This window comes from Bacillus sp. EB106-02-03-XG38 (assembly GCF_058792175.1).
The window spans coordinates 1-55,524 of record NZ_JBYTED010000009.1 but is presented as its reverse complement, the minus strand read 5'-3'; the positions used below and the strand labels follow the sequence as shown (position 1 = coordinate 55,524).

Annotated in this window: 65 protein-coding genes (1 of these 65 only partly in view); 38 read left to right on the top strand and 27 right to left on the bottom strand. The window is 36.0% G+C overall.

Features of this window, described 5'->3' with window-relative positions; genetic code table 11:
• The 7 genes from AC3WTI_RS26415 to AC3WTI_RS26385 all read left to right on the top strand — a co-directional run.
• Nucleotides 1–267: the 3' portion of a PqqD family protein gene (locus tag AC3WTI_RS26415; protein ID WP_097841510.1), read on the top strand. 18 nt of this gene lie to the left of the window's left edge; only the last 267 of its 285 coding nucleotides appear in the window; its start codon lies beyond the left edge, outside the window; it ends in the stop codon at nucleotides 265–267.
• Nucleotides 264–656, top strand: a complete 393-nt coding sequence (locus tag AC3WTI_RS26410; protein ID WP_052662131.1) for a lasso peptide biosynthesis B2 protein — start codon at nucleotides 264–266, stop codon at nucleotides 654–656. Before AC3WTI_RS26415 ends, AC3WTI_RS26410 begins: the two co-directional genes overlap by 4 nt.
• Complete coding sequence (locus AC3WTI_RS26405; RefSeq protein ID WP_087959419.1) at nucleotides 653–2,485, top strand: asparagine synthetase B family protein; 1,833 nt, start codon at nucleotides 653–655, stop codon at nucleotides 2,483–2,485. Before AC3WTI_RS26410 ends, AC3WTI_RS26405 begins: the two co-directional genes overlap by 4 nt.
• 109 nt (nucleotides 2,486–2,594) lie before the next feature.
• Entirely contained in the window at nucleotides 2,595–3,383 is a 789-nt protein-coding gene (locus tag AC3WTI_RS26400; protein ID WP_087959420.1) for an ABC transporter ATP-binding protein, read from the top strand.
• Nucleotides 3,367–5,940 carry an FtsX-like permease family protein gene (locus tag AC3WTI_RS26395; protein WP_087959421.1) on the top strand — a complete coding sequence of 858 codons (2,574 nt, stop codon included), beginning with the start codon at nucleotides 3,367–3,369 and terminating at the stop codon, nucleotides 5,938–5,940. Before AC3WTI_RS26400 ends, AC3WTI_RS26395 begins: the two co-directional genes overlap by 17 nt.
• A gap of 253 nt (nucleotides 5,941–6,193) precedes the next feature.
• The gene (locus AC3WTI_RS26390) at nucleotides 6,194–6,796 is read left to right on the top strand and encodes a hypothetical protein (RefSeq protein ID WP_097841511.1); all 603 of its coding nucleotides are present in this window, start codon (nucleotides 6,194–6,196) and stop codon (nucleotides 6,794–6,796) included.
• Between the two features lie 22 nt (nucleotides 6,797–6,818).
• Nucleotides 6,819–7,124: a response regulator transcription factor gene (locus AC3WTI_RS26385; protein ID WP_087959423.1), complete on the top strand. Its 306-nt coding sequence runs from the start codon at nucleotides 6,819–6,821 to the stop codon at nucleotides 7,122–7,124.
• A gap of 94 nt (nucleotides 7,125–7,218) precedes the next feature.
• On the opposite strand, the gene AC3WTI_RS26380 is transcribed toward AC3WTI_RS26385, so the two are convergent.
• Both AC3WTI_RS26380 and AC3WTI_RS26375 read right to left on the bottom strand, forming a co-directional pair.
• Complete coding sequence (locus tag AC3WTI_RS26380; RefSeq protein ID WP_073516995.1) at nucleotides 7,219–7,398, bottom strand: hypothetical protein; 180 nt, start codon at nucleotides 7,396–7,398, stop codon at nucleotides 7,219–7,221.
• 141 nt (nucleotides 7,399–7,539) lie between these two features.
• A complete protein-coding gene (locus AC3WTI_RS26375) occupies nucleotides 7,540–8,814 on the bottom strand; it encodes a helix-turn-helix domain-containing protein (RefSeq protein WP_087959424.1) in 1,275 nt (424 codons plus the stop codon).
• Nucleotides 8,815–9,483: 669 nt separating this feature from the next.
• Here AC3WTI_RS26375 and AC3WTI_RS26370 point away from each other — a divergent pair.
• Nucleotides 9,484–9,963, top strand: coding sequence for a GNAT family N-acetyltransferase (locus tag AC3WTI_RS26370; protein WP_087959425.1), 480 nt, complete (start codon nucleotides 9,484–9,486; stop codon nucleotides 9,961–9,963).
• 23 nt (nucleotides 9,964–9,986) lie between these two features.
• Here AC3WTI_RS26370 and AC3WTI_RS26365 read toward each other — a convergent pair whose 3' ends face one another.
• On the bottom strand, nucleotides 9,987–10,478 hold the full coding sequence (locus AC3WTI_RS26365; RefSeq protein ID WP_087959426.1) for a phosphatidylglycerophosphatase A family protein: 492 nt from the start codon (nucleotides 10,476–10,478) through the stop codon (nucleotides 9,987–9,989).
• Between the two features lie 120 nt (nucleotides 10,479–10,598).
• Here AC3WTI_RS26365 and yutH point away from each other — a divergent pair, with 120 nt between their 5' ends.
• Nucleotides 10,599–11,600: a spore coat putative kinase YutH gene (yutH, locus tag AC3WTI_RS26360; RefSeq protein WP_087959427.1), complete on the top strand. Its 1,002-nt coding sequence runs from the start codon at nucleotides 10,599–10,601 to the stop codon at nucleotides 11,598–11,600.
• A gap of 58 nt (nucleotides 11,601–11,658) precedes the next feature.
• Here yutH and AC3WTI_RS26355 read toward each other — a convergent pair whose 3' ends face one another.
• Nucleotides 11,659–11,874, bottom strand: coding sequence for a carbonic anhydrase (locus tag AC3WTI_RS26355; RefSeq protein ID WP_097841512.1), 216 nt, complete (start codon nucleotides 11,872–11,874; stop codon nucleotides 11,659–11,661).
• A 548-nt stretch (nucleotides 11,875–12,422) separates the two neighbouring features.
• On the bottom strand, nucleotides 12,423–12,659 hold the full coding sequence (locus AC3WTI_RS26350) for a NifU family protein (protein WP_000431159.1): 237 nt from the start codon (nucleotides 12,657–12,659) through the stop codon (nucleotides 12,423–12,425).
• A gap of 206 nt (nucleotides 12,660–12,865) precedes the next feature.
• On the opposite strand from AC3WTI_RS26350, the gene AC3WTI_RS26345 reads away from it, so the two are divergent.
• The 5 genes from AC3WTI_RS26345 (at nucleotide 12,866) to phnA (ending at nucleotide 16,497) form a co-directional block, all read left to right on the top strand.
• On the top strand, nucleotides 12,866–13,174 hold the full coding sequence (locus AC3WTI_RS26345; RefSeq protein ID WP_000248590.1) for a YuzD family protein: 309 nt from the start codon (nucleotides 12,866–12,868) through the stop codon (nucleotides 13,172–13,174).
• A 52-nt stretch (nucleotides 13,175–13,226) separates the two neighbouring features.
• Nucleotides 13,227–14,021, top strand: a complete 795-nt coding sequence (locus AC3WTI_RS26340; protein ID WP_142305885.1) for a nucleotidyltransferase domain-containing protein — start codon at nucleotides 13,227–13,229, stop codon at nucleotides 14,019–14,021.
• 97 nt (nucleotides 14,022–14,118) lie between these two features.
• Nucleotides 14,119–14,796, top strand: a complete 678-nt coding sequence (locus tag AC3WTI_RS26335) for a CPBP family intramembrane glutamic endopeptidase (protein ID WP_097841514.1) — start codon at nucleotides 14,119–14,121, stop codon at nucleotides 14,794–14,796.
• A gap of 329 nt (nucleotides 14,797–15,125) precedes the next feature.
• Nucleotides 15,126–15,920, top strand: coding sequence for a DUF2628 domain-containing protein (locus AC3WTI_RS26330; RefSeq protein ID WP_087959470.1), 795 nt, complete (start codon nucleotides 15,126–15,128; stop codon nucleotides 15,918–15,920).
• A 235-nt stretch (nucleotides 15,921–16,155) separates the two neighbouring features.
• Nucleotides 16,156–16,497, top strand: a complete 342-nt coding sequence (gene phnA, locus AC3WTI_RS26325; RefSeq protein WP_000212737.1) for an alkylphosphonate utilization operon protein PhnA — start codon at nucleotides 16,156–16,158, stop codon at nucleotides 16,495–16,497.
• Nucleotides 16,498–16,643: 146 nt separating this feature from the next.
• Here the strand turns inward: phnA and AC3WTI_RS26320 are convergent, their stop codons facing one another.
• The 4 genes from AC3WTI_RS26320 to AC3WTI_RS26305 all read right to left on the bottom strand — a co-directional run bounded on the left by AC3WTI_RS26320 (nucleotide 16,644) and on the right by AC3WTI_RS26305 (nucleotide 19,613).
• Entirely contained in the window at nucleotides 16,644–17,441 is a 798-nt protein-coding gene (locus AC3WTI_RS26320; protein ID WP_087959431.1) for an ABC transporter permease, read from the bottom strand.
• The gene (locus tag AC3WTI_RS26315; protein ID WP_097841515.1) at nucleotides 17,425–18,084 is read right to left on the bottom strand and encodes an ABC transporter ATP-binding protein; all 660 of its coding nucleotides are present in this window, start codon (nucleotides 18,082–18,084) and stop codon (nucleotides 17,425–17,427) included. The genes AC3WTI_RS26320 and AC3WTI_RS26315 overlap by 17 nt, the downstream gene beginning before the upstream one ends.
• A 54-nt stretch (nucleotides 18,085–18,138) precedes the next feature.
• Nucleotides 18,139–18,312 carry an aspartyl-phosphate phosphatase Spo0E family protein gene (locus tag AC3WTI_RS26310; protein ID WP_142286732.1) on the bottom strand — a complete coding sequence of 58 codons (174 nt, stop codon included), beginning with the start codon at nucleotides 18,310–18,312 and terminating at the stop codon, nucleotides 18,139–18,141.
• 230 nt (nucleotides 18,313–18,542) lie between these two features.
• A complete protein-coding gene (locus AC3WTI_RS26305; RefSeq protein ID WP_087959434.1) occupies nucleotides 18,543–19,613 on the bottom strand; it encodes an NAD(P)/FAD-dependent oxidoreductase in 1,071 nt (356 codons plus the stop codon).
• Between the two features lie 352 nt (nucleotides 19,614–19,965).
• Here AC3WTI_RS26305 and AC3WTI_RS26300 point away from each other — a divergent pair, with 352 nt between their 5' ends.
• From AC3WTI_RS26300 to AC3WTI_RS26290, 3 genes are all read left to right on the top strand, one after another.
• On the top strand, nucleotides 19,966–20,205 hold the full coding sequence (locus tag AC3WTI_RS26300; protein WP_000595025.1) for a YuzB family protein: 240 nt from the start codon (nucleotides 19,966–19,968) through the stop codon (nucleotides 20,203–20,205).
• A 396-nt stretch (nucleotides 20,206–20,601) separates the two neighbouring features.
• Nucleotides 20,602–21,468, top strand: a complete 867-nt coding sequence (gene dapF / locus AC3WTI_RS26295) for a diaminopimelate epimerase (protein ID WP_097841516.1) — start codon at nucleotides 20,602–20,604, stop codon at nucleotides 21,466–21,468.
• Nucleotides 21,469–21,509: 41 nt separating this feature from the next.
• A complete protein-coding gene (locus tag AC3WTI_RS26290) occupies nucleotides 21,510–21,863 on the top strand; it encodes a HesB/IscA family protein (protein WP_000573828.1) in 354 nt (117 codons plus the stop codon).
• A gap of 105 nt (nucleotides 21,864–21,968) precedes the next feature.
• On the opposite strand, the gene AC3WTI_RS26285 is transcribed toward AC3WTI_RS26290, so the two are convergent.
• Complete coding sequence (locus AC3WTI_RS26285; protein ID WP_097841517.1) at nucleotides 21,969–22,532, bottom strand: GNAT family N-acetyltransferase; 564 nt, start codon at nucleotides 22,530–22,532, stop codon at nucleotides 21,969–21,971.
• A gap of 162 nt (nucleotides 22,533–22,694) precedes the next feature.
• On the opposite strand from AC3WTI_RS26285, the gene AC3WTI_RS26280 reads away from it, so the two are divergent.
• Both AC3WTI_RS26280 and AC3WTI_RS26275 read left to right on the top strand, forming a co-directional pair.
• Entirely contained in the window at nucleotides 22,695–22,793 is a 99-nt protein-coding gene (locus tag AC3WTI_RS26280; protein ID WP_253621663.1) for a methyltransferase, read from the top strand.
• A gap of 105 nt (nucleotides 22,794–22,898) precedes the next feature.
• On the top strand, nucleotides 22,899–23,252 hold the full coding sequence (locus tag AC3WTI_RS26275; protein ID WP_097841518.1) for a YxeA family protein: 354 nt from the start codon (nucleotides 22,899–22,901) through the stop codon (nucleotides 23,250–23,252).
• 28 nt (nucleotides 23,253–23,280) lie between these two features.
• Here the strand turns inward: AC3WTI_RS26275 and AC3WTI_RS26270 are convergent, their stop codons facing one another.
• On the bottom strand, nucleotides 23,281–23,742 hold the full coding sequence (locus tag AC3WTI_RS26270; RefSeq protein WP_097841519.1) for a 2-thiouracil desulfurase family protein: 462 nt from the start codon (nucleotides 23,740–23,742) through the stop codon (nucleotides 23,281–23,283).
• An 80-nt stretch (nucleotides 23,743–23,822) separates the two neighbouring features.
• Between AC3WTI_RS26270 and AC3WTI_RS26265 the strand changes: the two genes are divergently transcribed.
• On the top strand, nucleotides 23,823–24,704 hold the full coding sequence (locus tag AC3WTI_RS26265) for a helix-turn-helix domain-containing protein (RefSeq protein ID WP_097841520.1): 882 nt from the start codon (nucleotides 23,823–23,825) through the stop codon (nucleotides 24,702–24,704).
• Nucleotides 24,705–24,721: 17 nt separating this feature from the next.
• On the opposite strand, the gene AC3WTI_RS26260 is transcribed toward AC3WTI_RS26265, so the two are convergent.
• From AC3WTI_RS26260 to AC3WTI_RS26250, 3 genes are all read right to left on the bottom strand, one after another.
• Nucleotides 24,722–25,969 carry an MFS transporter gene (locus AC3WTI_RS26260; protein WP_097841521.1) on the bottom strand — a complete coding sequence of 416 codons (1,248 nt, stop codon included), beginning with the start codon at nucleotides 25,967–25,969 and terminating at the stop codon, nucleotides 24,722–24,724.
• Between the two features lie 175 nt (nucleotides 25,970–26,144).
• Nucleotides 26,145–26,621, bottom strand: coding sequence for a GyrI-like domain-containing protein (locus AC3WTI_RS26255; protein ID WP_097841522.1), 477 nt, complete (start codon nucleotides 26,619–26,621; stop codon nucleotides 26,145–26,147).
• A 126-nt stretch (nucleotides 26,622–26,747) separates the two neighbouring features.
• Complete coding sequence (locus AC3WTI_RS26250; RefSeq protein WP_113759735.1) at nucleotides 26,748–27,737, bottom strand: NAD(P)/FAD-dependent oxidoreductase; 990 nt, start codon at nucleotides 27,735–27,737, stop codon at nucleotides 26,748–26,750.
• Nucleotides 27,738–28,199: 462 nt separating this feature from the next.
• Here AC3WTI_RS26250 and AC3WTI_RS26245 point away from each other — a divergent pair, with 462 nt between their 5' ends.
• The 5 genes from AC3WTI_RS26245 (at nucleotide 28,200) to pepA (ending at nucleotide 32,677) form a co-directional block, all read left to right on the top strand.
• Nucleotides 28,200–29,408 carry an NAD(P)/FAD-dependent oxidoreductase gene (locus AC3WTI_RS26245; protein ID WP_000856609.1) on the top strand — a complete coding sequence of 403 codons (1,209 nt, stop codon included), beginning with the start codon at nucleotides 28,200–28,202 and terminating at the stop codon, nucleotides 29,406–29,408.
• A gap of 122 nt (nucleotides 29,409–29,530) precedes the next feature.
• On the top strand, nucleotides 29,531–30,037 hold the full coding sequence (locus AC3WTI_RS26240) for an NUDIX hydrolase (RefSeq protein WP_087959443.1): 507 nt from the start codon (nucleotides 29,531–29,533) through the stop codon (nucleotides 30,035–30,037).
• Entirely contained in the window at nucleotides 30,034–30,351 is a 318-nt protein-coding gene (locus AC3WTI_RS26235; protein ID WP_000027015.1) for a YuiB family protein, read from the top strand. The genes AC3WTI_RS26240 and AC3WTI_RS26235 overlap by 4 nt, the downstream gene beginning before the upstream one ends.
• Nucleotides 30,352–30,437: 86 nt before the next feature.
• Entirely contained in the window at nucleotides 30,438–31,064 is a 627-nt protein-coding gene (gene spsC, locus AC3WTI_RS26230) for a stationary phase survival protein SpsC (protein ID WP_063260536.1), read from the top strand.
• Between the two features lie 128 nt (nucleotides 31,065–31,192).
• The gene (gene pepA, locus AC3WTI_RS26225; RefSeq protein ID WP_087959444.1) at nucleotides 31,193–32,677 is read left to right on the top strand and encodes a cytosol aminopeptidase; all 1,485 of its coding nucleotides are present in this window, start codon (nucleotides 31,193–31,195) and stop codon (nucleotides 32,675–32,677) included.
• Nucleotides 32,678–32,769: 92 nt separating this feature from the next.
• On the opposite strand, the gene cdaS is transcribed toward pepA, so the two are convergent.
• Nucleotides 32,770–33,375 carry a sporulation-specific diadenylate cyclase CdaS gene (gene cdaS / locus AC3WTI_RS26220; RefSeq protein ID WP_087959445.1) on the bottom strand — a complete coding sequence of 202 codons (606 nt, stop codon included), beginning with the start codon at nucleotides 33,373–33,375 and terminating at the stop codon, nucleotides 32,770–32,772.
• A 143-nt stretch (nucleotides 33,376–33,518) separates the two neighbouring features.
• On the opposite strand from cdaS, the gene AC3WTI_RS26215 reads away from it, so the two are divergent.
• Together AC3WTI_RS26215 and galU are read left to right on the top strand one after the other, a co-directional pair.
• Complete coding sequence (locus tag AC3WTI_RS26215; RefSeq protein ID WP_087959446.1) at nucleotides 33,519–35,243, top strand: phospho-sugar mutase; 1,725 nt, start codon at nucleotides 33,519–33,521, stop codon at nucleotides 35,241–35,243.
• Nucleotides 35,244–35,351: 108 nt separating this feature from the next.
• On the top strand, nucleotides 35,352–36,239 hold the full coding sequence (gene galU, locus AC3WTI_RS26210) for a UTP--glucose-1-phosphate uridylyltransferase GalU (RefSeq protein WP_000832653.1): 888 nt from the start codon (nucleotides 35,352–35,354) through the stop codon (nucleotides 36,237–36,239).
• Between the two features lie 45 nt (nucleotides 36,240–36,284).
• Here the strand turns inward: galU and AC3WTI_RS26205 are convergent, their stop codons facing one another.
• The gene (locus AC3WTI_RS26205; RefSeq protein WP_097841523.1) at nucleotides 36,285–36,878 is read right to left on the bottom strand and encodes a biotin transporter BioY; all 594 of its coding nucleotides are present in this window, start codon (nucleotides 36,876–36,878) and stop codon (nucleotides 36,285–36,287) included.
• A 50-nt stretch (nucleotides 36,879–36,928) separates the two neighbouring features.
• A complete protein-coding gene (locus AC3WTI_RS26200) occupies nucleotides 36,929–37,672 on the bottom strand; it encodes a DUF3298 and DUF4163 domain-containing protein (RefSeq protein WP_087959448.1) in 744 nt (247 codons plus the stop codon).
• 95 nt (nucleotides 37,673–37,767) lie between these two features.
• On the opposite strand from AC3WTI_RS26200, the gene AC3WTI_RS26195 reads away from it, so the two are divergent.
• On the top strand, nucleotides 37,768–38,151 hold the full coding sequence (locus AC3WTI_RS26195) for a hotdog fold thioesterase (RefSeq protein ID WP_001140608.1): 384 nt from the start codon (nucleotides 37,768–37,770) through the stop codon (nucleotides 38,149–38,151).
• Nucleotides 38,152–38,189: 38 nt separating this feature from the next.
• Here the strand turns inward: AC3WTI_RS26195 and AC3WTI_RS26190 are convergent, their stop codons facing one another.
• Complete coding sequence (locus AC3WTI_RS26190) at nucleotides 38,190–39,566, bottom strand: glycine--tRNA ligase (protein ID WP_000287154.1); 1,377 nt, start codon at nucleotides 39,564–39,566, stop codon at nucleotides 38,190–38,192.
• Nucleotides 39,567–39,912: 346 nt separating this feature from the next.
• Complete coding sequence (locus AC3WTI_RS26185; protein WP_087959450.1) at nucleotides 39,913–40,626, bottom strand: DNA alkylation repair protein; 714 nt, start codon at nucleotides 40,624–40,626, stop codon at nucleotides 39,913–39,915.
• 118 nt (nucleotides 40,627–40,744) lie between these two features.
• On the opposite strand from AC3WTI_RS26185, the gene AC3WTI_RS26180 reads away from it, so the two are divergent.
• Entirely contained in the window at nucleotides 40,745–41,212 is a 468-nt protein-coding gene (locus AC3WTI_RS26180) for a hypothetical protein (protein ID WP_000390064.1), read from the top strand.
• A gap of 90 nt (nucleotides 41,213–41,302) precedes the next feature.
• On the opposite strand, the gene AC3WTI_RS26175 is transcribed toward AC3WTI_RS26180, so the two are convergent.
• On the bottom strand, nucleotides 41,303–42,628 hold the full coding sequence (locus AC3WTI_RS26175) for an ArsB/NhaD family transporter (protein ID WP_142305886.1): 1,326 nt from the start codon (nucleotides 42,626–42,628) through the stop codon (nucleotides 41,303–41,305).
• A 289-nt stretch (nucleotides 42,629–42,917) separates the two neighbouring features.
• Here AC3WTI_RS26175 and kapD point away from each other — a divergent pair, with 289 nt between their 5' ends.
• Nucleotides 42,918–43,541: a 3'-5' exonuclease KapD gene (kapD, locus tag AC3WTI_RS26170; RefSeq protein WP_097841525.1), complete on the top strand. Its 624-nt coding sequence runs from the start codon at nucleotides 42,918–42,920 to the stop codon at nucleotides 43,539–43,541.
• 41 nt (nucleotides 43,542–43,582) lie between these two features.
• Here kapD and kapB read toward each other — a convergent pair whose 3' ends face one another.
• Nucleotides 43,583–43,966 (bottom strand): kinase-associated lipoprotein KapB, encoded by a 384-nt coding sequence (gene kapB, locus AC3WTI_RS26165; protein WP_048528421.1) that lies wholly within the window; start codon nucleotides 43,964–43,966, stop codon nucleotides 43,583–43,585.
• Between the two features lie 166 nt (nucleotides 43,967–44,132).
• Here kapB and AC3WTI_RS26160 point away from each other — a divergent pair, with 166 nt between their 5' ends.
• Nucleotides 44,133–44,309, top strand: coding sequence for a hypothetical protein (locus AC3WTI_RS26160; RefSeq protein WP_048528424.1), 177 nt, complete (start codon nucleotides 44,133–44,135; stop codon nucleotides 44,307–44,309).
• A 68-nt stretch (nucleotides 44,310–44,377) separates the two neighbouring features.
• The gene (sodC, locus tag AC3WTI_RS26155; protein WP_097841526.1) at nucleotides 44,378–44,917 is read left to right on the top strand and encodes a superoxide dismutase [Cu-Zn]; all 540 of its coding nucleotides are present in this window, start codon (nucleotides 44,378–44,380) and stop codon (nucleotides 44,915–44,917) included.
• A gap of 96 nt (nucleotides 44,918–45,013) precedes the next feature.
• Here the strand turns inward: sodC and AC3WTI_RS26150 are convergent, their stop codons facing one another.
• Nucleotides 45,014–46,165, bottom strand: a complete 1,152-nt coding sequence (locus AC3WTI_RS26150) for a MalY/PatB family protein (protein WP_097841527.1) — start codon at nucleotides 46,163–46,165, stop codon at nucleotides 45,014–45,016.
• A gap of 117 nt (nucleotides 46,166–46,282) precedes the next feature.
• Here AC3WTI_RS26150 and AC3WTI_RS26145 point away from each other — a divergent pair, with 117 nt between their 5' ends.
• A complete protein-coding gene (locus tag AC3WTI_RS26145) occupies nucleotides 46,283–46,534 on the top strand; it encodes a YugE family protein (protein ID WP_000537644.1) in 252 nt (83 codons plus the stop codon).
• A gap of 29 nt (nucleotides 46,535–46,563) precedes the next feature.
• On the opposite strand, the gene AC3WTI_RS26140 is transcribed toward AC3WTI_RS26145, so the two are convergent.
• Nucleotides 46,564–47,403, bottom strand: a complete 840-nt coding sequence (locus tag AC3WTI_RS26140; protein WP_087959455.1) for an alpha/beta fold hydrolase — start codon at nucleotides 47,401–47,403, stop codon at nucleotides 46,564–46,566.
• Between the two features lie 109 nt (nucleotides 47,404–47,512).
• Entirely contained in the window at nucleotides 47,513–48,505 is a 993-nt protein-coding gene (locus tag AC3WTI_RS26135) for a 2-hydroxyacid dehydrogenase (RefSeq protein ID WP_097841528.1), read from the bottom strand.
• A 118-nt stretch (nucleotides 48,506–48,623) separates the two neighbouring features.
• Between AC3WTI_RS26135 and AC3WTI_RS26130 the strand changes: the two genes are divergently transcribed.
• The 3 genes from AC3WTI_RS26130 to yugI all read left to right on the top strand — a co-directional run bounded on the left by AC3WTI_RS26130 (nucleotide 48,624) and on the right by yugI (nucleotide 50,906).
• Entirely contained in the window at nucleotides 48,624–49,121 is a 498-nt protein-coding gene (locus tag AC3WTI_RS26130) for an Lrp/AsnC family transcriptional regulator (RefSeq protein ID WP_142305887.1), read from the top strand.
• The gene (locus AC3WTI_RS26125) at nucleotides 49,118–50,308 is read left to right on the top strand and encodes an aminotransferase (RefSeq protein WP_097841530.1); all 1,191 of its coding nucleotides are present in this window, start codon (nucleotides 49,118–49,120) and stop codon (nucleotides 50,306–50,308) included. Before AC3WTI_RS26130 ends, AC3WTI_RS26125 begins: the two co-directional genes overlap by 4 nt.
• 253 nt (nucleotides 50,309–50,561) lie before the next feature.
• A complete protein-coding gene (gene yugI, locus AC3WTI_RS26120) occupies nucleotides 50,562–50,906 on the top strand; it encodes a S1 domain-containing post-transcriptional regulator GSP13 (protein ID WP_000003767.1) in 345 nt (114 codons plus the stop codon).
• A 112-nt stretch (nucleotides 50,907–51,018) separates the two neighbouring features.
• On the opposite strand, the gene AC3WTI_RS26115 is transcribed toward yugI, so the two are convergent.
• Entirely contained in the window at nucleotides 51,019–51,252 is a 234-nt protein-coding gene (locus AC3WTI_RS26115) for a DUF378 domain-containing protein (RefSeq protein ID WP_097841531.1), read from the bottom strand.
• 274 nt (nucleotides 51,253–51,526) lie between these two features.
• Between AC3WTI_RS26115 and AC3WTI_RS26110 the strand changes: the two genes are divergently transcribed.
• Both AC3WTI_RS26110 and AC3WTI_RS26105 read left to right on the top strand, forming a co-directional pair.
• Nucleotides 51,527–52,879 (top strand): glucose-6-phosphate isomerase, encoded by a 1,353-nt coding sequence (locus tag AC3WTI_RS26110; protein ID WP_048528447.1) that lies wholly within the window; start codon nucleotides 51,527–51,529, stop codon nucleotides 52,877–52,879.
• Nucleotides 52,880–52,987: 108 nt separating this feature from the next.
• On the top strand, nucleotides 52,988–53,401 hold the full coding sequence (locus tag AC3WTI_RS26105; RefSeq protein ID WP_048528449.1) for a YugN-like family protein: 414 nt from the start codon (nucleotides 52,988–52,990) through the stop codon (nucleotides 53,399–53,401).
• Here the strand turns inward: AC3WTI_RS26105 and AC3WTI_RS26100 are convergent.
• Nucleotides 53,388–54,383, bottom strand: coding sequence for a potassium channel family protein (locus tag AC3WTI_RS26100; protein ID WP_087959459.1), 996 nt, complete (start codon nucleotides 54,381–54,383; stop codon nucleotides 53,388–53,390). The two genes, AC3WTI_RS26105 and AC3WTI_RS26100, sit on opposite strands and share 14 nt — an antisense overlap.
• 94 nt (nucleotides 54,384–54,477) lie before the next feature.
• Nucleotides 54,478–55,158: an MgtC/SapB family protein gene (locus AC3WTI_RS26095; RefSeq protein WP_048528454.1), complete on the bottom strand. Its 681-nt coding sequence runs from the start codon at nucleotides 55,156–55,158 to the stop codon at nucleotides 54,478–54,480.
• Nucleotides 55,159–55,524: the final 366 nt, after the last annotated feature.

Genomic DNA, 55,524 nt, shown 5'->3' with positions numbered 1-55,524 from the left:
AAGAAAGATAGTGTAGTTTTTACTGAAGTAGATGGAGAGGCTGTATTATTAGATACGAAAGCAGGCACATATTTTGGACTCGATGAAATGGGATCTTTTGTTTGGAGACAAATTGAGAATAAGTTAAATGGGGATGAGATCATTGAATTAGTAAAAAATAATTATGAAATAGATAGCTCGCAGCTAGACATTATAAAAAATGATATTGGTAGCTTTTTAAGTAAATTAGAAGAGAAATCATTAGTCTATCAAGGTGATCAAAAATGATGAAATATATCCAGATTATTTATGAAACGTTATTAGTAAATTATTATCTGAAAAAATATGAGTTTGGTTATATAACCGAATTATACGGTTCGAAATATGGACAATTAAACCAAGAAGGGGACATGGAGAAAGAGAAGTTAACACGATTATTAAACAAAATTGATAAAGTATGCTTTTGGTTTTTCGGAAATGCCCAATGTTTACATCGTTCCTTAATAGGTTTTAAGTTAGTACGTAAATGGGGACTCCCTGCTGAATTAGTAATAGGGGTTAAAAAGTTTCCTTTTGGCTCACACGCTTGGTTAGAACATGATGGATCAGTTGTAAATGATATACAGACTGTAAAAGAATCTTATATTGAGGTACTAAGAATAGGAGGCCAAAAATGAGCGGAATTACTGGTGTGTATTATAAAGAAAAACTCATCCCAGATCGGGCTGCTGTATTGCGTATGATAAATGAAAACTTAACAAGAGGGAATGACTATGTACAAGTATATGTAGAAGAACAAATTGGCTTTGGCTTTAATGCGCTTAATTTAACAACTGAATCAATGAGAGAACGGCAACCCTTTTCTAAAGAAGGGATAACGATTATGGCCGATGTAAGGCTAGATCGTAGAGAACGATTAGTTAATGAATTTAATCAAAGTGGTATGCATTCTTCCATTCAAGAAACAGATGTGGAGCTGCTATGGAAGGCGTATAGAAAATGGGGAATCGACTTTCCAAAATATATTTATGGAGAATTCTCCTTTGCTATATGGGATGCCAATGTAAAAAGATTACTTTGTGGCCGAGATTATTTAGGATTTAGACCATTGTTTTATAAATGGAATGGTAAAAACCTAGAGTTTTCTAGCATGTTAGAAGGTCTTATATATGGTACAAATCATTCATTGAAATGGGACAGAGAATATTTTATTGAATACATTACAGAACAAGGATTTGTTAGAACAGATAAGACTCCGTATGAGGGAGTTAAGAGACTGCCAGCAGCACATATTTTAATCCTGCAGGAGGGACGTTTAGAAGTAAAAAAATATTGGGATATTGAGCAAATTAAGGATATTGAATATTCGGACTCTGAAATTTATGAAGAACGTTTTCGTGAAATTTTTTTCCAATCCGTGAAAGATTGTATGCGATCGAACTCACCAGTATCAGTTGCTATGAGTGGTGGACTAGATTCAACGAGTATTTTCTCAGCTGGACAGTTACTAAACGAAAAAAATAACAAAACAGAATTTTTCCCTGTCTCCCTTGTTTTCGATAAATACGCCTCAGACGATGAAAGGAAGTATATTGAATTAATAAATCAAAAATACAATGTTCGCTCACGTGAAATTGTAGCAGATGATTTATGGAGTTTTAAAAACTTCCCATATGATGCACCATCTACAGCGGAGCCATTTGTCAATGCTTCTACTTTTGGAGTACAAGAAAGTTTATATGCGAAAGCAAAGGAAGCAAATTCAAATATAATGTTAACTGGAGCTGGGGGAGATGAAGTACTTTCTGGAAGTAACTTAGTAATTTCTGATTATATTTGGAATTTTAAATGGGGCAAGGCAATTAGAGATGTAAAACAATTAGCGTATTTAAGGGAAGAGCCATTCTTTAAAAATCTTCTTCAATATGGAATCCATCCATTGTTCAAAAAAGTACAGATGAATGCTAGCCCTTGGCTAGCGAAAGATATTCAAGATGCTATGACGGTTAAGGGGATTGCACGGGGAAGACTAGCAAGAGGGAAACAAGAAAATCAAATCACAACGAATATTACTCCTTTTATCGATCAATATATCGCAGCTCCACTAGGAATGGAGGCAAGACATCCGTTTCTTGATAGGGAATTAGTAGAATTCTTAATTGCTATACCAATGGAGCAAAAATTACAAGGATCTATTAAAAAATTAATATTAAAAAATGCTATGAAAGAAATACTACCAGAACCAATTCGAAAGCGAATTGATAAAACAGCTCACTACTCTGTAATTTATTCTGGTTTACAACGTGAATGGCCAGAAATGGCTAAAGCATATAGTAAAGGATATTTAGCGGATCTCGGATTGGTTGATCATGAGGGATTCAAAAAAGATCTTCATTTATGGAGACAAGGAGAAACCAATAACGTTGACTACTTGTGGACAATTGCAACATTAGAGTTATGGTTTTATAGATTAGAAAATAAGAAACCTAAAAAGTTGCATGGTTAAAAATTTTCTGTATAAAGTTGAGAAAGTATTTAATTCATATATTCTTATTATTTAAAAATGTATATTGTTAGTAGAGAGAGAAAAAATCTAAGGCGAAGGGGTATATGATATGAACATTATTGAGATTGAAGGACTAGAAAAATCATTTGACCTTGGTGATAGTGAAACAAAAGTTTTAAAGGGAATAGATTTTCACATTCAAAAAGGTGACTTTGTTTGTATTATGGGGGCGAGTGGATCTGGTAAAACGACATTGTTGCAGTTACTTGGAGGATTAGATTTACCAACTAAGGGTAACATTCGGATAGAAAATACAGAAATATCATCATTAAAAGAAAAAGAGCTTGCGCTATTTCGGAGACATAAAATTGGCTTTATTTTTCAACAGTTTAATCTAATTCCGGTTTTTAATGCGGAAGAAAATGTTGGTTTACCATTATTATTAGATAATGTATCTCAAAAAAAAGCAACAGTTACAGCAAAGCGTTTACTTGAGATTGTCGGTTTAAAGGGAAAAGAAAAATATCTTCCATCTCAGCTATCAGGTGGCCAGCAGCAACGTATTGCAATTGCAAGAGCTTTTGCGAATGAGCCAGCTATTATATTAGCCGATGAACCAACAGGTGCCTTAGATTCTGAAAATAGCAAAAATATTATCGCTGCTTTGCGAAATGCTTGTGATGAGTTAGGGCAAACCGCTGTTGTTGTTACACATGATCCGTTTGTTGCTGCTCATGCAGATAAGGTGATTTTCTTATTAGATGGTCAGATTATTTATGAACATGCGGAAAGTAAGGGGTGGAAATTCCGGAATATCTCTCAACAAGTTGCTCGTATTCAAGAAATTATGAATACGCACTTTAAGGTAGGAGGTAGGGACGATGCATTGGGCAATTAAGTATGCAGCGAAATCAATTAAACAAAATTGGTTAAGAAATATGTTAATTGCACTTGGAGCGGCTCTAGGTGTTATGTTGGCAACTATGCTATTGCTTGGAAATCAATCTGTGGAGCAAACAGTTCATCAACAAGTAGTAAGCCGTTATGGTGATTATGATATGCAATTTGGGTATGTGAAAAATGATGCATACTTAAATGATGGGGAATTAAAAAAAATCGATAGTTTAGAAAACGCTGTAAAGATATCAAAAATATTAATTCCATATCCAATGCCAAACCAGCAAGAGCTTACTGGAAAACCATCGTATTGGGGAGTTGAAAAAGATTCTCCGGACATGCTTTCTTATAAATTGGCAGAAGGAAGATATCCAGAACAAGGCGCAGAAGTTGCTATTACAAAAGGGTATGCTGAACGGGAACATATAAAGGTAGGAGAGGACATAAAGTTACCATTTCCTCCGCACGGTGAAAAATTAGTTAAGGTTGTTGGGATATTAAATCCTCCAGCGATGGCAGCGATGGGACATAGTGCTTATTTCCCAATTCGTTGGCTACAAGACGAATTGCAGTTAAACGGAAAGTTCAATCTTGTCCAAATAAAAGTGTTTGATTCAAGTGTAAAAGGGATAATAGCCTCTGATTTAAATAAGAAGCTAGAAGATGTGAAAATTGATCAACGTACATATGTAGATAAGGCATTTGAGCGATTAAACGTCATGAAGCCATTAATATTTAGCCTTGGTGGAATAGCATTATTCGTTGTAGCACTTTTAATTATGGGAAGCTTTTTCTTATCCGTTCGTAGTAGATTTAAGCAATGGGCACTTCTACGAGCGCTTGGCAGTAATCCGAACCAAGTTATTATGGTTGTACTGTTAGAAGCATTATTTATCGGAGGAATTGGTTCTTTAGCAGGGGTAATTTTAGGGGCTTCTACGCATCAAATTACCGCATCCTTTATAAATCAATGGGTGAATGCTGAAAGTACAGGGAACGAAGTATTTGCTATCTCTGGGACGGTCTTATTTATTACCTTTGTCTTAGGAATGATTATGTCAGTAGTAGGAGCAATCATTCCGGCGTTTATGGTAAGGAAGATTCCACCAGTTCAAGCATTAAGACCTGGACTTCCAAGTGATCAAAAGAAGGAAAGAAAGTGGAGTATAGTTAGTGTTTGTATTTTATTCATTGGTACGTTAATTGGTCTGGGGGGATCGTTTGTTGAGGAATATATAGGGTTTAATCCTAGTGCAATTGGAGCAATCTTTTTTGCAATTGGTTTATTGTTTACAATACCTTTGTTTATTCGCTTACTTACTCCGATTGTTTCTAAACCGTTTCAAGCTATATTTCGTGTTGAAACGGCCATTAGTAGCCGAAATGTAGTACGCTATCGTCAAAAAGCTGCTGTTTCAGTTGCAATATTGGCATTTGGATTTATGCTGTCTCTTGTAGGTACAATGTACGTGAATTCTATGTATGAAGGTATGAAGCAAGGACTAGAGAAGAATTTGCCAGCAGATTTAGTAATTCGTGTTCCTGTTGAAGTACAGGAAACAGAATCATTACCTTTCAGCTGGTTATCTAAGGTTCAAAAAGTTAATGGTATAAAAGAAAGTGTAGGAATAGCTCCAGATTCTACATCTAAGTTAGTTGACTATAACTTTAAAAAGGCAAATCAAGAGTGGTATGAGTTTATGAAAACTCGTAAATTTGATTATGAATTAATGGAAGTTGCAGGAGTAGATATTGTAGCATTTCAAAAAATTACGAAAATGAATGTTGTATCTGGAAGAGAATTAAGTACTCCATTAAAAAATGGAGAAGGCGTTGTTACAAAAGAAACTGCTAAAAATTTGGGGATTAGGCTGAATGAGAAAATTTCTATACAAGCAAAGGGGAAACAAGTACAGCAGATAAAAATTGTTTCGATTATTGAAAAGGATTTACGTCTAAAGGGATCATATGTATTTGTAAACGAGCAATGGGCTCAGAGTGAATTTAATCTAAAAGGATATGAATCTATTCAAGTAATGACTGATTCGAAGGTTCCTTTTGAGAAAATAAAAGAAGAAGTAAAGAGCATTACAAGTGGAAGAGATAATGTAGAAGTAATTAATAGTAATGATCTTTTACAAGAACAACAACAATTGTTGTCACAAATGGTTACTTTAATTCGCTTATTAGTAGGTATTATTTTTGTTATCTCAGGAATAGGTTTAATGAATGCAATTGTAGCAAGTCTACATGAAAGACGTGCTGAAATTAGCATGATTCGTGCAGTAGGTGCAATACCGAAGCAAATGAGAAGAATTGTATGGTTGGAAGGAACGCTACTTGGAGCTATAGCAGGAGTTATTGGAATTGGAGGGGGGCTAATTTTTAGTTATATTGTTTTATCAGGACTAGAATTAACTACCTTTATTATTCCGTATGAGCAAATTATTTTCCTTGCTATTGCAAGTATTTTACTTGGAGCAGGTGCAGCAAGTATAGCAGCATTCCAACTTCGTCAATTTAAATTAAGCGATACGTTAAAAGAATTATCTGCATAAAAAGAGTTAATAATATTTTGTTCAGACCGTATTTTAAATACGGTCTTTTTTATTTTTGTAAATTTGTAAAGCATAGGTTAAAGCGATTAGAAGTAAAGAGGAAATATTACTACATGCAGCATATTATTAGTTAAATTTGCTCTGTAAATCCTTAATTTATTTCCATTTTTTTTATTGTATTTAACTTCTATTAATTAACCAACAAAAAGCGATAAATTGAAGTTAGAAAATGAATAGCGGGGGTGAAAAAATAATGGGGAAGAACGAAATAAAAGTACGTATAAAAGAAATTGTTCCAAAAATTATTGGGGCAGAACAATTTTCTCAAAAAAGAAAATGCGGAATATCGTATAACATTTTAAAAACGAATGAAGATCTAAGTGTAGTGAATTTTGAAAGACAATTTAATATCCATATTAATGTATTGGTTCAATTGCTATATGGGGTTTTTAAAAAGGTAGATTTTCAAAAAACGTTAATAGTTCCTACAATTGTAATTTTAGATTCTTTAACTGTTACGAATGTAAATGAGCCTGGAGTATATATCGTTGACTTTGAGGGAGAGAAACTGGTTCGTATTGATGACGTTAAAAATTTAGAGAGAGAAAAAAATCATAACGCTTCATTAGCGATTGGTTACGCTATACAGTTAAATAATCTAGTACATGTTAGTCCGGAAGATATAGATAGGAGAATAGAAGAAGAGCTTATGTATATGATTCATAGAATGAATGAATTGTTAAACATTCACGGTGAATTAACATGCGATTTTGAAGAGAATACTATAAAAGAATCTGAATTATATCAGTATAATTTATCAGCGATTTTTTTATATCAATGGATTATAAATAAATAATATAATAAGAGGAGAATGAATGATGAATCCAATATTGAGTGAAAAAGAAAAAGAGGTAGCTATTCTGGTATCTAAAGGTATGAAGGATAAGGATATTGCTAAAACATTGTATATTAGCCGAAGACGAGTTGGCGAAATTATAGCAACTATTAAAGAAAAGTGGAATATTCATCATCGTGTGGAAATTGGGATTTGGGTATATTACCACGGATGGATTACGATAAATAAAGTTAATGAAGTACATGATGATTCTGGTATATATGCAAAAGCAATAAATCGCATTCCGTTATTTAAACATACTGGGGGATTAATAAAAAAACTTACTTGATTTATAAATCAAGTAAGTTTTTTTATTTTAAATGCATACTTTAGAGCAAAATAAGGCCTCCTTTATTATAAGGAGGCCTGTTGAAGTATAGATGTTAAATTGTATGAGGTTTTGAAATTTCAGTTGGAACAGCGGGAGAATGAGGCTTTGGTTGTAGTTCTGCTAAATGAAGTGTTTTTGTATGTGTTGTTGTTGAGTGACTTGAAAAGTTGTATGAGCTAATACAAAGTAATCCAATCAATAAAAACATGATACAAGCTTTAATTTTTAACATTTTCTCTACCCCTTTGAGTTGTTTTGTTAATTAAAATATAAATCAAAGGGGTAGTTAAAAAGAATAAGTAAAAATTAGTTAAATTTAAATGCATTATTTACATAAAAAATAGCCTTTATTTTACAAAGTAATTTAATAGAGTTATTTTATATCAATGCAACAATTTAAAGCCGTTTTATAATATTTAGCAGATTGTTTATATGCCCTAATGTCGTAATAATAATCTCCCAATTCGGTAGCCAGTTGTTTTGTACGAACATATTGGTTTTTATCTATACCTAACTGAATTGTATTTTGCATTTCTTTTTCGTAACTATAGTAATCACCACGAGTCTTAAGTATTTGTGCTTTGTACATATAAATTTCAACTTGTATTGAGGAAATATCATAAGTTTCAACAATTTGTAGAGCAGTTGACATATATTTATCTACTTGCTCCCATTCTTTTAATTCTAAATAAATTTCAATGAGACTTCTCAAAGCATATATTTTATCCATATGTTGATGTAAGCTTTCATTTATCTCAAGTGTATTATTAAAATGGTAAATAGCTTTTTCGTATTCTTTTAGCCCTTGGAATACTCTTCCATAATTATATTCAACCATCGCTAATAGATTAGGATCATTGAGAGGTTTTATGTATTCCTCAGCTCTTTTTAAATATTTTAATGATTCTTCGTAGTTTTCGTCTAAATGATATTGAACGCATATTGTTATAAGAGTTTCTGTTATTCTTGAAGGGATATTCAATTTTTGATAAATATTATAAGCTTTTTTTGAATATGTTAAGCTGACAGATTGACTATTAATAATACGTTGTTTTACTAAGCTCATATTGTAGTATAAGTCGGCGCGTTGTAGGGTTTCTTCAGAAGTCAATAATTTATCAGCTTGTACATAATGCTCATTTGCCTTAAGGAAATCTTGTATATAGTAAAAATAATTTCCACATGCTATGTAATAATATAAAAAATCGGAAGCGAATTGATTATTTGGACGACTTGGTATTAAATTTGTAGAATGATTGTAAATCGTTTGAGCTTTTTTAATTGATTCAGAGCGGACATAATAATGAACTAAGACACCGAAAATTTTTAAAAGTATAGAAGTTGGATGCATTTCGCGTGCATGTAGTTCTAAAATAGCAACTTCATTTTCGGCTAATTCTTTTGTCTCTTTGTAGCGATCCGCAATATCAGATATGGTCTCTTCTGCACTATGCATATTTACCTTGATAAGGTGATTTACATCTATATCAAGTTTTTTTGCAACTTTTTGCAGGAAAGATTGAGAGGGCTTTATTTGACCATTTTCAATTCTGCTTAAATATGTAATAGAACATATGCCCTTCACTAGTTCTCCTTGTGTCATTTCACGATGTATTCGAATTTGTCGTATTCTTTCACCTAGTTTCAAAATGCCACCTCTGTTTCATGCTTTATACTATTTTAATTTCATAAATATAGGTTTATCCTAAAAAATGGATATAATTAATATAATAATCAAGAAATACAAATATATAAAGTGTTTATTAGCAAAAAAAAAGTTTTTCAACCTTTAATTACATGTAAAGTGATGTATTTTTTGTATTCACACTCCGCTCATACAAAGTACAAAGAAAACAAATAAAATGATAACAATACCAATGCCGAAGTTAAATAAGAGAGTACTATCCATACTATGTAACCTCCTGATTTGAAAGTAAAAAGCACTCTAGCCAAGAGTGCTTTTTTATTTTGAGTCTGCTTCAAAACTTTAGAAAAAGGATTCATGCATGTAAAGAGTTACATTATTTTATGTGTTTATACTTTGAAATGAGTAAGTCCTTGTGAGATATAAAAAAAAGACACTCTTTTGAGTGTCTTTAACGATGACAAAATGTGCCAATTGCTTGAGTTTGATAAGGCGCTAATATCCGTTTTAACGCCTTTTCTTTGATCAAGAAGTGTAGCAACAGCGATTCAAATAAATTGTACCACTTGTTTAATGGCTGTGCGTATGTAATTCTGCATATTGCAATTAGAGGGAAATGAGGCAAGAAAAATGAATGAGTATATATAGAATATTCGATTAGGAGAGATAAGGATGGATATACATAAGTTAACGGTAGAAGAAGCAAATGAGATAAATACGTGGATGTACGAAGAACCTTATAATTTGTATGATTTTTCAGGTGAGAAAGAAGTAATAGAAGAATTATTAGATGGAACGTATTATGGCTGTTGTAACGATAATGGGGAGTTTATCGGCTATTTTTGTTTTGGAGCAAATGCACAAGTGCCAGGTGGAAGAGATGCAAATTTATATGGTGGAGAAGATGTAATTGATATCGGACTTGGCATGAAGCCAGCGTTAACAGGGAAAGGGCTGGGGAAAATGTTTTTTCAAGCTGGGATAGCCTTTGCTGCAAAAGAATATAAGCCGAAAACATTCCGGCTTAGTGTAGCAACATTTAATACAAGAGCAATTACGCTATATAAAAACATAGGTTTTCAGCAGGGTCCTATTTTTCTGAGCCGTGGAAGAGAATTTATGCTTATGGAATACGAAAGACCGTCAGTATGAAACTGACGGTCTTTCATATTTCATTATTCCGAATGCTCAGCTCTATGCGCTAAGCGGCTTGAAGCAGCGGCAGCAATTCCGCCAACGATATCATCAAGGAATGTATGCACTTTTCCAGATGATTTATCATTTAAGTATTCTAAAATACCAGGTTTTAATTTATCGATATATCCAAAGTTCGTGAAACCGATAGAGCCGTACACATTAACGATAGAAAGTGCGATTACTTCATCAATTCCGTATAAGCCTTCATCACGTTTTACGATATCTTGTAATGGCTCACTTAACATTCCTTTTTCAGCAAGAACATCGAGTTCGATACCTGTAATTAGTGCATTTTGTACTTCACGTTTTGATAACACACGCTCAACGTTATAACGGCATTCTGACATCTCTAAATTTGGATGATATTTTTTTTGAAGAAAATGAACAAGCTCAGCAATATCGTCAATTGTTACACCGCGCTCTTGTAATAGTTGTAATGCTCTTTCTTGTAGTTGATTTGATTCTTTCATGTTTATCACCTTTTTTTCTTTTTAGTATTTGTATACGTTTCGTTGCTTTATCATGTGCATAGGAATGAAAGGCGAGCACAAGCTCATATATATAAAGAAAAACCATAGGTGGCGACTGCGATGATTCATCATATTTATGAGCATTATCACATGCATGTTAAAGAATTAATCCCCCTTGGCCCCTATAAAAGCTTTTGGATTCGCAACAAAATTTATGTACTTGTTCCAATTGGAGAAATGGAGGAAGAAGTACTTGTAGAGATGAAAAAGCTCAGTGACTATATGAACCAGCAAGGGGATATAACTGTAGCGACTTTCGTTCCGACTATACACGGCTACTATGTATGTGAGATAGAAGAACAAAATTACTGCTTATTAAAAGGTATGCGTGCATTAGAACGACATGCTACATCATTAGGAAGTGAGCTTTCTATATTCCATAAAAGAGGTGCATTCTTTCCAGAAGAGATCGAGCAATTAAGCCGTATTGGTGAATGGAAGGCGTTATGGGAAAAAAGGCTCGATCAATTAGAAAAGTTTTGGCAATCACAAGTGATGAACCACCCTACAGACGTATTCGATCAATTGTTTATTGAATCCTTCCCGTATTACTTAGGAGTTGCAGAAAATGCGATTCAATATGTTGTCGATACAGAGCTGGATGATACGCCGCAACTAACTGATGCAGCAACAATTTGCCAAGAACGATTCACACCCTTATTATGGCATCAAACGAAGCGCCTCAAACTTCCTTTTGATTGGGTGTATGATCACCCAACTCGAGATATGGCAGAATTAATCCGCTATATGATGATAGAAAAAAAGAAAGGATGGGAGCAAACAATCGTTCAATTTGTTACAGATTACGAACGAAATTATTCGTTATCCTCATTTGGTTGGCGCTTATTATTTGCAAGGCTCCTGTTCCCACTTCACTATTTCGAAACAGTCGAACGGTATTACCAAACGGGAAACGAAGAACAAAAAAGCATATATAGAGATCGCTTAGAAGCCATTTTACACGATGTGAACCGCTCAGAGCAATTTATGAAGCACTTTTATGGATCACTTCGTTTACCTGTCGATAAATTAGGCATTAGGAAATTAGATTGGCTGTCTTAAAATGAAAAAAGAGACCGAGTGAGGTCTCTTTTTTCATATTACAATTGTATGTAATACATTATGCCCCTACCTGTTGATCTGCATGTATATTTAAAATGAATTGATGTCTTTCGATCTTTTCATTTACTTTACTCAATAATTCTTGCTGGATTTCTTTAAATAAAAATTGATAGCTTGCATTCCATGTCGGTATAACGGATGAAAGATCTAATAAATACTCTTTTTTCTTTTCTAGTTCTTGAATTGTTAAAAAAGTGTTTCCCATTCTTGGCATGTGTCGTCCCCCTATGTTTTTTTCTGTATATGTGTGAACGATTCTATATTATTAATTATCTCACTTTTTGAGAAGGATTTCCAATTTTGTTTTATGATGTTAAAGGGGAAGTGTTGTTTGAATAAAAAAAGAGACCCATTTGGGTCTCTTTCTAGGAAGCGATGCCGCTTCCGCTTTTAATTAATATCCAGCTCCAGCGGCTAAAATGTTCGGTGGCTTCGCTTCTTCCGCCGAGGCAAAAAGCGCCTCTATGTCAGAAGCTCCATCCCCCTCACATTTTGAACGAGCCGCTTCCGCTTTTATTAATATCCAGCTCCAGCGGCTAAAATGTTCGGTGGCTTCGCTTCTTCCGCCGAGGCAAAAAGCGCCTCTATGTCAGAAGCTCCATCCCCCTCACATTTTGAACGAGCCGCTTCCGCTTTTATTAATATCCAGCTCCAGCGGCTAGAACAGTCGGCTATTTCGCGCCTTCCTGTGAGGCAAAAAGCGCCTCGCAGGAAGGAGCTCCAATGACCTCCTGTTCTGAACGAGCCGCTTCCGCTTTTAGATTAAAATACTTGTTCTACTTCAATAACGCCTGGTACTTCTTCTAGTAATGCGCGTTCGATACCAGCTTTTAGTGTGATTGTAGAACTTGGGCAGCTTCCGCAAGCACCCATAAGGCGTAATTTTACGATACCTTCTTCAATGTCTACTAATTCAACGTCTCCGCCATCGCGAAGTAAGAATGGACGTAATTTATCTAATACTTCTAGTACTTGTTCTTGCATATGTGGGTTTTCCATTTTTATCGACTCCTTTCATCAGTTTTATTATAATCAAGATAGAGGGGAAAATCTATTTTTTCTGTTCTTGTTTTAATGTCGAAATTTTTTATCATATTTACAACATGTTTTTTCAGTATAGGGGTATGGAATAAGTTTGTAAAATGATGTGCTTATGTACTAAGACATCTGAATATACTGTTGAAACAAGAAGTGGGGGAGAAGAAATGGTTAATGTGCAAGTGTATGGGACGAAAGTAATTTGTGCGAGCTGCGTTGGAATGCCATCTTCAACAGAAACGTTTGAGTGGTTACAAGCGGCGATTGGTCGTAAATATGAAGGACAAGAAAATAAATTTAATTTCGAGTATATTGATTTTCAAGAAGAACAAGAAGATGAAGATAAAAAAGCATTTGCAGAGCGCGTAGTGGAAGAAGATTTATTTTATCCAGTCGTTCTTGTAAATGGAGAAATTGTTGGAGAAGGAAATCCTCGTTTGAAGGATGTTTACGAAGAAATCGAGAAATATTTATAAAGCAGGAAGCCTTTGCGAATTTGCAAAGGCTTTTTTTATTGGAGGGATAGATGTGAAAAATGGAGTGAAGCATGCGTTACCAACGGAAGTACAACAGTTAATGGAGCGGTACACAATAGAATTAAAAGAAATTTTTTTAGATGAAAAAATAGTCGGGATATATATTTACGGGTCCATCGCACTCGGTGCATTTCATGCAGAAACGAGCGATGTTGATTTTGTTACGGTAATAAGTGATTCCGTGAATGAAGCTGAAAAACAGCAACTTGTCGAGCTTCATAAGAAACTTAGTAATAGTACGTTAGGAAAAAGAATGGACGGTATGTATATTCCGCTTGCTGATTTAGGGAAATACAATGATGAAATGAATGAGTACGTGTATTGTGCAGATGGTAAAGCGGATGTAGGTTATTGGGATATTAATGCGGTCACATGGTGGACATTGAAAAATCAAGGTATTACAGTTACCGGGAAAGAAGCTGAAGATATTCCGTTTCAAATAAGATGGAATGATGTAGTAAATACGATGAAATACAACGTAGAACAGTACTGGAGTGAAAAGGCGAAGCAGCCATATTTATTTTTTATAGAAGAGTGGGTAGAATCAGCTGTCGTTACGATGGGCCGTATTTTATACACACTAGATCATAAAACGATCGTTTCAAAAGATAGTGGATTGCAATACTTGTTAGAACGTTCAGGGGAAGAATGGGAGCTTTTATTACAAGAAGTAGCGAGAATACGTCAGCATCCAAAAGAAAAGCGAATGCTTTCAAGGTGGAGAAGGGCAGATATGACGAGGAAGTACTTACTGCATTTAATTGAAACATGTAGAGAGAAATGGTAGGGAAAAAACCGATGATACAGTAAATTGTATCGTCGGTTTTTGTGTTAAAAATGGTATATAATGGTTTAAAAGGTTTAATTATACTGGAGGGGATAGGGTGAATACAGAATTAGCTACATATGAAAAAAAGAATGTAGTAATGAGTATGCGCGAAGTAATTAGCATGATAGTAATTATTTTTGGGGTCATGCATGGAATTGGTTTTTTAAACATTATATATGACTCTTCCTTATATCCATGGTATGTAGATCATCTTATTCCACCTTTAACATTTCTTACTATTATTTTAATATACTCACCAGCAAGAAATTATTGTGTGCAGTTAGTAAAATCAATACAGTTCAATAATTTTAATCATTATGTAACAATAGTAATGACGATGATCGTACTGCTTATATATCTTGCGGTATTAAATTTAGTTTTACCACATGGGCTTGGTGTGGATGAATCTAATATAGTAATAGAGCCTACTAAAAGTGAAATCATTTTATACGTAGTTGTACTCACTGTTTTTACACCGATTTGGGAAGAGCTTGTATTCCGAGGTATGTTTTTTATGAAATTATCTCAGCGCTTTTCTACACGTAGTAGTGCTGTTATAAGTGCTGCTATATTTACTTTAGGTCATCCCCTTACGGTAGGTAGTGTTTTATATATTTTTGGTATGGGTGTATGTTTAGCCTACACATATAAGAAAACAAATAATTTACTCGTTCCAATTGGAATTCATGTAATAAATAATGCATTTTATTTATTATTGAATTTTCAACTGTAAAAAGACGCCCTTTTGAAAAGGGCGTCTTTCCTATTTTGTAGTAAGTAGAAAGGGATTTACAAGCATTGTGTAGAGGCAAGGTAATACAAAATATAAATAGTTTCATGTGAAACATTTTTATTATCAAATATGTAAAATGTTTAACTTAGTGTATTAAACCTATCATTCATAAGTATTTTAATATATTAAAAAGTAAAATGGAATAATTAACGGGTAATTGTAGGAATATATTCGATTTCTGTTCATTTTTATGAAATATATGTACTTTTTGTTAGATTCCTTCTTTTTCTTTCTATAAAATACATGTATGTAGAAGGAAGAAAAGGATGATGTACGTGAAGGAAACTGTTTTACAAGAAACAATTTCTCCGCAACAGTTACATACAGTCGTTCAAAAGAATACGGCGTATTATGACTTTAAGTGGGGAAAAGTAGAAAATCCAGCGCAAGGGAATACGTGGAATTGGGTAGCCTTTTTCTTCCCACCTTTTTGGTTAGCTTATCGTAAAATGTATAAGTTGTTTATTATACTTATGTTATTATCGGTTCCTAGTATACTTATATCGCCTTTTATAGACATTCCAGATGGGATTTTTTTATCAATTAGTTTAGTTTTTCAATTTGGAATGATGATATTTACTGGATGGCAAGGAAACCGTTTATATTATAAGCATGCTGTCCGTATTTTACATAAGGGAGAAAATATGCCTGATCATGAGAAGGCATATTACCTACAATCAAAGGGTGGCGCTAGTTTTGCTCGCATGATTGGTTTACAAGTTATAGTGACGATAGTATTTGGTGGAGCTATGTTTGGACTTTCCCTTTTATCAACTGAGCCGAACATTAAAAATGTTGTTCGTTCAAGTGATGAAGGATTTACTTTAGAGATTATGACGGATAATCCAACGTGGAAGCTTGTAAAGAAAGAAAAAGATTATGACGTAGTAGAATTTACTGGTTATGATTATACAGAGAAGAAAAACGTGAAAATTAAATTTGATGTTTACTTCAGTGAAGACTATTTTGAATGGCAAGAAGTATATGAGAATAATAAGAAGTTAAGTGAAGAAGAGTTAGAAGAGTATCAATTTTACATTGAAGAAAATAGTTGGGGTTTCTAGTGAGAACTCATTCCTTTTGAAAAGAAGAATCTTGTGAAGGTTCTTCTTTTTTACTTAGAAACACCATACGAATTAAAATTTTGTAAAATACAATAAAAAATGAGAATTTGAGGTAGGCTTGTCAATAACGTGAGACTATGGCACTATAAAGAAATGCTGTACAAATTTTATTTATCGAGATGTAAACATCAATTTTGATTTTTACGTATAAATAATGAACGGAGGAAATGAATTTATGGCTACTTTACCAAATTGTCCAAAATGTAATTCAGAATATACGTATGAGGATGGCGTTCTTTTCGTATGTCCAGAATGTGCTCATGAGTGGGGCCAAGAAGCAGAAGCTGAAAATAATGATGGTGCAAAAGTTGTAAAAGATGCGAACGGAAACGTTCTGCAAGACGGCGATGCTGTTACTGTTATTAAAGATTTAAAAGTAAAAGGAACTTCTTCAGTTGTGAAGATCGGTACGAAAGTAAAGAGTATCCGTCTAGTTGATGGCGATCACGATATTGATTGCAAAATCGACGGTTTCGGAGCGATGAAGTTAAAATCACAATTCGTTAAGAAGGCGTAAGTAATAAAAAAAAGAGGAGGCGAGTAGCCTCCTCTTTTTTATTGTCATTTTTTATCGGTAAGTCGATATTCCTTGTCGAATCGTTGATATATTTTGAGTTACGATAGATATATTCGAAAAATCGTCGATATAATTCCATTTACCATTTACCGTGCACCATAATCAACTTCTTTCAACTGACACCGCTTATTAAAGAAGGTCTTATACCCAATCTGTAAGAAGATAATGACAGCGAAAGCGGTACTGCCTGAGATACCAAGTATGATGGCAATTTGATATTGGATGGCTGTAAATGGTGATACGCCAGATAAGATTTGTCCTGTCATCATGCCTGGTAGGCTTATAATCCCCATTCCGACCATAGAGTTGATTGTTGGTAAAATAGCAGAGTCAAAAGCGTCGCGTATGAGCGGGGCAACGGCTTCTTTCGGTGTTGCGCCGAGCATAAGTGCTCCTTCAATTTGACCTCTTTGCGATTTCATATTGTTTAAGAACGTATTTGCACCGAGAGAAACACCAGTCATCGCATTTCCGACTAACATTCCCGTAATAGGAACGATATATTGCGGCGCGTACCAAGGGTCGTGTCCGATAATAACAAAGATAAATAATAGAAGTGGCCCAATTGATCCGGCAACCATGGAAAGAGCGGCTACTCGTTTTAAGTCTTTTGACATTGGGATGTTAACTCGTTTATAAATATTAAAAATTGCAAAGGTAGTAATAGAAGTAATGAGAGCAATTGTATAAAATGGATTACTATTTTCAAATACGTATGTAAGGACATATGCAACGAGTACGAGCTGAATCGTCATACGGAATGTTGCGAGCGCAATTTGTTTTTCGCGTGGTATTCCTTTTAATTTTACAAGTCCAATTAATATAAGAATGAAAATATATGCAGCGGCAAGTTGCCAAATTTGGAGTTCAATAACGCCCTTCAAATGAGAGCACTTCCTTTCTAGTTGCACCGTTTGTTTTACTAATCTCAATAATATCGTCTGCAATTTCGTCTGGAAGTTGTTGTGAGTGTGTGATGAAGATAACTGTTTTGTTCTTTTCTCTTGCTAGCATAGTAAATTGTTTCATAACGCGGCGTTCTGTATCGCTATCTAGTGCCGATGTTGGTTCATCTAATAAATATACAGGTGGATCCATAAGTACGATACGTGCAAAAGCAAGTCGTTGTTTTTCCCCGCCTGATAAGGAAGCAGCGTTGTCTTCTAAATTTTTTTCTAAGCTAACAGTCGTTAATGCACTTTGCAGGGCATCATCATTTGGAAATGGTTTTTCGGAAAGACGAAGTCCCATTAATAGATTGTCTTTAATCGTTCCATCAAAAATAGGTGGCGTTTGCCCAAGCATGACTACGTCACGTCGTAATTGAATAGGGGGATAGTCGGAAATTAATTTTCCGTTATATTCAATTGTACCGGATGTTGGAGATTGCAAATCATTTAGCATGCGGAGCAATGTACTTTTTCCACTCCCACTCTCACCGATAATACATGTGATTTTTTCTTTTTGAATCTGTAAATAAGGAATGTGTAGTATATCTTTATATGTAACGTCTTTTAATATAAACATAAATGGCTCCTTTCTGATTCTAGTTCTATCGTATCAAAAAAGAGAAGGTAACGGTTATAAAGAGCAACGTTTTTTCTTCGTCTTGAGTTCTATTAATAAGTTAAGTAAACGATCTAATTCTTGGCTGAAAGAAATTACTTTATGATGAGTGAATCCATATTGTTCAACGAGATGAATCAACTCTTTCTTCTTCGCTTCTATTCGATCGTTTAGTTTCGTTAAGTTCATAAGTGAAATGGAATGCCTCCTATAAAAGTATTTACAACATAAAAAATAAGACCGAATGAATTCGGTCTTAAAGGAAATAAAACAACTTATAAATAGCATACACTGTTTATCGATAGTTTTTAATATAAAAATGAAAAATAAATCATTATTCATATTGAGAAAGATGTGTCTGATAATTATATTGTAACGAATAAAAGAGGCTGCCTACTTAGTAGACAACCTGTAAAGTATTAACCCTTATGATACTTGTACATCCAAAGAAGTCCGGATTTTAATAATCTCGGTACACGTCCCATTAATGGTTGGTTTGCTAGTAAACCGAAGCCGTGCTTCTTTCCAAGAGAGCCGAGAACACCTTTTAATTTAATAACAGGTAGTTCGTCAGGGAGTGGTTCATTATTCCAACGTTTTAATAATATTTGGACAATTTGTTCTCCTTGACCTTCAGCAAGTTGGGCAGATGGAGCATGTGGAAGTGCTGCGCAATCTCCTACAACATAAACGTGCTCGTTATTTGGAATATTGTGATATTTTGTTAAAACAACCCGTCCGCTACCATCTTGTTCAACTGGAAGGTTTCGAACAACTTCATTTGCTTGAATACCAGCTGTCCAGACGATTGCATCACATTCAAGTGGTTCATCGTGGTTGTACACAATATTTGGTTCTACTTTTGTAATGTTAGAGTTTCGTATAATAGTAACTTTATGTTTTACGAACCATTCTTCTACATATTTACTTAATCTTTCTGGATATGGGAATAGAATTCTATCTTTTCGATCAAATAAATAGATTTTTAAATCAGAACGACTCTCGCGAAGTTCACTTGCAACTTCAACGCCGCTTAATCCAGCACCAACGACAGCTACTGTTGCATTTGGTTCTAGACTATTTAATTGTTCATATGTCTTACGTGTTTGTTCAATCGATTGTAGGCTATGCGTATATTCCTTCGCCCCAGGAACGTTATGATATTTATCCTCACAGCCCAGACCGATGATTAAATCATCATATGGGATCGCTTCACCGCCATCGAGATGAACAGCTTTTTCTTCGAGATCAATATTTGTTATTGTGCCGTATTGAATATTGAGGCGTGGGTGCTCAGGAAACGGTATACGAATATGCGTTTCTGAAATAGTACCCGCAACTAATGCATAATATTCAGTTTTGAAGCAATGGTATGGTACTTTGTCGATTAATGTCACTTGTACATCATCTGGAAGTTGGTTACTTGGAAGTAGCCGCTGTAGAATTCTCATTCCCCCGTAGCCGCCACCCAGTATTACGAGGTGTTTCATGATGGATTACCCCTTTTCTGTTGAAATATCCCCTAATCACACAATTTTATATTAATAAAATATTTTGACTTTACTCAATCAAATTATATCGAATTTGTGAACAAATAACAATGCATGAATGAATACTCTGTTGTACAATAAGAAGAAAAGTAGAGTAAACTGTTTTCATTTTTTAGTTACCATTTCATCGGAAATAGCATGTTATATAAAATAAAACCATCTACTTTGAAGTGAAATAGTGAAGTAACTAAATAGTTTGGAATGTATAACAAAAACAACAAGAAACAGCTTAGTTTTCTTCTTATAGATGAAGTCAGAAAGTAATTTGTTTTGTAGTACAGGGGGGAGAATTTTGATTAAACCATTAATTGAATTTTGTGTAGGTAACCTTGCAAGTGGTTCACAAGCAGCTTTAGAGAAATTAGAAAAAGATCCGAATTTAGATGTAATGGAGTATGGTTGTTTAGGATATTGTGGTATTTGTTTTGAAGGACCGTTTGCACTTGTAAATGGTGAAGTAGTACAAGGTGCTACAGTAGAAGAACTGGTCAATAATGTATATGATTATTTGGATGAAAATCCAATGTTTTAAGGTGTTGCAATCGGCAGCACCTTTTTCTTTTTCTATTAGATAAAATTTTATCCCGCTTTAATGGGCAGTAAGAGCCCCACCTCAAAATTCAGCGAAAGCAAAGAAGTTAGGTGGGTGATCAACTGCCCCTAAAAGTCCGATTGGTTCAACTAATAATCAGTTTGGGATGAAGAAAATCCCCACTGATTAAAGTTTCACTTTATTTCGCAGGGGAGAATAATGTTGTATATAAATAAAAAAAGGCCCTTTTAGAAGGGCTTTTTTCTTACACAACTTGTGCAAGAAGGGCTCATCGCCAAATGTTGTCAAATATGAGAAACGGGGGACATTCATATTGTGTTCTAAAAGCGTGCATTTTATACTTGAAATAACAAATTATTTTTGGAGTGAATACAAATGAGCCAATTTTCTTTTACAAAAATGCATGGTCTTGGCAATAGTTATATATATGTAAATATGTTTGAAGAACAAATTCCGGAAGAAGATTTAGCTCTTGTGGCGGAAAAGGTTTCAAATATTAATACTGGTATTGGAGCAGATGGAATGATTTTAATTTGTCCATCTGACGTAGCTCCGGTGAAAATGCGCATGTTTAATAATGATGGATCAGAAGGAAAGAGCTGTGGTAACGGTCTACGCTGCGTAGCGAAATATGCGTATGAGCATAAACTAGTAGAAGAAACAGTTTTCACAATTGAAACGTTAGCTGGCATTGTAACGGCGGAAGTAACGGTAGAAGAAGGGAAAGTTACGTTAGCGAAAATCGATATGGGAGCACCGCGTTTAACGCGTGAAGAAATACCGATGCTTGGTGAAGGTGAAACACCATTTATTCGTGAAAACTTCTTATACAATAATCATCGTTATGCATTTACAGCTGTTTCAATGGGGAATCCGCATGCGGTTATTTTTGTAGATGATGTAGAACAAGCACCTCTTACAACACTTGGTCCAGTCCTTGAGACACATGAAATGTTCCCAGAGCGAGTAAATGTTGAATTCATTGAGATTTTGAATGAGGAAGAGATGAACTTCCGCGTTTGGGAACGTGGATCTGGTGTAACACAAGCCTGCGGAACAGGGGCGTGTGCTGCAGTTGTAGCCTCTATTTTAAATGGAAAGATGGAACGTGGTAAGGAAATTACAGTTCATTTAGCTGGCGGCGATTTAATGATTGCATGGACAGAAGAAGGCAATGTGTTAATGAAAGGACCAGCGGAAGTAATTTGCTGCGGAGTGTATGAGTACAAGATAGAAGCGTAAAGATGTATAATAGAATGAGAACAGAAAGGATGGTGTATTTCATGATTGAAGTTACAGAACAAGCAGCTTTTCAAATTAAAGATATGTTAAAAGATGCTGAAGATGGAGAGAAGTACGTGCGCCTTGCTGTACATGGCGGCGGGTGTACTGGTCTTTCTTACGGCTTAGGATTTGAAGTAGAACCAAAAGAAGACGACACAGTTCTTGAGTTTTTCGGTGTTGAATTTGTTATTGATAAAGAAAGTGCTCCAATTGTTAAAGGAGTAAAAATTGATTATAAACAATCGATGCTTGGCGGCGGGTTCACAATTGATAATCCAAACGCAATCGCATCATGCGGATGTGGATCATCTTTCCGTACAGCGACAAATGCTGGTAAGCCAGAAGAGTGCTAAGTTTTTAGCAGAAATAGAGAAAGACCTTTTTAGCGATGAAATAAAATCGTTAAGGAGGTCTTTTCTTGTGCCGTGAAAGTCCAATTAGTAAGGCTTATTAAAGTTTTACTTTATCTTTGCATAGATGCAAGTATCAGTTAGTTGTTTGCCGTCAGCGGTAAGATCTTCATTACGTAATATCCCTTCAAGCTCAAAACCTAATTTTTCAGGAATTGCACGACTTTTCGTGTTATTACGTTCACATCGTATTTCAATCCTTCTAAATTCGAATAACTGAAATCCAAAGTTTATTAACGCACTTACTGTTTCCATCATATATCCATGGCCACTAAATTGCGTGTCAATCCAGTATCCAACTTCACATTTAGAAACCTTCCAATCAATTGCGTGAAGGCTAGCAGTTCCAATAAAATCATTTGTCTCCTTATGATAGATAAGATAGCGAAAGCTTTCTCTTTTCAAAAAATCTATATGTGCATTTCTCAGAAGAATTTCCGTTTCTTCAACAGTAGGAATGGACTGGAATAGAGACAACCATTGCTTTAATTCACGGATGGAATCTTTAATAGCTTCGTGTACGATATTCCCTTCACCAGCTTGAAGTGGTGCTCGAAGAATGAGTCTGTCGGTTTCTATTTGTAACGGAACATCTAATAAAATAGGGTTCATATTATTTCTCCTCTCAAAAGCTAGAAAACAATAAATATATATTCAATTCATCACTTAGAAATCCTTTTTCACATATTGAAGACGAAATTGCCAGTTGGATAAGGAGTGATTATTTTTTTTCTGATTTTCGTCTTTTGCATAATTAGGGGTTGGTTTATATGTATGAAGGAGTTTAACGAAGTAATAGCAACTCATCCAAGTTTAGAATCCGTACTTATTCCAATTGGTGACGGAATGACGGTTTCTAAAGTGAAGAAATAATTATTATCTTACAAAAGTGTAATGTTCATGTCATGTTTTTGAATTTCTTCTTTAAAGCTCAGGCTTTAAGATAACAATATAAGAAAAACACATGAGGTGAAGGAAATGAAAAGATATATTGCACTTTTTAGTATTTTAGTTGTATTTGCAAGCCTATTAGTTGGCTGTGATTTAAATCGTATGGGTAAAGATGAGTATTACGTTCAAATTACAGTAGACGGAAAAGAGTATAATGGTAAGTCTGATAACGGAGAGCCATACAAACATTTTGAGTATAAATTAAAAGGATTTGATAAAGACGGAAAAGAAAAAGAATTAGAATTTAATGCTCAAAAAAATCTTCGTAAAGATGCATTCTTACGTGTATACCATTCAGATAAAAAAGGTGTATCAGCATGGGAAGAAGTAAAGAAAGACGAGCTTCCAGCGAAAGTGCAAGAAAAATTAGGTGCAAAATAAGAAGGAAAAAAGGAATTGACGAACAGGGTCAATTCCTTTTTATATTCTCAAAATCTTCTTCTGAAATGACTGTAAATCCATGTCTTTTGAATAACGCAGTGGTTACCCCGTAACCAGTTTGTTTATTTCCGTTAAATTCTCCAGTGTAAATCGTAGAACTACCACAAGATGGGCTGCGTTCCTTTAAAATAATATATTCTGGATGTAAATTTTTAATTTGTTCTAACGCTTTATAAGCACCGGTCACGAAAGCTTCTGTAACATCATCACCGTCTTTTGTCATCACTTTCGCTTTTCCATCCAAAACGTCAGCACCATTCCCACCAATAATTTCAGCTGAGGGACGAGGCGTTGGTAATCCTCCTAATACTTCAGGACAAATGAGGACTGTATCTTCTTGTTGCAGCAAATCTTCTATTTTTGAAACGAGATTGTCATTTCCATCATACCGACAAGCGATACCACCTAAACAAGCGCTAATTACGATCATATTTTCATCTCCACTAAAAAAATATTAAATATCACGCCAATTTCTCTTCCCGCTTCTTACCTATAAATGAGGTGATAAGAATGGGAAGCTTATATAACTTAATGAAACCATATAGTGAATTTCGAAGTAAAGAAGAGTTTAATACATATCAAAAACAAGTTTTGAAGTGCTATCGATTTCAATTGAATAAAACGGATGCTACTATTATTCATTTTCTAGGAAAGTATGCAGTGAATGAGGAACAGAAAACAGTGGGAGTTGCTTGTCCGTTAATGGAGACGATTGCGACGAATGTTGGAAAGAGTATTCGTACAGTACGCCGCTCAATTGTAAAGTTAGAGGAGCTAGGAATTATAAAGCGTGTTGCGACAAAAGAAAGACATAAACGCGGCGGATATAGTGCGAACTTATATGTATTTCTTATATCTGCAATTGACCGCATGAATGACCGTATGAAACTGTCCGCATGTGAAAGTGATGTTCGTGCAGCTGGCTGTAGTGAAAATGAGCAAAAAAATGAGGGGGAAACAATTCTTTCTAAAAACATTCCACAAATAAAAGAGAATAGAAAAGAAACGTACGAACTTGATGAGACGTATTGTCGTCACGATATACTGAAGCCTTTTATATACGCACTTGTGCCGATGACGCGTAATCCGAAGAAGATTAATATATTTTGGAGTAAGGTGGAACTTGCATATAAAAAGAGCGGGTTACTAGAGCAAGGTGTGTTACTGGAGCAAATATTAGCGGATGAAGAAGTGTATGGAAATTTCATTTGGCGAGTAAAGAGTGTTGTGAGAGCGTATAAATACGGGGAAATCCGTAAAAATGTTAAGGCGCTTTTATATAGTACAGTGCGGGATCTATTTTTAGAGGTTGGACTAGAATGGGGAGCAGCTATGAGAAGAAGTAAGGGGATACCGTTATTTGATCCGTTTAAAAAAGAGCCATGCGTATAACACATGACTCCAAGTCGTTAATCAAACTTTCTTACAACTGGAACACGAATCGCTACAAATAGTACGAAGACGATAACGGCGATTGCACCGCTTTTCATAACGGTTACGATTGGAATTCCTATTGCAAGTGCGATTGATGTGAATGCATAAGAAAGCGGGATAAAGCCCATTGATGATAGCATAAGTAGACTCATTACGCGTCCCATCATTTCTTCTTTTACTGTCGATTGAATCATCGCCATAAGCGGAACGATAGCCATTGCGATTGTAATACCGTAAAACATGCCAGCTAATAATGCTTGCCAAAGTACGGTGCTAAAGTTAATGGATAAGAAGAATACACCAGACAGTAGCATCATGATAATGCAAAATAGACCACGTCTACGATTAATATTTTTTAAACCGACAATGACAGCGCCTATTGCCATTCCGCCACCTACAGATGCTTCTAAGTAACTAAACTGAAGAGAATCACCGTGCAGAACATTTTTAACGAAAAGCGGGAAACCGACTTGCATCGGACCAATTAAAAATAAGTTTAAAAAGGCGCTACAAAGAAGGAAGGTTGAAAGGAATGGTGATTCTTTTACATATAAGATTCCTTCTTTAATAGAAGTGAACATGCCTTTGTCTGTATTTTCTTGTTCTGGCATCGTAAATTGTATTTTTTGAACGAGTATGGCTGCGACGATCAGTAATAAAATCGTGATCGAAAAGATCGTTTCATAGTTCGTAAATTTAATAAGAATGCCGCCAAGTACAGGGCCTAAGATGACCGATGCTTGGTTTGTCATTTGTGTAAGTGAGTTTGCTTGTGTTAAACGGCTTTTTTCTACAAGTTCAGGCAAGATAGATCCATCAGCTGACCAGAAAAAAGCATCAGCAAGTCCAAAGAATAAAGCGAATAAAGCAAATGTATACAGTGTTACATCACCTACGATGAACCATGTAAGAATGGTTGCGACGAGAATAGCACGAACAATATTAGAATAAAACATAATGTTTTTTTTCGGGAATTTATCAGCTACAGCGCCGCCGATAATCATAAAAATAAGCCTTGGAACACTAAGAGCTACGAAAACAACACCGAGTGAAGCCTCAAGGTTTAATGTTTTTGCTATGTACCACGTTTGTGAAAAAGTAAAAAAGGCTAAAGCAAAACTTGAAAAGAGTGTAGCTGCCCAAAGAAAAAGGAAATTCGTATTTTTTAATAACGGTTTTCCACTTCCCTCTAAAGCAGATTTATTTTGTTGTAGTTCCTCCATATTGCTTCCTTTCTATGTGACAAATTTAAACTAAAAAACCTGTTAACAATCGTTTTATACAGTTTCTAATATTTCTATACTGCACTTTCTCATTGTAGACAATAATAATGAATTTGCACAGTGGCTATTTAACGACAAAAAAGAAGATACCAAAGGGTATCTTCTTTTTTGTCGTTTAGGCTAATGCAATATAAATATCCAATTGTGTGTTGGTTGGATCTGTTGCTTTTTCATCATAAAGCTCAAAGTCTGTTGTAAAAGCACGTTTGTTTTCTTTTGACCATTTCCAAATATATTCCCAAGCTTCGCAAACGACTTCAGCAACTGGTCCCTTTCTCGTTGTAAATACCGCATACGTAGCAGCAGGTATCGTTAAAGTTGTCATATTTTCAGGCACGTCTTCTAATGAAGAAACGGGCATACCGATTGTAAATTGATATGTACCAGTTTCATCTGATTCGTAATTGGAGTAGAAAGCGAGTGTTTCTTTTGTTTGTTGATTTGGGATGTGATGCATAATTTGTTCTTGGAAGTATTGGTTCCAAAGCCCTGGAATTTTTCCTTCAGTAGATGCCTCTATTTCATTTGTTGTCGTAATCGAAACGCCGATTGCTTGGAAAGCTTCTTTTTTTACGATAATAGGTTCTTTCATTTTTAAAATATCCCCCTCACCAAATAGAACGTTTGTTCCTTTTTATCATAACATATTTTGGAAGGATACGGTAGCACAATAACAAAAGAACTCCTTCGCGTAAAAGGAGTTCTTTTCATTTCTATATTAAAACATACTAGAGCTATGCATCGGTTGAAGTTTTGCGTTTGGATCAAAGTAAGCTTTTGCATTGTTTACTGCTGTTGGTGCTTCACCGAAGCCGCAAGCAATGAGTTTTACTTTTCCTTCATATGTACAAATGTCACCAGCAGCGTAAATGCCAGGAATATTTGTTTCCATTTTCGAGTTCACGAGAATGCTGTTTTTTTGTATATCTAAGCCCCAGTTTTTAATTGGGCCAAGGGAAGAAACGAAGCCGTAGTTTACGATTACATCATCAACGTCGATGATAATTTTTTCTTCCGTTTTTACATGTTGAAGAACGACTTGTTCAATTTTGTCATCCCCAATGAGCTCTACTGGAATGTACGGTGTACTTACTTCTGCACGAGAATTCATTAAGCTTTCTACGCTATGTTCGTGCGCACGGAATTTATCACGGCGATGAACGATTGTAACTTTGTCAGCGATCGGCTCTAACATCATTGTCCAATCAACAGCTGAATCGCCGCCGCCAAATACTACGACGCGCTTACCAGCGAATTTATTCATATCATCAACGAAATAATGTAAGTTTTTCTTTTCATACTTTGCTGTACCTTCTAATTCTAAGCGGCGTGGTTGGAAAGCACCATTGCCAGCAGTAATAATAACTGATTTAGAATAGTGAGTTTGCTTATTCGTAACAAGTTTAAATATACCGTCAGCTTGTTTCTCAAGCGTATCAACAGCTTCTTCTAAACAAACGGTTGGATCAAATTTCTTCATTTGCTCTTTTAAGTTATCAACTAATTCTTGTGCGCGCACTTTTGGGAATCCAGCTACATCATAAATGTATTTTTCAGGGTAGAGTGCGGATAATTGTCCTCCAAGTTGAGGTAAGCTTTCAATGATTTTTACACTTGCTTGTCTCATACCGCCATAAAATGCTGTGAACAGCCCTGTCGGACCACCACCAATAATTGTTATGTCGTAAACTTTTTGATTTTCTGCCACTTTCATTCCCCCTATAGATGGAATTTTGATATTGATTTCATATATTGTTCATATGTACACGAAAATCCTGCAAATGATGACACTTTCAAATAAATGATAGCATATTTGAGTTCATAATACTTCTGAAAACGACTGAATTGTGTGTAAGTTTTCGCATAGATGCGTTTTTAATTGTATAAAATATGAAGAAAGGAAAATACATGAAAAAAAGGCTGAAAAACCCTTGAAAACGCTATGTTATTTTAAAATATTGATAATTCTCCAGACGCTTGAATTCTGGAATAAAACCGACTAATATAGGGAAGTATTATGTTAAATTTCTATGACAAAATTCGTACGATTTTTTGACTGCGTTTTGTTATGATATAGAATGTGATAAATTCCACATTCTTGACAAATAGAGTTTTTAGTACTTGGTATTATTTTTCATTACTATTATATAAAGAAAAGGGTTGTGATTTGGTGAAGACTCCAAAAATCGTAGTTTTAGGTGCAGGTTATGGCGGGATGATTACGACTGTTCGTCTGCAAAAAGCATTATCTGTAAATGAAGCTGAAATTACGTTAGTAAACAACAACAGCTATCACTACCAAGCGACTTGGTTACATGAGAGCGCAGCTGGTACATTACAAGATGAAAAAATCTGTCTAGATATTCAAGACGTTATTGATACAAATAAAGTAAACTTTGTACAAGATACAGTAGTAGAAATTAAAGCTGCTGAAAAACGCATTATCTTAAAAGACGGTGAGTTAGAGTATGACTACTTAGTAATCGGTCTTGGTTTCGAATCAGAAACATTCGGAATTACAGGATTAAAAGAGCATGCATTCTCAATCGCTAACATTAATGCAACTCGTGAAATTCGTGAGCATATGGAAGCTAGCTTCGCTAAATATGCAACTGAACAACGCGATGAGTTAGTAACAATCGTTGTTGGTGGTGCTGGATTTACTGGTATCGAATACGTAGGTGAGCTTGCAAACCGTGTTCCTGAACTTTGCAAAGAGTACAATGTACCACGTGAAAAAGCACGTATCATCTGTGTAGAAGCTGCTCCAACAGCACTTCCAGGTTTCGATCCAGCGTTAGTAGAATACGCTGTGAAACAACTTGAGAAAAAAGGTGTAGAATTCCGCATCGGTACAGCAATTAAAGAAGCAACTGAAGAAGGTATTATCGTTGCAAATGGCGATGATACTGAATTAATTAAGTCTGAAACAGTAGTTTGGGCTGCAGGTGTTCGTGGTAACGGTATTGTGGAAGAGTCTGGCTTTGAAGCAATGCGCGGACGTGTAAAAGTTGATGAGTACATGCACGCTCCAGGATACGAAGAAGTATTCATGGTTGGTGACGCAGCGTTAATCATTAACGAAGAAATTAATCGTCCATACCCACCAACAGCACAAATTGCAATTCAACAAGGTTACAACATTGCACACAACTTAACTGTGTTAGTTCGTGGCAAGGGCGAAATGAAGAAATTCGCATTCGACAATAAAGGATCTGTATGTTCTTTAGGTCATGACGATGCAATGGGCGTTGTTATGGGCAAAAAGTTAACAGGTTGGAAAGCTTCTTTCATGAAGAAAGTTATTGATAACCGTTACCTATTCTTATTAGGTGGACCTTTATTAGTTCTTAAAAAAGGTAAATTAAAATTCTTTTAATATATAGTAGAAAAAGCAGAAACGGCTAAGAGCTGTTTCTGCTTTTTTCATTTAAAAAATATAGTATAATATATAAAAAAGAAAGAATATTCTGTCCGTTCTGATAGAGGAGGTATTACATCATGGAGAAACGAGGAAAAGTATGGCTAGCTGTCGGTGGTTTAGTTGCTACAAAAGATGGCAGATGGCTATTCGTTAAGAAGAAGTACAGTGGATTAAAGGGGAAATGGTCTTTGCCGGCTGGTTTTGTAAATGAAGGTGAGACGGTTGATGAAGCTGTGAAACGTGAAGTGTTAGAAGAGACAGGCATTGTCGCTCATGTGAAGGGGATCATTGGTGTTCGATCTGGCGTGATTCGAAATGAGATTAGTGATAATATGATTATTTTCCTTTTGGAGCCTGAAGGGGAAGATATTATTGTACAGGAGAAGGAATTGTCTGAAGTAGCATTTCTACATCCAGATACGATTGCGGACGACTCAGATACGTCTGTACTTATTAAATATTTGTTGGAAAGAAAATCAGAATTTCATCTTGAGATGGACAAAACATTAAATCCAGGAGAGCACTTTGGTTATACAGCCTATCATGTATTTACAGCGCATACGAAGGAGAGGGAGAAAGAGTGAGTATACCGGTACTACTGATTTCAATGATGTTATTTTTCATTTTGTTTTTTGGAATTGGATTTTTACTCAACATGATATTGCGAGCAACATGGGTAATGGTTATTGTGTATCCGATTGTTTGTATGCTTATTATTAATAAGGCGAGTATGTGGGATTACTTTTCAAAGCCAAAAGAAACATTCTCTTCATTTGGGACAAGTGTATCGCATTTAGGGCAAGCGGATGTATTTATTTTATCGACTGGATTAGTAGGTGCTGCTTTAGCTGGAATTGTCATTAAGAAACTTCGGAAAAGCGGATATCAAATGTTTTAATCTCCAATTCATTTGGAGATTATTTTTTTGCATATTCCTTCATTGTATAGGGAATGATTAACGATGAAGGAGTGTGGAATATAAAAATGTTAAAACGATATTGTATTCGCATTATGATGACTTGTTTACTTGTATCCGCATTATGCGTAACATGGAATGCTTTCACAGGAGTTTCTTTATTAGAGATTGTAAAGAAATATGAGGGAACGAGTGCAAAAGAAGTACATGCAGCAGAAGTTAAGAGAAATGTTGCTCCGAGTAAAGAAGTGATAAATGCTTTAGAGCAGGCAAACGACTGGTCTAAATATCGTTCAATTGAAATGACTGCAACAGGTTATACGTCGGGGATTGAGTCAACTGGCAAGAGGCCAGGACATCCGGAGTATGGTATTACATATTCAGGTGTTAAGGCGAAAAGGGATTTATATTCCACAATCGCTGCGGATTTACGCGTATTCCCAATTGGGACAATTTTATTCGTACCAGGCTATGGGTATGGTGTAGTAGCTGATAAGGGCGGTGCGATAAAAGGAAACCGTCTTGATCTGTATTATGATACGGTGAAAGATGTTTATAGCCAATGGGGTAAGAAAAAAGTAAATGTGTATGTAGTGAAAGTTGGAAATGGTAAGTTTTCAGAAGAAGAGTTAACGATGTTAAATCAAGACGAAACGATGCAAGTGTTCCGCGGTCAATATTTAAAACAAAGATAGTCTAGTGGTAATTACGCTAGACTTTTTTTATTTCATAATAGAGGCAATAGCAGAAGTTAGAATTGTCGCATTTTATCGAAAATAAAGTTATAATAAAGGTAGAGTAGAGAAATTTAGGGGGTCTGAACATGTTTCAAGTACAAAAAGAATTAGTAAGCCATGAAGCGGTAATTGTTGCCTTATTTGAAGAAGAGAAAACGAGTAGTTTTGTACAAGAACTGGACAAAGCGTTTGAAGGACAATTACAAGTTTTATTAGAAGAGAAAGAACTTTCTACTAAGAAGAAAGCTATTTCAAAAGTACATAGTTTAGGAAAAACAAATGTGAAACGTTATTATTTCGTTGGTTTAGGTAAGAAAGAATCTTATACGACGGAAACGTTACGTGCAGCTCTTGGTAAGGCGTTTAAAACGTTACAGGCAGCAAAAGTACAAGATGCAGCAATCTTACTGGATTCTTTCGTAACAGACAAATTAGACGCAATTGATGTAGCTCACATTGCAGCAGAAGTACAAGGTCTTGGTACATATGAATTAGAAACGTATAAATCAGATAAAAAGGATCGTGTGGAATTAGAGAAGTTCACGGCTATTACAGCGGAGGATGCACAAGAAATTGAAGCTGCATTAACAGTTGGTTACGTACATGGACATGCGACAAATTCAGCCCGTACACTTGTAAATATGCCGCCAAATGTATTAACAGCTACGAAGCTTGCTGAGTATGCTGTTGAGTTAGCGGAGAAGTATGATATGGATTATAAAGTTCTTGAGAAGGAAGAAATGGAAGACCTTGGTATGGGTGCGTTACTTGCAGTAAACCAAGGTAGTGTAGAGCCACCAAAAATGATCGCTCTTATTTATAAAGGAAAAGAAGAGTGGACAGATGTTATTGGATTCGTTGGAAAAGGAATCACATACGATACAGGTGGTTATTCTTTAAAACCACGTGAAGGCATGGTCGGGATGAAAGGTGATATGGGCGGTGCAGCTGCTGTATTAGGTGCGATGGAAATTATCGGTGAACTTCGCCCAGAGCAAAATGTAATTGCTGTTATTCCATCAACTGATAACGTTGTAAGTGGTACAGCATTTAAGCCAGACGATGTAATTACATCTATGAGCGGAAAAACAATTGAAGTATTAAATACAGATGCAGAAGGTCGTCTAGCGTTAGCTGATGGTATTACGTATGCTAAAAAATTAGGTGCAAACTACCTTATTGATGTTGCGACATTAACAGGTGGAGTAATTGTTGCACTTGGAAATCATACGACAGGCGCAATGACAAATAATGAAGAATTGTTTGAGCAAGTGCTAGAGGCATCTATGGAAACAGATGAATCAATTTGGCAATTACCAATTTTTGATCGTGATAAAGAACGCGTGAGAAACAGTAAGTTTGCTGATTTAAATAACTCACCAGGCCGCGAAGGACATGCGGTTATGGCAGGTACATTCTTAGGTGAATTCGCTGAAGATACACCTTGGGTACACTTAGACATCGCTGGAACATCTGAATCATCAGGAGTGCATGATTTAGGGCCAGCTGGTGCAACAGGTGCAATGGTACGTACACTTGCAACATTTGTTGAACGTTTCGGAGAAGAATAAGATTATAAGAGAAGGCTGTTCCAACATTTTGGAACAGCCTTTTTTTATTGGTATGACTATGGGCGTCTTTTCACACAGTAACTCGTTTCATTTTACAAGGAAATCGTATACAACGTCCCATTTAAGGCGAATGAAGTACGACCTGTTTCTTCAGAGACAACTAAAATAAGGGCATCGCTTTTTTCTGATAAGCCAATGGCAGCTCTGTGACGTGTTCCTAGCTCAGGATCGATTTCTGTGCTTTTCGTCAGTGGAAGAATATTGGCAGCTGAAACAATATGATTATTTTTAACGAGAACGGCTCCGTCATGCAGAGGGTTACCTGGGTAGAAAATGGATTCAAGTAACGGTGAGGTTAAATGAGCATGTAATGTTGTTCCAGTTTGAATGAGAGAGTCAAGTGGCTCATTTCTTTCCACAACAATAAGAGCCCCGTGTTTTCGGACGCTTAAATGTTGGACAGTTGTTGTAATAGAATGTGAACTTTCCGTATAAGGTGATAAATACGCTTGAATATAGTATGTAGCTGCCAATGTTTGTACGTTTGCTAACATATGATGAATATCTTCCATTTTGCACAAAATACATTCATCTTCTTTATCAATTGCTTGCCTCATAATGGATAATTCTTTTTCGGCAATTTCAATCATTTGCTTTGTTTGTATTTTGAGCTCTTCTGACAAGCCCCATTCTTGCATAATTCTCATTCCCTTTAGTGGAGTATTTAACCATAGTGTATACAAATATTACTAGTAAAATCCTGTTAGATTGTAAAAAATATTGAGATACAGGTTGTTTTTTTCATATAATAAAGGTATGACAAGCGAGAGGAGATAGAAGTATGAACTGGAAACAAGAATTTAGTCGCTGGCTTTCCTATGCAGAGTTAGACGCAGAACTAAAAGAACAGTTAGAAAACATGAAGCAAGATGAGAAGAAAATTGAGGACAGCTTTTATAAAAATCTAGAATTCGGCACGGGTGGTATGCGTGGTGAACTTGGTGCTGGTACGAACCGTTTGAATGTATATACAGTTCGTAAAGCAACGCAAGGATTAGCGAAATTTATTGAAAAATTAGGTGAAGAAGCGAAGAAGCGCGGTGTTGTTGTTGCGTACGATTCTCGTCATAAATCACCTGAGTTCGCAATGGAAGTAGCTGCTACACTTGGTGCACACGGTATTACAACATATGTGTTTGAAAGCTTACGTCCAACGCCAGTGCTTTCTTTCGCAGTTCGTCATTTACATACAGTGAGTGGAATCGTTCTTACGGCAAGCCACAATCCACCGGAATATAACGGTTATAAAGTATACGGTGATGATGGTGGGCAATTGCCTCCAAAAGAAGCTGATGAATTAATTAGCTACGTAAACGCAGTAGAAGATGAATTAACAGTTGAGGTTGCTGATGTTGAGCAATTAAAAGCTGATGGTTTATTACATATTATTGGACAAGAAGTAGATGATGCATATGCTGCAGAATTGAACAATGTCATTATTAATAAAGAAATGGTAAAAAACGTTGGGAAAGACTTAAAAATCGTCTTTACACCACTACACGGAACATCAAATATTTCTGTGCGCCGTGGTTTAGAAGAAGTTGGATTTACAGATGTAACAGTTGTAAAAGAGCAAGAGTTACCAGATCCGAACTTCTCTACAGTAAAATCACCGAACCCAGAAGAGCATGCGGCGTTTGAGTATGCAATTCGTGACGGTGAGAAGGTAGGCGCAGATGTGTTAATCGCAACGGATCCTGACGCAGACCGCCTTGGCGTGGCAGTTCGTAATCACGATGGTGAGTTCCAAGTATTAACGGGTAACCAAACAGGTGCATTAATGCTTGATTACTTATTATCTCAAAAGAAAGAAAACGGAACACTTCCAGCGAACGGTGTTGTATTAAAAACAATCGTAACGTCTGAAATTGGCCGTACAATCGCGAAAGCATACGGTTTAGATACAGTTGATACGTTAACTGGATTTAAATTTATCGGTGAGAAAATTAAACAGTATGAAGAAAGCGGACAATACGAATTCCAATTCGGTTATGAGGAAAGCTATGGTTATTTAATTCGTCCATTCTGCCGTGATAAAGATGCAGTACAATCTGTTCTATTCGCATGTGAAGTAGCTGCATACTACAAGTCACAAGGTAAAACGTTATACGATGGTCTATTAGAAGTATTTGCGAAGTACGGTTTCTTCCGTGAAGATCTTGTATCGCTAACGCTAAAAGGAAAAGATGGAGCGGAACAAATTCAAGAAATGATGGCAACATTCCGTGAAAATCCTCCGACAGAAGTAGCGGGCTTAACAGTTGTAGCAGTTGAAGACTACAAAGCGAGTATCGTTACATCTTTACAAGATGGACATAAAGAAGAGATTCACTTACCGAAATCAAATGTGTTAAAATATCAATTAGAAGATGGTTCTTGGTTCTGCCTACGTCCATCTGGAACTGAACCGAAGATCAAATTCTACTTTGGTGTACAAGATAGTTCTTTACAAAATAGTGAACAAAAGTTACTTACTATTAAAGAAGATATTATGAATCGTTTATAATATAAAGTAATTTCGGGTAGTAGGAAACAAAAGGGAGTGAAACCTCCCTTTTGTTCTATGTAAGGAAATGATCGTTATTGATTCTGAAAGAAGAGAGGGTATTTTGTGATGAAAAGAGTAAGAAAAGCGATAATCCCAGCAGCTGGATTAGGAACACGTTTTTTACCAGCTACAAAAGCAATGCCAAAAGAAATGTTACCGATAGTAGATAAACCAACTATCCAATACATTGTAGAAGAAGCAGTAAAATCAGGAATCGAAGATATTATTATCGTTACTGGTAAAACGAAGCGTTCTATTGAAGATCATTTTGATAATGCATTTGAGTTAGAGCAAAACTTATTAGAAAAGAAAAAGTATGAGTTACTTGAAAAAGTACAGGCTTCTTCAAAAATGGTAGATATTCACTATATCCGTCAAAAAGAACCAAAAGGATTAGGACACGCTGTTTGGTGTGCACGTAAATTCATCGGTGATGAGCCATTCGCTGTTTTATTAGGTGATGATATCGTTCAAGCTGAAAAACCTTGTTTACGTCAATTAATTGAAGAATATGATAAAACGCTTTCTTCTGTTATTGGTGTACAAACGGTTCCAGAAGATGAAACACACCGCTACGGAATTATCGACCCATTAGAGCAAGAAGGACGCCGTTACCAAGTTCGTAATTTCGTTGAGAAACCAGCAGCAGGTACAGCACCTTCAAACTTAGCAATTATGGGACGTTACGTATTAACACCTGAAATCTTCATGTTCTTAGAACAGCAACATGTTGGTGCTGGTGGCGAAATCCAGTTAACAGATGCTATTCAAAGCTTAAACGAAATTCAACGTGTATTCGCTTACGATTTCGAAGGAAAGCGCTATGATGTAGGTGAAAAGTTAGGATTCGTTCAAACGACAATTGAAATGGCCCTGCAACACCCAGAATTACGTGATGACATGGTTGTAATGATGAAGAAAATTTTAGAAGAACATACGAATCAAGAGTCTTAATATAAAAAAGGAGTTATTTCAGTGCGCTGAAATAACTCCTTTTTATTATGAAATCGTCGAATGAGAATGCTGATAAGCGGAACGACGTACAGCATAGTATATGCGAGGTGCGATGATAGCACCGATCATTGTAAATACAATATCTTTTACTGCGAACCACATCATAATCATCCAAGCAGCTTTATAGCTCATATTACCGCCCATGAAGAGATTAACTGCCCCGTACATATAAGTAGTACCGATAATATAAGTTAAAATAATTCCTGTGAAAGAGGCAATTGCAAATGTACGAAATGTTGGTTTTTCCTTTTGTTCTACGAGTTTTCCTGCTACGTAAGCAACGATAATAAATGCGATAATAAAGCCACCAGTAGGATCTAACAGTGCTCCAAATCCAGCTTTGAAGTTAGCGAAGATGGGCGCGCCTGCTAATCCGACAAGCATATAAACAGTCATTGATAATGCGCCAAGTCTACTTCCAAGAAGAAGCCCTGCTAAAATTGCGAAAAATGGTTGCATAGATAATGGGATGCCTGCTACTTGTAAGAATGGTGCCCAAGATACAATATTTGCACCAATGGCCATAAGAGCAACGAACATGGCAGCTAATGCTAAATCTAAAACATGAAATCTTCTCATAATGTTAACCTCCTGTTGTTTTTAGGTTAACATTATCGTAGCGAAAATATTTACTTGTTGTCAATCAAAATATTTTGATAAGAAGGCTTCAAATAGTCTCTTAGCAACGTATACGGAATACGAAATTGCGGAATTCCGCTTGAATAAGGAGCAATCTCATATAGAGGGAAATAAATGACGAGATTGTTCGGCTCTAAAAAGAAGTGAAACTTTTTCGTGCTCATGACCTTTTCAGTTGCATCGGGAAAATAAATGCTTTCATTTTGTTTAATTTGTCTTACTATCTCAGCACGAATTACTTCTTTATATTTATCTTTTTGTTGAAATAAATCATCTAAGCGTAGTAACTTTTTTTCGTTTAAATCAAATGTGTTTGCTTTCCACGTATAAAGACCGTGCGCACCACCTGTATATTGATAGTAATTCAAATATAGGCTGAGAAAAGGTGGTTTATTTAAGGAGACTTTGTAATCAACATTCGCCACGTACGGATGAAATGGCGTACTAGATCCTTCTGTTTCTTTATAATATTTTTTTGCGTCTTTTTCTAATCTAGTTTTAAATTTATCAGTAGATTTTTTGTAATAGAAATTAAGCTTATTTTGAAATTTAGAATCAGAAAAGTTATGAAATGAAGGTCTGTTAATTTGATATTCTATATAAGGTTTCTTACCTTTTTGCGTTACAGTCTGAACATCGATTGTCAGGTTAGATGTTTTGGCTGCTAGTGCACAATTTGGTACAATAGTCAGCAAGGAGAACATAAGTAATAGTATACAAAATTTCTGTTTCATTTAGGTGAAACCTCCTTATATAAGTGTTATACGTAGTTTGAAAATAAACAGGTAAAATTATACATTTAATTACAGTGAGAGAAGGGGGAAGCGATATGGCAAAAACTTTAATGGATTCACTTGGAATTGAGTTGTTAGAGATGACAGAAGATAAGGTGGTTGCTACGATGCCTGTTGATGAGCGTACGCATCAGCCTTTTGGTTTTTTACACGGTGGTGCATCTCTTGCATTAGCAGAAACAGTAGCAAGCGTTGGCTCATACAATTTAATTGATCAAGAGAAATGCATCTGTTTTGGTCTAGAAATTAATGCAAATCACATTCGCTCAAAGAAAGATGGAATTGTAACAGCGATCGGAACACCGATACATAGAGGAAATTCAACGATGGTTTGGGATGTGCGTATCATTGATGAAAATGATGATTTATTATGCATATCACGATGTACAGTAGCAATTAAAGAAAAACGTGAAAAGTAAAAAAGAGGCGCTCTCATGAGCTGCCTCTTTTTTTATAATTAGAACTGGATTTTCTTCTCTAAGAAACCTTTTAGTTCGCTAATTGGCATACGAACTTGTTCCATTGTGTCACGGTCACGTACTGTAACAGCTTTGTCTTCAACTGAGTCGAAGTCGTAAGTGATACAGAATGGTGTACCGATTTCGTCTTGACGACGGTAACGTTTACCGATAGAACCAGTTTCGTCAAAGTCTACCATGAAGTCTTTAGCTAATTCTGCGAATACTTCAGTAGCACCTTCAGATAGCTTTTTAGATAATGGTAAGATAGCTGCTTTGTATGGTGCTAAAGCAGGGTGGAAACGAAGAACTGTACGAGAATCGTTTTCTAATTGCTCTTCCTCGTATGCATCACATAAGAATGCTAATGTTACGCGGTCAGCACCTAAAGAAGGCTCGATGCAGTATGGTACGTAACGCTCATTCGTTTGTGGATCAATATAGTTAAAGTCTTCGTTAGAGTGTTCCATGTGACGTTTTAAATCGAAGTCTGTACGAGATGCTACGCCCCATAGTTCGCCCCAACCGAATGGGAATTTGAATTCAATATCAGTTGTTGCGTTACTGTAATGAGATAACTCTTCTTCACCGTGGTCACGAAGACGCATGCTCTCTTCAGTCATACCAAGTGAAAGTAACCAGTTCTTACAAGTTTCACGCCAGAATGCGAACCACTCTAAATCTTCACCAGGCTTACAGAAGAATTCAAGTTCCATTTGTTCGAATTCACGTGTACGGAATGTGAAGTTACCAGGTGTGATTTCATTACGGAAGCTCTTACCGATTTGGCCAATACCAAATGGAAGTTTTTTACGCATAGAGCGTTGTACGTTTTTAAAGTTTACGAAAATACCTTGTGCTGTTTCAGGACGAAGGAAGATTTCGTTTGTGCTAGACTCTGTAACACCTTGGAATGTTTTGAACATTAAGTTGAACTGACGGATTTCAGTGAATTCTTCACTACCGCAATCAGGACATTTTACTTCATGTTCTTTCATTAAGTCAGCCATTTGGTCGAAAGTAAGACCGTCAACAACCATTTCGATGCCTTTTGCATCTAAAGCATCTTCAATTAATTTGTCAGCACGGTGACGCGCTTTACATTTTTTACAGTCGATCATTGGATCGTTGAAGTTACCAACGTGACCAGAAGCGATCCAAGTTTTTGGGTTCATTAAAATAGCTGCGTCTAAACCAACGTTGTATGGAGATTCTTGAATGAATTTTTTCCACCAAGCTTTTTTAACGTTATTTTTTAATTCGATTCCAAGTGGACCGTAATCCCAAGTGTTTGCAAGACCACCGTAAATTTCAGAACCAGGGAAAACAAAACCGCGATGTTTCGCTAAGTTTACAACTTGTTCCATTGAATACATAATAAAATCCTCCTTTTGAAAGTTAACGTATTGGCGATGACGTGCTCAGATGCTAGTGAAACGAGCGGTATATGCTTTGAAAAACATAAAAAAACGCTCATCCCAAGGCTTAATTGCCTAGGGACGAGCGTTTGCCCGCGGTTCCACCCTAGTTGATACACAAAAGGTGCATCCACTTTATCACGTATTGCTCGAGACTGCCGTTTCCTTGCAACTTCAGGCTTTCACTATCCCTGAATCGCTTTTTGTGCAAGTACTTATAAGTCCGTCATCGCTACTTATATTAATAATAATGAACATATTCTAACACGTTCTTTTTTAAATCTCAATAGAGGAACGTGTCTATCTATGATAGAGTCTCGCCTATTTTTTCGTTATTTATTCCGTAATTTTGTTTAATGTGCTTAATTGCTTCACGTTTACTGAGCGGGGCAAGTTCGTTATTTTGCACGTATTCCCATACTACATCGGGCTTTGTTTTTGCATATTCGCGAAGGACCCAGCCAATCGCTTTTTGAATGAAAAATTCTTTTGAAGAATGTAGTTGTCCAATAATCCAGAAAAGAAGTTCTTCATCCATCCTTTGTTTATATTTTAGCTGGAACAAAATAGCGGCGCGTTGTAACCATATGTTATCTGATGCGATCCATTTTGGAATGTAGGCAGAAATTAATTCAGGATGTTTTAAAAAGATAGTACCTAAAAATGTAGGGACGATGCTATCAACAGTGTCCCACCAAGACTTTGTGACAATGAGTTCTTCTAAGAAGGGAATATGAGTTTCGTTTATATGCTTTTTATATTTTTGCATAATATCAAGTGCTGCTGCCTGAAATTCACGTTCTGGTAAATCCCAAAGCTCACGTATGATAACTTGGAAGTCTTTTGGATCTGGGAGAGTATGTATTTGAATAACGTCTTTTAACAACTGTCTTCTCTCTGGAGTTTGAATACCGAGAAACGGGAAGTGATTTTTCATATAACGTGCCATCGGTTCTGCTTTTTCAGGATTATTATGAGCTGTGAAATGCTCTTGTAATGCTTGTACAAATGGATGCATAAGCGCGTTCTCCTCTCTTATTATCTCGCTTCTATTATTATACAGAGAGTTTGGATAAATTTTAAAACATAACTTGTAAAGTAATGAAATATGTTGAGAGTAGAGAGGAGAGGATGAGATGGAAGATCAAGGCGTACTAGCGGGTTTCTTTGCTCTTAGTTTTGCGTTTATTCTTGTTGTATTGATTTGGGCAATTATTGCGTATTTATTAACAGCTTTTGCACTGTATACGATGGCGAAAAATGATGGTGCAACGGATGGTGCTCTTGCTTTTATTCCTTTTTTAAATAGTAAGATATGGGGGGATTTAGCAAAAGACAAATTACCAGATTTCTTAAAAGAAGAAGCAGGATGGAAAGTATTCGGCATATATGTCGCGTGTTTCATTTTTAACTTCGTACCAATTCTATATTTAATAGCAACAGCGGTATCGATTGTGCTGTCTATTTATCTTATCTACGCAATTTTAGATAGATACGGAACGAATTCTATATTGTTTACAATTATTCATACAATCACGTTTTCGGTTTTCTTACCGATCCACTTATTTATTATTCGGAATGAGCCAGTAAGATATAACGAGTAGATATATGCATGGAGCTGTTTCAAAGATATTTTGGAACAGCTTTTTGTTGACCAAGAAAAAAGGGCTGCCACATAGGACAGCCCTTTTTTACTACATAAGGTAGCGTAAATAAATATAAATATGAGAAATGATTAATGAAACGATCATAATTGGGAAGCCGACTTTAAGGAATTCCATGTAGCTAAATTTATGGCCCTCACGACTTGCGATACCTGCAACAATTACGTTAGCAGAAGCTCCGATTAATGTTCCGTTTCCACCTAGACAAGCACCTAATGCTAATGCCCACCATAATACGTCGATTTGTGCGTCAGAAGGTGATAATCCTAGCCCAACTGCCATATCGTTAATAAGTGGGATCATTGTAGCGACGAATGGAATGTTATCAATTGTTGCCGAGGCGATACCAGATACCCATAAAATAAGGATAGATGCGTAAGAAATATCTCCGCCCGTTATGCCAATTACTTTTTGAGCTAACATTTTGATAAGACCGATATCGATAAGTCCTCCAACGAGTACGAATAGTCCTGCGAAGAAGAAGATTGTTACCCATTCTACACTTGCGAATACCTCTTCAATTTCATGCTCTTTCACACCGATTAGCATAAGAACGGTAGCACCAGTTAAAGCGATGATAGCTGCATCAACATGGAAGATTGAATGAGTCATGAAACCTACAATTGTAAGTCCAAGTACTGTTAAAGATTTTTTCATTAATACTGGATCTTTAATGTATTGTTTTTCATCAAGGCTCATTAATTTTTTAATTTGTACAGGATCAGCAATTAATTGTTTACGGTACATGAAGTAAAGTATTGTTGCTGTCACACCAATAATAATAATTACGATAGGTGCTAAGTTGAATAAGAATGCATTGAAATCTAAATGCTTATTTGCAGAACCAATCATAATGTTAGGTGGATCACCAATTAATGTTGCTGTTCCTCCAATGTTTGAAAAAATAATTTCAGAAAGTAAATAAGGAACAGGATTTACTTGCAGTATGCGCGTAATAGATAAAGTAACTGGAACAACAAGAAGTACAGTTGTCACGTTATCTAAAAATGCGGAACCAAGCGCAGTAAGTAAGGAAAGTGAAATTAAAATTTTAATTGGATTTCCTTGTGCTCCTTTTGCTGCTTTAATGGCAACGTATTGGAAGACACCCGATTTACTCGTAATGTTCACCAAAATCATCATACCGATGAGTAGCGTAATCGTCCCCCATTCAATATGTTTCGTAAAGGCGTTGTGTAAATCAACGACCCCCATAATTACCATGAGTGCTGCGCCAAGAAGTGCGATGACAGCGCGATTAATTTTTTCAGAAATAATAATGGCATATGTAATTAAAAAGACTGCGATAGCAAAATAATACTGCCAGTTTGCGAGCTCTTGCGTTGTTTCGTGCAAAACTCTCATCTCCTTTCATTCACTTTTATTAGTGTGTCAAAAATTAACTAGATGAAACACACATAACGTCATTATAAATTAGAAAAATGTCGGATGTAAATGAAAGGGCTTATTTTGTTATATTTTCTGCAAAGGTCATTTTTTCGTATTTTTAAAAATATTTGTGGGCATTTGACATATATATAAGATACATCCAATCTGAATATTTAAAATGGAATTAGCATTCGAGCTTGTTCGTGTAGGAGTGTCAAATAGAAAGGAATGACAAAGATGATAAGGAAGGGATCGTATGGATGAACAACGATTTTTATTTTTGGATTTTGAGTTTACGATGCCCCAGCACAGAAAAAAACCAAAAGGATTTTTTCCAGAAATTATTGAGGTAGGACTCGTTTCGGTTGTTGGCTGTAAGGTAGAAGACACATATTCAGCTCATGTTAGGCCGAAAACTTTTCCTTCTTTAACGGATCGATGTAAGAAATTTTTAGGGATTAAACAAGAAGCTGTAGATAAAGGGATTTCGTTTCCAGAACTTGTTGAAAAACTTGCAGAATATGAAAAGAGATGTAAACCAACCATTGTTACGTGGGGAAATATGGATATGAAAGTGTTGAAGCATAATTGTGAAATGGCGGGAGTCGACTTTCCTTTCTTAGGACAGTGCCGTGATTTATCAATGGAGTATAAGAAGTTTTTTGGTGAGAGAAATCAAACAGGATTGTGGAAAGCAATTGAGGCGTATGGAAAAGTAGGAACAGGTAAGCATCATTGTGCGCTAGATGATGCGATGACGACGTATAATATTTTTAAATTAGTAGAAAAAGATAAAGAGTATTTAGTGAAACCAGCACCTCCAACATTAGGAGAACTCGTTGATTTTTCAAAAGTGTTAAAGAAAGTGAGTACACAGTAACGACCAAATTGCACAGTATGTAATTTGGTCGTTTTGTTTTTTTAAAGTTTGTAGTCTTTTTTTAACTGCTCTAATGTTTCTAGACTACGAACCGCAAAAGGTGAATCATCTTCAGAAAATGAATTCATTTGAGTTTCTAATGCTAATTTGAGTGACGCTGTATACTCCGGAATTTCTCCTTCATATTTCTTCACCATTTGCTCTGGAATATTCGTCTGTTCACGGAAAGCTAAAGCGCGTCTTTCATGGAAAAATGGTACGTCAGCTTGTTTTACGTTATGTAAGTCACCTTGCACTGGATGTTTTAAAACAGCTAATACTTTTACGACGTAACTGCCAGGACGGCTATTTGTAACTTCGCCGATGTATTTTCCAGTTTTATAAATACCAGTAACGATTTCGCCAATTTCAAATGTTTCTCTCATATTTTTCACCTCAAGTTTATAGTAAGGAAAGTAAGAGGAGGAGTCAAAGAAATCATTCGCTTTCGGAACGACCCCTTGAGAATATGAATCGGTTCAACTATAATTTAAACTAATATAACAGAAAATTCTGATGGTTTTTCGAATCCTATAATAGGGAGTGTTCCGTATGATGCCTTTATATTTTCCGGAAGATAAAACAGAATATATTATTCCAGGGATTGTTTGTGTTCTATTCATCATTGGTGCGGTTGCCACGTGGCGTATGTTCATTCGTGTATCAAAACGAGAAGCAGAGCAATTACAGAAAGTTGAAGAAAAACTGTTAGCTGAAAAGAAACAGTAACTCATTTTTGTATGTTTCCCTCTATGCTCGGACAATCTAAGGGCAGAATGTATTTTGGAGGGAATAAAATGAAAAAACGGCTTTTTTTCAGTTGTTGTTTATTATTTCTGATGGCTGGTTGTGACCAAGGAAAGCCGAAAGAAATTGACGTGAAATTACATAATGCTTCAGGCGATGAAGTGGGGGCTGCGAAAATAGTGCAGCAAACAAGCGGAGTGAAAATTACGATTAAAGGGGAAGGTTTTCCACCTGGCCCGCACGGACTACATGTACATGAAATTGGAGAGTGTAAAGCACCACGTTTTGAATCATCTGGGAATCATTTTAATCCTGATAATAAAAAGCATGGACTCCTTAATCCGAAGGGGGCAGAAAACGGTGATTTACCGAACGTAATCGCAGACGGTTCAGGAAAGATTAAAGCAGAAATCGATGCGCCGCACATAACGCTTGAAGAAGGAAAAACGACAATTCATAGAAAGGATGGAGCTTCTATTATTATTACAGAAAACGCTGATGATGGGATGACACAACCGACAGGTAAATCAGGTGATCGAATTGCTTGTGGTGTTATTGTAAAAAAAGCATCGGATATGAAGAAAAAGTAAAAGCTACCGTGCGCGGTAGCTTTTTTGTTAAACGCCGATAGTTGCAATTATAAAGAAAAGGAGGTTGTCCTAAAAATGGGACAACTTCCTTTTCTATTATGAAAACGTATGGCGCAGTCTATTTAAAATTTCTTCTAAAACAGATCTTGGACAGCCGATGTTAATTCTAATATGTTCTTCGCCGCCTAATCCGTATTTTTCACCGGGCTCAACGATGATTTTTCCTTTTTCCTCAAGTAATGTAGTGCGTTCATTTTGAGAAAGTTGTAGGCGAGAGCAATCAATCCACAATAAAAAACTACCTTCTGGTTTCGTTACAGAAAGGGCAGGTATGTGATCATTAATATATTTACAAGCGAATTGAGCGTTATCTTCTATATATAATCGGATTTCATTTAACCAATCGTTGCATTCTGTATAGGCACTTTGCATCGCTGTATAGGCAAATGTATTTAATCCGTGGAAACCTTGTCTATATTGGATAGATGTAAAGGCTTGACGGAGTTTTTCGTTTGGAATGATAATAATCGACGCTTGTAATCCAGCGATATTAAATGTTTTACTCGGAGCCATACAAGTAATCGTACGTGCTGCTAATTCTTCTGATAGAGAAGCAAATGGTGTATGAGTACGATCTCCGTAAATAATATCGGAATGAATTTCATCCGCGACAACAATTACATTATATTTCGTACATAGCGCGCCAAGTTGTGTGAGTTCCTCTTTTGACCAAACGCGTCCGATTGGGTTATGAGGACTACAAAGAAGCATAAGTTTGACGCCTTGTTGGAATTGCTTTTCTAAATGCTCGAAGTCTATTGCATATGTATCATTTTGTTTCTGTAATGGACTCACGCATAATTGTCTATTGTTTGTTGTGACCATTTCGAAAAATGGAGGATAAATAGGTGGTTGTACGAGAACGGATTCATTTTCCTTTGTGAAGGCCTGTATGCTCGTACTAAGAGCTGGAACGATTCCGGCGCTAAAGACAATCCATTCTTTTTGAATATCCCATTTGTACTGTTTTTTTGTCCAGTTACAAATAATATCTCTAATATTTTCGGGAGGAAGTGTATAGCCGAAAATAGGATGCTCGATACGTTTCTTTAAAGCAGTTTGAATAGGTTGTGGTACTTCAAAATCCATATCAGCAATCCAAGCATGGATAAGTTCTTCGTTTTTATACGTATCCCATTTTGTACTATGAGTTCCACGTCGATTGACTGTTTTATGAAATAGTTGCATAAGTTTGCCCCCTTCTTCTGTAAAACCGTTAAGTTATGAAAGTACTCTCTCTTCTTATAGAATAGCTGATGTGATAGGATAAAGAAAAGTATTAAAAAGTGAAAAGGCGGGAAGCGAATGGGTACATATGAAAAGATGATAGAGGTTGTGAAGAATTGGGATCCGTTTCAAATGGGACCGGAGTTTTATGAAACAGAAGCGAGCGATGTTGTGAACGTCGTAAGTGTGTTTGACGATTCAAAATACATCGCAAAGAAGATTCAACATATATACTTTATGTCTTTTGAGGAAGTACCTGCGCTTGAAAAATGCGAAAAGTTAGCTGTGGAATTACTTGTAATAAAAGAAGGCGGAAGTTGTTCATTGTAGGCTGTCGGAATTTCCGACAGCCTTTATAATTATTGCGCAGAAAAAGCGATGATTTCTTCATAAACATGTTCAGGTTTTTCTTCAGGTAGTAAATGCCCTGTGTTTTCGTAAGAAATAAATTTCGAATTCGGTAAATCTTTGTGTAGACGATGACCTACATCTACTGGGACGACGCGATCTTTTTCACCCCAAATGAGTAGTGTAGGTGTTTCGATTTTTTGTAATTCAGTTGAAGATAAGTCACCTTCACGATCTCGTATCATACGAGTCAATGCGGGGAAGATACGGTTGTCATAAAAAGGAGCGGAGTAACCTTCCTTCATCTCATCATCAATTAATGAGTGATCATGAACGACATTCATTAAGTTATGAACGATGCCGCGCCTTATAATCCAGTTCTTTACGTATAAATGAAAGAACGGTAAATAAGAAGAATACAGTAAAGGTAAAGCTGCGCGTGCTAAATAGCTAGAGCTGCATAGTAAAATTGTCTTTGAGATTAATTCAGGGCGTATACGGTTTACATAAAGAGAAATTTGGCCTCCCATAGAATGTCCAACTAATACAATATTTGAGAGAGATAAGTGTTCAATTAAATCGATAATAACCGTTGCTAAATTGTGATAAGAATATTTAAATAGATGCGACTTATCACTTTTTCCGAACGGTGGTAAATCAAGAGCAATTACTGTTCCTTCCCTCGATAGTAAGGGGATAAGACGGCGATAACTGAATGAAGAAGATAAAAAGCCGTGAACGAGTACGAAAGTAGGACGTTCTGTTTTATTGTCATGTTCATACAGTTCGTAATGAATAGTAGTGCCGCGAGTGGAAAAAGTGAAATAAGGACAAGTATATTCGTGATTCATTTTTTGTCACTCCATTGATTTTTGTTCATATCATCTCCAAGGCAGAAAAAAATATGTTAACAAAAAAAGGCAAGATGACGACGTCATCTTGCCTTTCACTTATTCATTATTATCCGCGAACAATATTAGGCGGTGTTTTTCCTTGTAACCCTGCAACTAAATTTTCAGCAGCTGTCATAGCCATTTGCTGCCTCGTTTTTAATGTTGCAGATCCGATGTGTGGTAAAGTAACGACATTTTGTAAGGATAAGAGCGGATTGTCTTTTTGAATCGGCTCTTGTGTAAAAGTATCGATGCCTGCTGCAAAGATTTTCTTTTCTGTTAAGGCATGAATTAACGCTTCTTCATCGACTGTTTTCCCGCGAGAGGCATTAATGAAGATTGCTGTTTCTTTCATTAATGAAAATTCTTTTTCTCCGATAAGCTGATACGTTTCATCTGTTAAGGGAGTAAGAAGAATAATAAAGTCAGATTGCTTTAGTAGCGTCTGTAAATCACAATATGTAGCATCGAATTTTTGCTCCGCTTCTTCTTTACGGCGACGGTTATAATAAAGAACATCCATATCAAATCCGAATTTTGCTCGTTTTGCAACGGCTTCTCCAATTCGGCCCATGCCGATAATGCCAATTGTACTATGGTGCACATCCAGACCGAAGTGCTCTTTTCCAATTTCGGCATTCCATTGACCATTTTTTACGTAGGAGTCAAGTTCGCAAACACGGCGACCGGCAGATAGCATAAGAGCAAAAACAAGGTCAGCTACTGTATCATCTAATACGTATGGTGTATTCGTTCCGATGACATTGTGCTTTTCCATCGCTTGTAAATTAAAATTATCGTAACCGACAGAAATGTTGCTCACTACTTTTAAGTTAGGAGCTGCCTCTAATAATTCTTCATTAATAGCAGATCCAAAATTTAATAAACCATCTTTATCTTGTATTTTCTCTAATAGGACATCACGAGGTACCTTCTCATTTTTCTCCCATTTTTCATAATCACAGTGTTCTGATAAATATTTTTCTACAAATGTTGGAACTGGCTCGGCAATATAAACTTTTGGTTTCACGGTTCCATCCCCTTTCGCTTTATCACGCATTTTTTTGCTGATTAAAGTTTCATTTTATTTTGACATAATTCACAAAAAAAATCTTCTTTTCAAACTGGAAAGGGTATTTGTATAATTTAGACACAAACGAAAAGGAAGGATGATTTATATGGTGACAGAAAAGGAATTAGAATTATTAGCTTGTCTTGAAAAAAGTAGTCGATTAACTGTAGATATATTAGCGAAGCTGTTAAATATAGAAGTAGAAGAAATAAAGAAAATGGTTGAAAAATTAGAAGCGGAAAAGATTATCGTGGATTATGTGACACATATCGATTGGACGAAGGTGAAAGAACATACAGGTTTAACGGCGATGATCGATGTGAAAGTTACGCCAAAGCACGGCGTTGGGTTTGATGCGGTTGCTGAACAAATTTATCGCTATTCAGAAGTAAAGTCTGTGTATTTAATGTCAGGGACATATGATCTTTCTATTACATTAGAAGGAAAGACAATGGGAGAAGTCGCGATGTTTGTTTCTGAGAAATTAGCAACAATTGAATCTGTCGTTTCTACAACAACGCATTTCATTTTGAAGAAGTATAAGCACGAGGGAATTATTTATGAAAAAAACGATGATGATAAGCGGATTGTGGTGACACCATGAAGCAATTTGAACTATCTAGAGCAGCAGAATCGTTACAACCATCTGGTATTCGAAAGTTTTTCGATTTAGCAGCAAATATGAAAGGTGTTATTTCTCTTGGAGTAGGAGAGCCAGACTTCGTTACACCTTGGAATGTGAGGCAAGCGTGTATCCGTTCTTTAGAACAAGGATATACGTCATATACAGCAAATGCAGGATTATTGGAGCTCCGTCAAGAAATAGCAAAGTATCTAAAAAAACAATTTGCAGTATCTTATGATCCAAATGATGAAATCATTGTTACAGTTGGAGCGAGTCAGGCGTTAGATGTAGCGATGCGTGCCATTATAAATCCTGATGATGAAGTACTCATTATTGAACCGAGTTTCGTTTCTTATGCACCGCTTGTAATATTAGCTGGAGGAGTTCCGGTTCCTGTGGCGACTACTTTGGAAAATGAGTTTAAAGTACAACCGGAACAAATTGAAGCAGCTATTACAGCGAAAACAAAGGCAATTTTGCTTTGTTCACCAAATAATCCAACAGGTGCAATGTTGAATAAATCCGAGCTTGAAGAAATAGCAGTGATTGTTGAAAAGTACAATTTAATCGTATTATCTGATGAAATTTATGCAGAGCTTGTATACGACGAAGTATATACAAGTTTCGCGAGTATTAAAAATATGCGCGAGCATACGATTTTAATTTCAGGATTTTCAAAAGGATTTGCTATGACAGGATGGCGCCTTGGTATGATTGCAGCTCCTGTCCATTTTTCGGAATTAATGCTCAAAATTCACCAGTATTCCATGATGTGTGCACCGACGATGTCTCAGTTCGCAGCGCTTGAAGCGTTACGCGCGGGGAATGAGGAAGTAATTCGGATGAGAGATAGTTATAAGAAACGACGTAATTTTATGACGACATCTTTCAATGAAATGGGATTAACATGTCATGTGCCTGGCGGAGCATTTTATGTCTTTCCTTCTATTTCTTCAACTGGACTATCTTCGGCGGAATTTGCAGAACAGTTATTATTAGAAGAAAAAGTGGCTGTTGTACCTGGAAGTGTATTTGGCGAAAGTGGTGAAGGATTTATTCGTTGTTCGTATGCAACATCGCTTGAACAGCTGATGGAAGCAATGAAGAGAATGGAACGGTTTATGGAGAATAAAAAAAGGACAAAACAGAATACGTTTTGTCCATAAAAGGGGGGGAATACTAGAAAGCCATGTGTTAGTATTCTATCCTAATATTGGAGAATTATACTTACTTAAGGAAATTTTTTCATGAATTTTGAATGAGTTCTGTCATAGTGGTATAATTTACTAATATAAGGTATGCGTATCCTGAGTCGCTTTACTTAGGGTACGTATTAACTAATCGGATATTTAACAATAAATCATCTGCTTTGCTAACTACAATTGTAGAGAAAATGGTAAACGTATGGGAGTGTTTCATATGTCAGAACAATATACAACAGGAGTGGTTGTAACAGGGAAAGTGACTGGGATTCAAGATTACGGTGCATTTGTAGCGTTAGATGCAGAAACACAAGGACTTGTGCATATATCTGAAATTACAAATGGATATGTAAAGGATATTCATGACTTTTTAAAAGTCGGCGATACAGTAGAAGTAAAGGTACTTTCAATTGATGAAGAACACAGAAAAATGAGTTTATCGTTAAAAGCGGCGAAAAGAAAACAAGGACGGATTCTTATACCGAATCCATCTAAGGACGGATTTAATACGCTGCGAGAAAAGCTAACAGAATGGATTGAAGAGTCCGAGTTAACAAAGTAAAAGAGGAGCGCATATGAGCGTTCCTCTTTTACTTTGTCTTATGATATATATTTGCAAATATGATTGCATGCAATCATATTCGTATGTCGGAGGTGAAGTAGAGACATACTGACTAGCGAATTTCGTTCGTTTCTGGGTGAGTGCCAAGATTTTCTGATGGCTTAAAGAGTAAACCAAGATTGATAAGCCCAGAAATACCAACGATGCCGTAAATAATACGTGCAAGAGCTGAGTTTTGTCCACCGAAAATGGTTGCCACTAAGTCAAACTGGAAGAACCCGATTAGTCCCCAGTTCACAGCGCCAATTACAGTAAAGACTAATGCGATACGTTGTAGTGTACTCATGAAAAAGCCCCCCTTAATTGTGAAGCATGAGCAAGCGATGAGTTAATTAACTCTTTTATAGAATGGTGTAGTTATGTTGTTTTTATACATAAAAAATATAAGAAAAAGGATGTATATACATCTATACCGAAAAATGCGAATTTTTATGCAAAAAATGAACTTTTTCTAAAAAATATATATTGGTTACGTTTACAATTGTTGAATCGCTTGATTTACAACTTCAGTTTCGCTAAAGTGAATACAGAAATACATATACATTATTGGAGGGAAAAAGATGAGTACACATGTAACGTTCGACTATTCTAAAGCGTTATCCTTCATCGGTGAACACGAAATCACTTATTTACGTGATGCAGTGAAAGTAACACATCATGCAATCCACGAAAAAACTGGAGCTGGGAACGATTTCCTTGGGTGGGTAGACCTTCCGCTTCAATATGACAAAGAAGAATTTGCTCGCATTCAAAAATGCGCAGAAAAAATTAAAACTGACTCTGACATTTTACTTGTTGTAGGTATTGGTGGTTCTTACTTAGGAGCACGTGCAGCAATCGAAATGTTAAACCATTCTTTCTACAACACACTTTCTAAAGAACAACGTAAAACTCCACAAGTGCTATTTGTTGGACAAAACATTAGCTCCACTTATATGAAAGATTTAATGGACGTATTAGAAGGTAAAGACTTCTCTATTAACGTTATTTCAAAATCAGGTACAACTACAGAGCCTGCACTAGCATTCCGTATTTTCCGTAAGTTATTAGAAGAGAAATATGGAAAAGAAGAGGCTCGCAAACGTATTTATGCAACGACAGATAAAGCACGTGGTGCATTAAAAACATTAGCTGATAACGAAGGTTACGAAACATTCGTTATTCCAGATGATGTTGGAGGACGTTTCTCTGTATTAACGCCAGTTGGTTTATTACCAATCGCAGTTAGTGGCTTAAATATTGAAGAAATGATGAAAGGTGCAGCTGCTGGTCATGGTGACTTCAGTGCATCAGAACTAGAAGAAAACCCAGCTTACCAATATGCGGTAGTTCGTAATGCGTTATACAATAAAGGAAAAACAATTGAAATGCTTGTTAACTATGAGCCAGCACTTCAATACTTCGCTGAATGGTGGAAACAGTTATTTGGTGAAAGTGAAGGAAAAGATCAAAAAGGTATTTTCCCATCTTCAGCTAACTTCTCAACTGACTTACACTCATTAGGTCAATATGTTCAAGAAGGTCGTCGCGACTTATTTGAAACAGTTCTGAAAGTAGGTAAATCTACACATGAACTAACAATCGAATCAGAAGAAAACGATTTAGATGGATTAAACTACCTTGCTGGTGAAACTGTAGACTTCGTAAACACAAAAGCATACGAAGGTACATTACTTGCACATAGCGATGGTGGAGTACCGAACTTAATCGTAAATATCCCTGAATTAAATGAGTACACATTCGGTTACCTTGTATACTTCTTCGAAAAAGCATGTGCGATGAGCGGCTACTTATTAGGCGTAAATCCATTTGATCAGCCAGGAGTAGAAGCATACAAGAAAAACATGTTTGCTTTACTTGGTAAACCAGGATTTGAAGAGTTAAAAGCAGAATTAGAAGAGCGTTTAAAATAATAAAAAAGCGACCGGATTCCGGTCGCTTTTTTATTATTTTATCGAAAGTCCATCAGTATATTCAAACTAGAGTGGGTATGCTAAAGAAAAAGGCTAGGAGGGATGGGCTTGATTCCAATTCAATCAAATTTAGAAGGACGTACATATGCGTTATATAAGTTAGAAGAGATAATGAAGCCACTTGGATATAGCATTGGTGGCAATTGGGATTATGATAAAGGATGCTTTGATTATAAAATCGATGAAGAAGATGGCTATCAATTTCTGCGAGTGCCATTTACAGCAGTAGATGGAGAGCTAGATGTACCTGGTGTAATCGTTCGTCTTGGAACGCCGTATATTCTTTCGCACGTATATCAAGACGAACTAGATGATCATGTAAATACTCTAGCAGCCGGAACGAGCGGAATGGATCAATTTGCTGAGCCGAAAGATCCAGATGGAGAAGTGAAAAGAAAATATATCAATATTGGGAAAGTGCTCATGCAGGAACTAGAAAAACATTTTCTTAATGGTGAATAACGATGAGTATGTCGCTTTCAATGAGAACAAAGGAATGGACGGGATTGATCATATATTGTTCGTCGCGCTTTATACCTAGTAAGAGAATGTTTTGTTTTAAAAGGGTATAGCTACAATTTGCAAAAGTTTGTCCGGTGCAAGACGGAGGAAGCTCCATTAGTTGTAACTTATTATCAGAGATTTCATCGTAAAGTGAGAATAGTACGCCTGAAATGGAAGGAAATAAAAGAGAAGCGGTAAATACATAGCTCGTTAATTTATTTCCTTCTATAATTTCTGATGCACCAGCTCTCGTTGCATTTTGTATTTGTTCAGAAGTAAGAAGTTCAGCGATGCAGTGAATGTTTTGGTTGAGCCCTTTTGCAGTTAAGATGTTTAAAATGGACTGTGTATCTGCTAAGCTTTCATTTTTTTCTTTATCAGCTGTTATTAATATAGTGTGAGCTGTTGTAATATTAGCTTTTAATAAAGTTTGATCGTGATGGGGGCAACCCTTTATAAACTCTAAATGATGAAATGGTTTTGGAAGTAAAGAAAGTGTTTCATCAATTAAAACGATATCAAGGTTCGGTTGTAAAACGTGCATTTGTTTTACAACGTGTTTTGCCCGTTCATTCCAGCCAACAATAATCATATGACCATTAGAAGTTGCAGCTTCTTCTCCTTTAACCTTCATATATTGTTTATTAATCATATCAGTAGCGAACAACACCATATAATAAGAACAAAATCCGGTTCCAAATAAAATAATACCCATACCGATAAGTTTACCCATCGTTGTATGCGGGGCAAAGTCACCGTAGCCAACGGTGAAAATTGTAACGATTGACCACCAAACTCCATCAAACCATGTAGTGAAGTGCGATGGTTCTAATCTATGTATAAGAAAGCCGGAAAAAGCAGTAAGTACAACAATAAAGAAAATTAAACGAAAAATAATGGAATCACGAAATGTATCTACTAAATTCGGACGGGATTTCAAACTCTTATTCCTCCTTACTTTGCAGGGCTACATTCATTGTTACCATTATAGAAAAAAGAAAAACTCTCTAATTTAAAAGAGAGTTTGTTTTACGTTACATACTTTCCACTTCAGTTTGTTGAACACTTTCAAGATGCTGGAGGGCGTAGTATACATCAGCGGTATGTCTTTTTTGATCGATACATAATTTTAAATGTAAATAGTGTGAGCCATTTTCTAATGTTTTTAGCTTCATGTTCTTAACTTTTATATCCATTTCTTTTATTTCTTCAATTACAATTGGGATATTGTCCATATTTCGCACAACAAGTTTTACTGCGATATCACGTTGGCGAAATGATCTTGGCCCTATAAACTTCATTGTTAATGGTATAAGTTCAACACTAATCATAAGGAAACACATCCCGAAAATTGCTTCTATATAGAATCCGGCCCCAACAGCAATACCGATACCAGAAGCACCCCAAATCATAGCGGCAGTCGTTAACCCTGCAATACTATCATTTCCTCTACGTAAAATAACACCGGCCCCTAAAAAACCGATTCCTGATACAATTTGAGCAGCAAGTCGAAGAGGATCCATATTCATATGATCAGTATGTGGTAAATTGTAAGCTGCTTTAATAGAAACAATCGTTAGGAGGCAACTAATAATAGAAATCACTAAACAAGTTTTTAAACCAAGTGGTTTACGTTTTAATTCGCGCTCTAAACCGATGGCGAATCCTAAAATAGCTGAGAGACCTAGTTTGATTAATAAATCGGTATAGTCCATATGTATTCCTCCTTGTATGATATGGTATATGAATAAAACATTTATTATAGAAAGAAATGTTTTTGGGTAGAGTGACTTTATATAGAATATATGTAGGAATCTCGTAGAAATGAAAGAGATATTTCGTTTAAGTATATGATATTAAAAAAGAAATGTAGTTAATTTAAAAAAAGTTTTCAAAAGGTGTTGCATTTCGTTTTTCACCATGATATATTAATAACCGTCGCTGATGCGGAAACGCAAAAAACGACAAAAAAGAAATTGAAAATCTTAGTTGACATCGAAAAAAGAAGATGTTAACATAAGGAAGTCGCAAATGAGCGACCAAGTAGTTCTTTGAAAACTGAACGAAACAAACAACGTGAA

Excerpts from the sequence above, each read along its gene's own strand:
- AC3WTI_RS26190 (WP_000287154.1), bottom strand. The coding sequence starts at position 39,566 with ATGTATTCAATGGAACAAGTTGTAAACTTAGCGAAACATCGCGGTTTT.
- AC3WTI_RS26135 (WP_097841528.1), bottom strand. The coding sequence starts at position 48,505 with ATGCGTGATAAAGCGAAAGGGGATGGAACCGTGAAACCAAAAGTTTAT.
- AC3WTI_RS26315 (WP_097841515.1), bottom strand. The coding sequence starts at position 18,084 with ATGTTTATATTAAAAGACGTTACATATAAAGATATACTACACATTCCT.
- AC3WTI_RS26310 (WP_142286732.1), bottom strand. The coding sequence starts at position 18,312 with ATGAACTTAACGAAACTAAACGATCGAATAGAAGCGAAGAAGAAAGAG.
- AC3WTI_RS26385 (WP_087959423.1), top strand. The coding sequence starts at position 6,819 with ATGAATCCAATATTGAGTGAAAAAGAAAAAGAGGTAGCTATTCTGGTA.
- AC3WTI_RS26270 (WP_097841519.1), bottom strand. The coding sequence starts at position 23,742 with ATGATCGTAATTAGCGCTTGTTTAGGTGGTATCGCTTGTCGGTATGAT.
- phnA (WP_000212737.1), top strand. The coding sequence starts at position 16,156 with ATGGCTACTTTACCAAATTGTCCAAAATGTAATTCAGAATATACGTAT.
- AC3WTI_RS26125 (WP_097841530.1), top strand. The coding sequence starts at position 49,118 with ATGAAGCAATTTGAACTATCTAGAGCAGCAGAATCGTTACAACCATCT.
- AC3WTI_RS26240 (WP_087959443.1), top strand. The coding sequence starts at position 29,531 with ATGGAGAAACGAGGAAAAGTATGGCTAGCTGTCGGTGGTTTAGTTGCT.
- AC3WTI_RS26370 (WP_087959425.1), top strand. The coding sequence starts at position 9,484 with ATGGATATACATAAGTTAACGGTAGAAGAAGCAAATGAGATAAATACG.
- AC3WTI_RS26200 (WP_087959448.1), bottom strand. The coding sequence starts at position 37,672 with ATGAAACAGAAATTTTGTATACTATTACTTATGTTCTCCTTGCTGACT.
- AC3WTI_RS26395 (WP_087959421.1), top strand. The coding sequence starts at position 3,367 with ATGCATTGGGCAATTAAGTATGCAGCGAAATCAATTAAACAAAATTGG.
- AC3WTI_RS26365 (WP_087959426.1), bottom strand. The coding sequence starts at position 10,478 with ATGAAAGAATCAAATCAACTACAAGAAAGAGCATTACAACTATTACAA.
- kapB (WP_048528421.1), bottom strand. The coding sequence starts at position 43,966 with ATGAGAGAAACATTTGAAATTGGCGAAATCGTTACTGGTATTTATAAA.
- yugI (WP_000003767.1), top strand. The coding sequence starts at position 50,562 with ATGTCAGAACAATATACAACAGGAGTGGTTGTAACAGGGAAAGTGACT.
- AC3WTI_RS26410 (WP_052662131.1), top strand. The coding sequence starts at position 264 with ATGATGAAATATATCCAGATTATTTATGAAACGTTATTAGTAAATTAT.
- AC3WTI_RS26260 (WP_097841521.1), bottom strand. The coding sequence starts at position 25,969 with ATGGAGGAACTACAACAAAATAAATCTGCTTTAGAGGGAAGTGGAAAA.
- AC3WTI_RS26110 (WP_048528447.1), top strand. The coding sequence starts at position 51,527 with ATGAGTACACATGTAACGTTCGACTATTCTAAAGCGTTATCCTTCATC.
- AC3WTI_RS26150 (WP_097841527.1), bottom strand. The coding sequence starts at position 46,165 with ATGCAACTATTTCATAAAACAGTCAATCGACGTGGAACTCATAGTACA.
- AC3WTI_RS26130 (WP_142305887.1), top strand. The coding sequence starts at position 48,624 with ATGGTGACAGAAAAGGAATTAGAATTATTAGCTTGTCTTGAAAAAAGT.
- AC3WTI_RS26390 (WP_097841511.1), top strand. The coding sequence starts at position 6,194 with ATGGGGAAGAACGAAATAAAAGTACGTATAAAAGAAATTGTTCCAAAA.
- AC3WTI_RS26095 (WP_048528454.1), bottom strand. The coding sequence starts at position 55,158 with ATGGACTATACCGATTTATTAATCAAACTAGGTCTCTCAGCTATTTTA.
- cdaS (WP_087959445.1), bottom strand. The coding sequence starts at position 33,375 with ATGCAAGAATGGGGCTTGTCAGAAGAGCTCAAAATACAAACAAAGCAA.
- spsC (WP_063260536.1), top strand. The coding sequence starts at position 30,438 with ATGTTAAAACGATATTGTATTCGCATTATGATGACTTGTTTACTTGTA.
- AC3WTI_RS26330 (WP_087959470.1), top strand. The coding sequence starts at position 15,126 with ATGTACGTGAAGGAAACTGTTTTACAAGAAACAATTTCTCCGCAACAG.
- AC3WTI_RS26205 (WP_097841523.1), bottom strand. The coding sequence starts at position 36,878 with ATGAGAAGATTTCATGTTTTAGATTTAGCATTAGCTGCCATGTTCGTT.
- AC3WTI_RS26160 (WP_048528424.1), top strand. The coding sequence starts at position 44,133 with ATGATGCCTTTATATTTTCCGGAAGATAAAACAGAATATATTATTCCA.
- pepA (WP_087959444.1), top strand. The coding sequence starts at position 31,193 with ATGTTTCAAGTACAAAAAGAATTAGTAAGCCATGAAGCGGTAATTGTT.
- AC3WTI_RS26215 (WP_087959446.1), top strand. The coding sequence starts at position 33,519 with ATGAACTGGAAACAAGAATTTAGTCGCTGGCTTTCCTATGCAGAGTTA.
- galU (WP_000832653.1), top strand. The coding sequence starts at position 35,352 with ATGAAAAGAGTAAGAAAAGCGATAATCCCAGCAGCTGGATTAGGAACA.
- AC3WTI_RS26275 (WP_097841518.1), top strand. The coding sequence starts at position 22,899 with ATGAAAAGATATATTGCACTTTTTAGTATTTTAGTTGTATTTGCAAGC.
- yutH (WP_087959427.1), top strand. The coding sequence starts at position 10,599 with ATGATTCATCATATTTATGAGCATTATCACATGCATGTTAAAGAATTA.
- AC3WTI_RS26140 (WP_087959455.1), bottom strand. The coding sequence starts at position 47,403 with ATGAATCACGAATATACTTGTCCTTATTTCACTTTTTCCACTCGCGGC.
- kapD (WP_097841525.1), top strand. The coding sequence starts at position 42,918 with ATGGATGAACAACGATTTTTATTTTTGGATTTTGAGTTTACGATGCCC.
- AC3WTI_RS26280 (WP_253621663.1), top strand. The coding sequence starts at position 22,695 with ATGAAGGAGTTTAACGAAGTAATAGCAACTCATCCAAGTTTAGAATCC.
- dapF (WP_097841516.1), top strand. The coding sequence starts at position 20,602 with ATGAGCCAATTTTCTTTTACAAAAATGCATGGTCTTGGCAATAGTTAT.
- AC3WTI_RS26380 (WP_073516995.1), bottom strand. The coding sequence starts at position 7,398 with ATGTTAAAAATTAAAGCTTGTATCATGTTTTTATTGATTGGATTACTT.
- AC3WTI_RS26185 (WP_087959450.1), bottom strand. The coding sequence starts at position 40,626 with ATGCATCCATTTGTACAAGCATTACAAGAGCATTTCACAGCTCATAAT.
- AC3WTI_RS26400 (WP_087959420.1), top strand. The coding sequence starts at position 2,595 with ATGAACATTATTGAGATTGAAGGACTAGAAAAATCATTTGACCTTGGT.
- AC3WTI_RS26145 (WP_000537644.1), top strand. The coding sequence starts at position 46,283 with ATGGGTACATATGAAAAGATGATAGAGGTTGTGAAGAATTGGGATCCG.
- AC3WTI_RS26265 (WP_097841520.1), top strand. The coding sequence starts at position 23,823 with ATGGGAAGCTTATATAACTTAATGAAACCATATAGTGAATTTCGAAGT.
- AC3WTI_RS26285 (WP_097841517.1), bottom strand. The coding sequence starts at position 22,532 with ATGAACCCTATTTTATTAGATGTTCCGTTACAAATAGAAACCGACAGA.
- AC3WTI_RS26195 (WP_001140608.1), top strand. The coding sequence starts at position 37,768 with ATGGCAAAAACTTTAATGGATTCACTTGGAATTGAGTTGTTAGAGATG.
- AC3WTI_RS26350 (WP_000431159.1), bottom strand. The coding sequence starts at position 12,659 with ATGGAAAACCCACATATGCAAGAACAAGTACTAGAAGTATTAGATAAA.
- AC3WTI_RS26355 (WP_097841512.1), bottom strand. The coding sequence starts at position 11,874 with ATGCCAAGAATGGGAAACACTTTTTTAACAATTCAAGAACTAGAAAAG.
- AC3WTI_RS26180 (WP_000390064.1), top strand. The coding sequence starts at position 40,745 with ATGGAAGATCAAGGCGTACTAGCGGGTTTCTTTGCTCTTAGTTTTGCG.
- AC3WTI_RS26290 (WP_000573828.1), top strand. The coding sequence starts at position 21,510 with ATGATTGAAGTTACAGAACAAGCAGCTTTTCAAATTAAAGATATGTTA.
- AC3WTI_RS26115 (WP_097841531.1), bottom strand. The coding sequence starts at position 51,252 with ATGAGTACACTACAACGTATCGCATTAGTCTTTACTGTAATTGGCGCT.
- AC3WTI_RS26305 (WP_087959434.1), bottom strand. The coding sequence starts at position 19,613 with ATGAAACACCTCGTAATACTGGGTGGCGGCTACGGGGGAATGAGAATT.
- sodC (WP_097841526.1), top strand. The coding sequence starts at position 44,378 with ATGAAAAAACGGCTTTTTTTCAGTTGTTGTTTATTATTTCTGATGGCT.
- AC3WTI_RS26345 (WP_000248590.1), top strand. The coding sequence starts at position 12,866 with ATGGTTAATGTGCAAGTGTATGGGACGAAAGTAATTTGTGCGAGCTGC.
- AC3WTI_RS26255 (WP_097841522.1), bottom strand. The coding sequence starts at position 26,621 with ATGAAAGAACCTATTATCGTAAAAAAAGAAGCTTTCCAAGCAATCGGC.
- AC3WTI_RS26405 (WP_087959419.1), top strand. The coding sequence starts at position 653 with ATGAGCGGAATTACTGGTGTGTATTATAAAGAAAAACTCATCCCAGAT.